At 59.7% G+C, this 50,343-nt stretch carries 43 protein-coding genes and 1 pseudogene; 29 read left to right on the top strand and 15 right to left on the bottom strand.

Annotated elements, in window-relative coordinates; genetic code table 11:
• From Q4Q11_RS12240 to Q4Q11_RS12200, 9 genes are all read left to right on the top strand, one after another.
• Nucleotides 1-840: aldehyde dehydrogenase family protein (locus Q4Q11_RS12240; RefSeq protein WP_498569638.1), on the top strand; the 840-nt coding region annotated here is incomplete at its 5' end.
• Between the two features lie 85 nt (nt 841-925).
• Nucleotides 926-2,188, top strand: coding sequence for an ABC transporter substrate-binding protein (locus Q4Q11_RS12235; protein WP_112508027.1), 1,263 nt, complete (start codon nt 926-928; stop codon nt 2,186-2,188).
• A gap of 76 nt (nt 2,189-2,264) precedes the next feature.
• Nucleotides 2,265-3,212 carry a carbohydrate ABC transporter permease gene (locus tag Q4Q11_RS12230; protein ID WP_113215556.1) on the top strand — a complete coding sequence of 316 codons (948 nt, stop codon included), beginning with the start codon at nt 2,265-2,267 and terminating at the stop codon, nt 3,210-3,212.
• Complete coding sequence (locus Q4Q11_RS12225; protein WP_498569637.1) at nt 3,209-4,153, top strand: carbohydrate ABC transporter permease; 945 nt, start codon at nt 3,209-3,211, stop codon at nt 4,151-4,153. The genes Q4Q11_RS12230 and Q4Q11_RS12225 overlap by 4 nt, the downstream gene beginning before the upstream one ends.
• A gap of 5 nt (nt 4,154-4,158) precedes the next feature.
• The gene (locus tag Q4Q11_RS12220; RefSeq protein WP_498569636.1) at nt 4,159-5,274 is read left to right on the top strand and encodes an ABC transporter ATP-binding protein; all 1,116 of its coding nucleotides are present in this window, start codon (nt 4,159-4,161) and stop codon (nt 5,272-5,274) included.
• A gap of 14 nt (nt 5,275-5,288) precedes the next feature.
• Nucleotides 5,289-6,791 carry a GMC oxidoreductase gene (locus Q4Q11_RS12215; RefSeq protein WP_498569635.1) on the top strand — a complete coding sequence of 501 codons (1,503 nt, stop codon included), beginning with the start codon at nt 5,289-5,291 and terminating at the stop codon, nt 6,789-6,791.
• 54 nt (nt 6,792-6,845) lie between these two features.
• The gene (locus Q4Q11_RS12210) at nt 6,846-8,501 is read left to right on the top strand and encodes a GMC family oxidoreductase (protein WP_498569634.1); all 1,656 of its coding nucleotides are present in this window, start codon (nt 6,846-6,848) and stop codon (nt 8,499-8,501) included.
• A gap of 96 nt (nt 8,502-8,597) precedes the next feature.
• On the top strand, nt 8,598-9,767 hold the full coding sequence (locus tag Q4Q11_RS12205; protein WP_498569633.1) for a Gfo/Idh/MocA family protein: 1,170 nt from the start codon (nt 8,598-8,600) through the stop codon (nt 9,765-9,767).
• Nucleotides 9,768-9,794: 27 nt separating this feature from the next.
• Nucleotides 9,795-11,876 (top strand): FAD-binding protein, encoded by a 2,082-nt coding sequence (locus Q4Q11_RS12200; RefSeq protein ID WP_498569632.1) that lies wholly within the window; start codon nt 9,795-9,797, stop codon nt 11,874-11,876.
• A 472-nt stretch (nt 11,877-12,348) separates the two neighbouring features.
• Here the strand turns inward: Q4Q11_RS12200 and Q4Q11_RS12195 are convergent, their stop codons facing one another.
• On the bottom strand, nt 12,349-14,847 hold the full coding sequence (locus Q4Q11_RS12195) for a methyl-accepting chemotaxis protein (RefSeq protein ID WP_498569631.1): 2,499 nt from the start codon (nt 14,845-14,847) through the stop codon (nt 12,349-12,351).
• A gap of 481 nt (nt 14,848-15,328) precedes the next feature.
• Between Q4Q11_RS12195 and Q4Q11_RS12190 the strand changes: the two are divergent.
• The 3 genes and pseudogenes from Q4Q11_RS12190 to Q4Q11_RS12180 form a co-directional block, all read left to right on the top strand.
• Nucleotides 15,329-15,601 (top strand): annotated as a pseudogene (locus tag Q4Q11_RS12190) (transposase); the annotation flags it as partial.
• 64 nt (nt 15,602-15,665) lie between these two features.
• Nucleotides 15,666-15,836 (top strand): hypothetical protein, encoded by a 171-nt coding sequence (locus Q4Q11_RS12185; protein ID WP_498569630.1) that lies wholly within the window; start codon nt 15,666-15,668, stop codon nt 15,834-15,836.
• 132 nt (nt 15,837-15,968) lie between these two features.
• Nucleotides 15,969-17,249, top strand: a complete 1,281-nt coding sequence (locus tag Q4Q11_RS12180; RefSeq protein ID WP_498569629.1) for an ATP-binding protein — start codon at nt 15,969-15,971, stop codon at nt 17,247-17,249.
• Between the two features lie 45 nt (nt 17,250-17,294).
• Here Q4Q11_RS12180 and arcC read toward each other — a convergent pair whose 3' ends face one another.
• Genes arcC through arcD form a run of 4 tightly spaced genes read right to left on the bottom strand, consistent with a single transcriptional unit; the run spans nt 17,295 to nt 21,936 of the window.
• Nucleotides 17,295-18,218, bottom strand: a complete 924-nt coding sequence (gene arcC, locus Q4Q11_RS12175) for a carbamate kinase (RefSeq protein ID WP_113215547.1) — start codon at nt 18,216-18,218, stop codon at nt 17,295-17,297.
• Nucleotide 18,219: 1 nt separating this feature from the next.
• Nucleotides 18,220-19,221 (bottom strand): ornithine carbamoyltransferase, encoded by a 1,002-nt coding sequence (gene argF / locus Q4Q11_RS12170; protein WP_498569628.1) that lies wholly within the window; start codon nt 19,219-19,221, stop codon nt 18,220-18,222.
• A 17-nt stretch (nt 19,222-19,238) separates the two neighbouring features.
• Nucleotides 19,239-20,456, bottom strand: coding sequence for an arginine deiminase (locus Q4Q11_RS12165; protein WP_113215545.1), 1,218 nt, complete (start codon nt 20,454-20,456; stop codon nt 19,239-19,241).
• Between the two features lie 13 nt (nt 20,457-20,469).
• Nucleotides 20,470-21,936, bottom strand: a complete 1,467-nt coding sequence (arcD, locus tag Q4Q11_RS12160) for an arginine-ornithine antiporter (RefSeq protein WP_498569627.1) — start codon at nt 21,934-21,936, stop codon at nt 20,470-20,472.
• Between the two features lie 737 nt (nt 21,937-22,673).
• Here arcD and Q4Q11_RS12155 point away from each other — a divergent pair.
• The 3 genes from Q4Q11_RS12155 to Q4Q11_RS12145 are packed head-to-tail and all read left to right on the top strand — an operon-like array spanning nt 22,674 to nt 27,548.
• Nucleotides 22,674-23,708, top strand: coding sequence for an HlyD family secretion protein (locus Q4Q11_RS12155; protein ID WP_498569626.1), 1,035 nt, complete (start codon nt 22,674-22,676; stop codon nt 23,706-23,708).
• Entirely contained in the window at nt 23,705-26,422 is a 2,718-nt protein-coding gene (rbbA, locus tag Q4Q11_RS12150) for a ribosome-associated ATPase/putative transporter RbbA (protein WP_113215542.1), read from the top strand. The genes Q4Q11_RS12155 and rbbA overlap by 4 nt, the downstream gene beginning before the upstream one ends.
• A 1-nt stretch (nt 26,423) precedes the next feature.
• Complete coding sequence (locus tag Q4Q11_RS12145) at nt 26,424-27,548, top strand: ABC transporter permease (protein ID WP_498569625.1); 1,125 nt, start codon at nt 26,424-26,426, stop codon at nt 27,546-27,548.
• 163 nt (nt 27,549-27,711) lie between these two features.
• Here Q4Q11_RS12145 and Q4Q11_RS12140 read toward each other — a convergent pair whose 3' ends face one another.
• Genes Q4Q11_RS12140 through Q4Q11_RS12130 form a run of 3 tightly spaced genes read right to left on the bottom strand, consistent with a single transcriptional unit; the run spans nt 27,712 to nt 31,384 of the window.
• On the bottom strand, nt 27,712-28,911 hold the full coding sequence (locus Q4Q11_RS12140) for an MFS transporter (protein WP_498569624.1): 1,200 nt from the start codon (nt 28,909-28,911) through the stop codon (nt 27,712-27,714).
• Nucleotides 28,912-28,968: 57 nt separating this feature from the next.
• Nucleotides 28,969-30,384 carry a chromate efflux transporter gene (gene chrA, locus Q4Q11_RS12135; protein ID WP_498569623.1) on the bottom strand — a complete coding sequence of 472 codons (1,416 nt, stop codon included), beginning with the start codon at nt 30,382-30,384 and terminating at the stop codon, nt 28,969-28,971.
• Nucleotides 30,385-30,400: 16 nt separating this feature from the next.
• Nucleotides 30,401-31,384, bottom strand: coding sequence for a chromate resistance protein ChrB domain-containing protein (locus Q4Q11_RS12130; RefSeq protein WP_498569622.1), 984 nt, complete (start codon nt 31,382-31,384; stop codon nt 30,401-30,403).
• 100 nt (nt 31,385-31,484) lie between these two features.
• On the opposite strand from Q4Q11_RS12130, the gene Q4Q11_RS12125 reads away from it, so the two are divergent.
• The 3 genes from Q4Q11_RS12125 (at nt 31,485) to Q4Q11_RS12115 (ending at nt 34,050) form a co-directional block, all read left to right on the top strand.
• Nucleotides 31,485-32,462, top strand: coding sequence for a Fe-Mn family superoxide dismutase (locus Q4Q11_RS12125; RefSeq protein WP_498569621.1), 978 nt, complete (start codon nt 31,485-31,487; stop codon nt 32,460-32,462).
• 4 nt (nt 32,463-32,466) lie between these two features.
• Nucleotides 32,467-32,937, top strand: coding sequence for a chromate resistance protein ChrB domain-containing protein (locus Q4Q11_RS12120; RefSeq protein ID WP_113215537.1), 471 nt, complete (start codon nt 32,467-32,469; stop codon nt 32,935-32,937).
• A 228-nt stretch (nt 32,938-33,165) separates the two neighbouring features.
• Nucleotides 33,166-34,050 (top strand): DUF1259 domain-containing protein, encoded by an 885-nt coding sequence (locus Q4Q11_RS12115; RefSeq protein WP_112508062.1) that lies wholly within the window; start codon nt 33,166-33,168, stop codon nt 34,048-34,050.
• 301 nt (nt 34,051-34,351) lie between these two features.
• On the opposite strand, the gene Q4Q11_RS12110 is transcribed toward Q4Q11_RS12115, so the two are convergent.
• Genes Q4Q11_RS12110 through Q4Q11_RS12085 form a run of 6 tightly spaced genes read right to left on the bottom strand, consistent with a single transcriptional unit; the run spans nt 34,352 to nt 39,865 of the window.
• The gene (locus tag Q4Q11_RS12110; RefSeq protein WP_113215535.1) at nt 34,352-35,044 is read right to left on the bottom strand and encodes an amino acid ABC transporter permease; all 693 of its coding nucleotides are present in this window, start codon (nt 35,042-35,044) and stop codon (nt 34,352-34,354) included.
• Nucleotides 35,045-35,063: 19 nt separating this feature from the next.
• Complete coding sequence (locus Q4Q11_RS12105; protein WP_113215534.1) at nt 35,064-35,771, bottom strand: amino acid ABC transporter permease; 708 nt, start codon at nt 35,769-35,771, stop codon at nt 35,064-35,066.
• Between the two features lie 56 nt (nt 35,772-35,827).
• Nucleotides 35,828-36,646 (bottom strand): amino acid ABC transporter substrate-binding protein, encoded by an 819-nt coding sequence (locus Q4Q11_RS12100; protein WP_113215533.1) that lies wholly within the window; start codon nt 36,644-36,646, stop codon nt 35,828-35,830.
• Between the two features lie 14 nt (nt 36,647-36,660).
• Complete coding sequence (locus Q4Q11_RS12095) at nt 36,661-37,401, bottom strand: amino acid ABC transporter ATP-binding protein (RefSeq protein WP_113215532.1); 741 nt, start codon at nt 37,399-37,401, stop codon at nt 36,661-36,663.
• 8 nt (nt 37,402-37,409) lie between these two features.
• Nucleotides 37,410-38,879, bottom strand: coding sequence for an NAD(P)-binding domain-containing protein (locus Q4Q11_RS12090; protein WP_498569620.1), 1,470 nt, complete (start codon nt 38,877-38,879; stop codon nt 37,410-37,412).
• Nucleotides 38,876-39,865 (bottom strand): LysR family transcriptional regulator, encoded by a 990-nt coding sequence (locus Q4Q11_RS12085; protein ID WP_112508124.1) that lies wholly within the window; start codon nt 39,863-39,865, stop codon nt 38,876-38,878. The genes Q4Q11_RS12090 and Q4Q11_RS12085 overlap by 4 nt, the downstream gene beginning before the upstream one ends.
• A gap of 154 nt (nt 39,866-40,019) precedes the next feature.
• Here Q4Q11_RS12085 and Q4Q11_RS12080 point away from each other — a divergent pair, with 154 nt between their 5' ends.
• Together Q4Q11_RS12080 and Q4Q11_RS12075 are read left to right on the top strand one after the other, a co-directional pair.
• Nucleotides 40,020-40,502, top strand: coding sequence for a CMD domain-containing protein (locus Q4Q11_RS12080; protein WP_498569619.1), 483 nt, complete (start codon nt 40,020-40,022; stop codon nt 40,500-40,502).
• Complete coding sequence (locus Q4Q11_RS12075; protein WP_112508079.1) at nt 40,499-41,074, top strand: peroxidase-related enzyme; 576 nt, start codon at nt 40,499-40,501, stop codon at nt 41,072-41,074. The genes Q4Q11_RS12080 and Q4Q11_RS12075 overlap by 4 nt, the downstream gene beginning before the upstream one ends.
• A gap of 226 nt (nt 41,075-41,300) precedes the next feature.
• On the opposite strand, the gene Q4Q11_RS12070 is transcribed toward Q4Q11_RS12075, so the two are convergent.
• Nucleotides 41,301-41,849 carry a phosphatase PAP2 family protein gene (locus tag Q4Q11_RS12070; protein WP_498569618.1) on the bottom strand — a complete coding sequence of 183 codons (549 nt, stop codon included), beginning with the start codon at nt 41,847-41,849 and terminating at the stop codon, nt 41,301-41,303.
• Nucleotides 41,850-42,290: 441 nt separating this feature from the next.
• Here Q4Q11_RS12070 and Q4Q11_RS12065 point away from each other — a divergent pair, with 441 nt between their 5' ends.
• The 9 genes from Q4Q11_RS12065 to Q4Q11_RS12025 all read left to right on the top strand — a co-directional run bounded on the left by Q4Q11_RS12065 (nt 42,291) and on the right by Q4Q11_RS12025 (nt 50,265).
• Complete coding sequence (locus tag Q4Q11_RS12065; protein ID WP_498569617.1) at nt 42,291-42,626, top strand: cupredoxin domain-containing protein; 336 nt, start codon at nt 42,291-42,293, stop codon at nt 42,624-42,626.
• An 11-nt stretch (nt 42,627-42,637) separates the two neighbouring features.
• A complete protein-coding gene (locus Q4Q11_RS12060; RefSeq protein WP_112508085.1) occupies nt 42,638-43,465 on the top strand; it encodes an FTR1 family protein in 828 nt (275 codons plus the stop codon).
• Between the two features lie 391 nt (nt 43,466-43,856).
• Nucleotides 43,857-44,567 carry a DUF930 domain-containing protein gene (locus Q4Q11_RS12055; RefSeq protein ID WP_498569616.1) on the top strand — a complete coding sequence of 237 codons (711 nt, stop codon included), beginning with the start codon at nt 43,857-43,859 and terminating at the stop codon, nt 44,565-44,567.
• Between the two features lie 194 nt (nt 44,568-44,761).
• On the top strand, nt 44,762-45,067 hold the full coding sequence (locus Q4Q11_RS12050; RefSeq protein WP_498569615.1) for a hypothetical protein: 306 nt from the start codon (nt 44,762-44,764) through the stop codon (nt 45,065-45,067).
• A 22-nt stretch (nt 45,068-45,089) separates the two neighbouring features.
• On the top strand, nt 45,090-45,467 hold the full coding sequence (locus tag Q4Q11_RS12045; RefSeq protein ID WP_498569614.1) for a hypothetical protein: 378 nt from the start codon (nt 45,090-45,092) through the stop codon (nt 45,465-45,467).
• A 109-nt stretch (nt 45,468-45,576) separates the two neighbouring features.
• Nucleotides 45,577-47,058, top strand: coding sequence for a multicopper oxidase family protein (locus Q4Q11_RS12040; RefSeq protein ID WP_498569613.1), 1,482 nt, complete (start codon nt 45,577-45,579; stop codon nt 47,056-47,058).
• 55 nt (nt 47,059-47,113) lie between these two features.
• A complete protein-coding gene (locus Q4Q11_RS12035; protein WP_113215524.1) occupies nt 47,114-47,380 on the top strand; it encodes a DUF2933 domain-containing protein in 267 nt (88 codons plus the stop codon).
• On the top strand, nt 47,373-48,050 hold the full coding sequence (locus tag Q4Q11_RS12030; RefSeq protein ID WP_498569612.1) for a methyltransferase family protein: 678 nt from the start codon (nt 47,373-47,375) through the stop codon (nt 48,048-48,050). Before Q4Q11_RS12035 ends, Q4Q11_RS12030 begins: the two co-directional genes overlap by 8 nt.
• Nucleotides 48,043-50,265, top strand: a complete 2,223-nt coding sequence (locus Q4Q11_RS12025) for a copper-transporting P-type ATPase (protein ID WP_498569611.1) — start codon at nt 48,043-48,045, stop codon at nt 50,263-50,265. Before Q4Q11_RS12030 ends, Q4Q11_RS12025 begins: the two co-directional genes overlap by 8 nt.
• The last annotated feature ends 78 nt before the right edge of the window (nt 50,266-50,343 follow it).

Here is a 50,343-nt window from a genome sequence, read left to right as displayed (position 1 = left end):
ATGACAACGCATCCGCATGTCGATATGGTGTCCTTCACCGGTTCGACGGGGGTGGGCAAGCTGACGATGACCAATGCTGCCCAGACATTGAAGAAGGTCTCGCTCGAGCTCGGCGGCAAGAACCCGCAGATCGTCTTCCCAGACGCGGATCTCGATGCCTTCATCGACGCTGCCGTATTCGGCGCTTACTTCAACGCAGGCGAATGCTGCAATGCCGGCTCTCGACTGATCCTGCACAAGAGCATCGCATCAGACGTCGTCAAGCGCGTTGCCGAGCTGGCGAAGGACGTCAAGGTTGGCGATCCGCTCGATCCAAGCACTCAGGTCGGCGCCATCATCACGCGGCAGCACCTGGAAAAGATCAACACCTACCTGACCGGCGCCAAGAGCAGCGGCGCGCGGATCGCTCACGGCGGTGAAGCGCTTGATTTCGGCATGGGGCAGTTCATGGCCCCCACCATTCTCGAAGCTGTCACGCCGGACATGGCCGTTGCGCGCGAGGAAGTGTTCGGGCCAGTCCTTTCCGTTCTGACATTCGAGACAACCGCTGAAGCGATCGAGATCGCAAACTCTATCGACTACGGCCTTTCGGCCGGTGTGTGGAGCCGCGACTTCGACACGTGCCTGACGATCGGCAGAAAGGTTCGCGCCGGGACAGTCTGGATGAACACCTTCATGGACGGTGCTTCGGAACTTCCGTTCGGCGGGTACAAGCAGTCCGGCCTCGGCCGCGAGCTGGGCCGCCATGCCGTCGAGGATTACACCGAGACCAAGACGCTCAACATGCACATCGGCGCCAGGACGAATTGGTGGATGCCGAAGAAGGGAACGCTGGGCTAAGCCGGCAAAAGGACTACGCCCGAGGAGGGCGGGTGATCGGTGCGGGAATGGGTCCCGCACCTCAAACTTGCACTGGGAGGATTCAATGCGCAAGTTTCTAACATCTACCGCTGTGATCGCACTTGCATTTGCTGGTGCCACCGCTGTGGTACACGCCGCTGACGTGAAAGAAGTGCAGATGCTGCACTGGTGGACGTCGGGCGGCGAGGCTGCGGCACTCAATGTTCTGAAGCAGGACCTGGCCAAGGAAGGCTACGCCTGGAAGGACGTTCCGGTCGCAGGCGGTGGCGGTGACGCTGCAATGACCGCGCTGAAAGCGATGGTTGCTGCCGGCAATTATCCGACCGCCTCACAGATGCTCGGCTATACCGTTCTCGACTATGCCCAGGCCGGAGTCATGGGTGATCTGACCGCAACCGCAAAAAAGGAAGGCTGGGACAAGTCTGTTCCGGCGGCGCTGCAGAAGTTTGCCGTATACGATGGCAAATGGGTCGCAGCCCCAGTCAACGTTCACTCGGTGAACTGGCTGTGGATCAACAAGGCCGTCATGGACAAGATCGGCGGCACGGAGCCGAAGACGTTCGACGACCTGATCGCACTGCTCGACAAGGCGAAGGCCGCCGGCGTCGTTCCGCTTGCTCTCGGCGGACAGAACTGGCAGGAAGCGACGATGTTCGACTCGATCGTGGAGGCGACCGGCGGTCCCGCGTTCTACAAGAAGGCGATGAACGACCTCGACGAGGAGGCGCTGAAGTCGGACACGATGAAGAAATCGTTCGACAATCTCGCCAAGATCATCAAGTACGTCGACCCGAATTTCTCCGGTCGTGACTGGAACCTCGCGACCGCGATGGTCATCAAGGGCGATGCGCTCGTGCAGGTCATGGGCGACTGGGCCAAGGGCGAATTCGTTGCCGCCAAGAAGACCCCGAACAAGGACTTCCTGTGCTATCGCTTCCCCGGCACCGAAGGCAGCGTGATCTACAACTCTGACATGTTCGGCATGTTCAACGTGCCTGACGATCGCAAGGCGGCGCAGGTTGCGCTTGCAACGGCGACACTGTCGAAGAGCTTCCAGTCAGCCTTCAATGTCGTAAAGGGCTCGGTTCCTGCCCGTACCGACGTTCCCGATACCGACTTCGACGCCTGCGGCAAGAAGGGCATCGCGGACCTGAAGGCTGCCAACGAGAAAGGCACGCTGTTCGGTTCGCTGGCGCAAGGTTATGGCGCGCCTCCGGCAATCGCAAACGCCTACAAGGACGTCGTCTCGAAATTCGTCCATGGCCAGATCAAGACCTCGGACGAAGCTGTCAAGCAACTCGTCCAGGCAATCGACGACGCACGCTAAGTGCGGCTGAAAGTCTTCCCCGCGGAAATCGCGGGGAAGATGCCCGGTCGAGCCCCGCCCCGAAGGGATGCCTATCATGAGCACTGTCGCTACCACCGAACCAATTCTCGCGCGCGGGAAGCGCACGTCCATACGCACGCGGATGCAGAACGCGCTTCCGCAGATCGTGCTTGCCCCAAGCTTCGCGATTACCATCATCTTCGTGTATGGCTTTATCGCATGGACGGCCTATCTGTCCTTCACGAATTCGAAGACCTTTCCATCCTACGCCCTGACCGGCGCGCGTGCCTACCAGCGCCTGTGGCGCTGGACTTTCGAAAGCGATCCGCCGTCCAGTTGGTACACGTCCATCACCAACATGGGCATCTTTGGCGTGCTTTATGTCGGCATCTGCCTGGCACTCGGCTTGTTTCTGGCGATCTTGCTGGATCAGAAGATCCGTGGCGAGGGCATCCTGCGACCGATTTTCCTGTATCCGATGGCGCTGTCCTTCATCGTTACCGGCGTTGCCTGGAAATGGTTCCTCGATCCGGGTCTCGGCCTTGAGCAGACGCTGCATCACTTCGGCTGGACGAGCTTCCATTTCGACTGGATCAAGAACAAGGACTTCGTCATCTATACCGTCGTCATTGCCGGCGTATGGCAGGCCTCCGGCTTCGTCATGGCAATGTTCCTTGCGGGCCTGCGCGGCATCGACAGCGAGATCATGAAGGCCGCCCAGATCGATGGCGCGACGACCGGTCAGCTCTATCGCCGCATCGTCATTCCGTTGCTGCGTCCTGTCTTCTTGTCGGCCTTCATCGTGCTTGCTCATATGGCGATCAAGTCCTACGACCTTGTCGTGGCTCTGACCTCCGGCGGGCCTGGCGGCTCGGCGTGGCTGCCGTCCAACTTCATGTACGAATACACCTTCAAGCGCAACGAGATGGCCGTCGGTTCCGCAAGCGCGATCATCATGCTGATGACGATCTCCGCGATCATCGTTCCCTACCTCTATTCCGAACTGAAGGAGAAGGCGCGATGACCACGATTTCCACCCCGTCTTCACCGTCGCAAAGCATCGCCAGCAGTCGATGGATCAGCCGCACGATCATCTATGGTCTGCTGGTCATATTCGCGATCCTCTACCTGATGCCGCTGTTCGTCATGCTGGTTACCTCGTTCAAGACGATGGACGAGATCCAGAACGGCAACATGCTGGCCTTGCCGCAGTCGCCGACCATCGATCCCTGGTTCAAGGCCTGGGGCGAGGCATGTGTCGGTCTGACGTGCACAGGCATCAAGGGCTACTTCTGGAATTCGATCAAGATGGTCGTGCCGGCCGTTGCGATCTCCACCATTATGGGCGCGTTGAACGGCTACATTCTGACGAAGTGGCGTTTTCCAGGCCACACGCTGATCTTCGGGTTGATGCTGTTTGCCTGCTTCATTCCGTTCCAGTCGGTACTCCTTCCCATGGCGACCATCCTTGGCAACCTCGGTCGGTTCGGAGCGACGTTGCGTAACGAGATCGGCATGTCGCTGGGCTTCGGCAACTCGACCGTCAATCTCGTCATCGTCCACGTCATCTATGGTCTCGGCTTCACGACGCTCTTCTTCCGCAACTACTACGAGGCATTTCCGAACGAGCTCGTGCGCGCAGCCCAGGTCGACGGTGCAAGCTTCTTCCAGATCTTCCGCCGCATCATGCTGCCGAACTCGCTGCCGATCATCGTCGTCACGGTCATCTACCAGTTCACCAATATCTGGAACGACTTCCTGTTTGCGTCGGCTTACGCTGGCTCGGGCGACTCGATGCCAATGACCGTTGCTCTCAACAACGTCGTCAACACCTCGACCGGCGTGGTCGAGTACAACGTCAACATGGCCGCCGCGATGATCGCCGCCATGCCGACCCTCATCGTCTATATCGTCGCCGGCCGCTACTTCGTTCGCGGTCTGATGGCGGGCGCTGTCAAAGGATAATCATAATGGCCTTTCTCAATATCTCCGGTCTCAGAAAGCGCTACGGCGCCCTCGAAATCCTGAAGGGCATCGACCTCGAACTGGAAAAGGGCGGCTTCCTCGTGCTCGTCGGTCCGTCCGGCTGCGGCAAGTCGACCCTGCTCAACACCATCGCCGGTCTCGAGACGATCACTGAAGGCGATATTCGCGTCGAAGACCGCAGCATCGCCGACCTGCATCCATCGAAGCGCGACATTGCGATGGTGTTCCAGAGCTACGCGCTCTATCCGAACATGACGGTTTCGGGAAACATCGCCTTCGGCATGGAAATGCGCGGCGTCCCTGCCGAAGAACGCAAGCAGGCGATCGACAAGGTCGCCAAGGTGCTGCAGATCGGCCATCTGCTCGACCGCAAGCCGAGCCAGCTCTCGGGTGGCCAAAGGCAGCGCGTAGCGATGGGCCGTGCGCTGGTCCGTGACCCGAAGCTGTTTCTCTTCGACGAGCCGCTCTCCAATCTCGATGCCAAGCTTCGCGTCGATATGCGGACCGAAATCAAGCGCCTTCACCAGACGACCGGCAAGACGATCGTCTACGTCACGCACGATCAGATAGAGGCCATGACGCTTGCGACGAAGATCGCCGTCATGAAGGAAGGTATTGTCCAACAGTTCGGCACGCCCGCGGAAATCTACAATAATCCGGCAAACATGTTCGTTGCCGATTTCATGGGATCGCCGGCCATGAACCTGCTTTCAGGCAAGATCCTGAAGGGGTCGAACGGCCTCGCCGTTTCGCTCGAGCGAGCAGCGGGAGAGGCTATGAAGCTCCCTATCGCGCTGAACATGGCGTCGCTGGCGGCTTATGCGGATCGCGATGTTATCTTTGGCATCCGCCCCGAAGCCCTGACCGACCCGGAAGGCGCCGACCGAAATGCCCGGAGCGTGGCGGAAAACGATTGCCTTATCGAGGTCGTCGAGCCGGCCGGATCGGATACTTTCGCGGTCACCAAGCTGGGCGGCAAGGAAGTCGTGGCGCGCCTGCGGGCTGATGCCCGGATCAAGGCAGGTGAGACGGCACGCCTCGCCTTCAATCTCGACAAGGCCGTCTTCTTCGATCCGCAGACCCAGATCCGGATCGCGTAAGGGCGGGAATTGAAATGAACGTCACACCCGATATCGTCATCATCGGCTCAGGAGTGGGCGGATCGACCGTGGCGGCCGGTCTGGCCGCGAGCGGCGCCCAGATTCTCATCCTGGAAGCGGGCGATCACATTGCCGACCTGCCGGTCAATCGCGACCAGCAAGCGATCTTCCAACGCGGACACTTCCGACCGAAGGAGACATGGTACGAAGCCAATGGAACAGGCTTCAATCCCGGCAACTACTACAATGTGGGCGGCAACTCGAAATTCTATGGCGCGGTGCTGTCCCGATACCGCAAGGAGGACTTCGGGGTTCTCAAGCATCGGGAAGGCGTTTCCCCGGCATGGCCCTTTCCATACGAGGTCCTGGAGCCCTGGTATAGCCGTGCGGAGCGCATGTACAACGTTCGCGGCGCCCTTGGCGAAGACCCGACAGAGCCGCACCATTCGCTCGGATATGAATACCCGCCGGTTCCGGACGAAGCTCCCATTGCCGATGTGAGAGCGCGTCTCAAGAAGAAGGGGCTGCATCCATCTTCGTTACCACTTGGCATCGACATCGACACTTGGCTGGCCAAGGCGAAGACACCGTGGGACGCTCATCCGAATTCCAGGGACGGCAAGATGGATGCCGAAACGGCGGCGCTCTCCATCGCGATGAAGCATCCGAATGTCGTCCTGCAAACGAACTCGCGCGTGATTCGGCTGGAGACCGGTGAAGGCGGCAAGATTAAGAAGGTCCTCTATGTGAGGAACGGACAGACGCTTTCCGTGGCCCCGAAAATCGTCATCCTGTCTGCCGGTGCCGTTCAGTCGTCGGTCCTGCTGCTGCGCTCGGCGAACGACCGCTACAGGAATGGCCTTGCGAATTCTTCCGACCAGGTCGGGCGCAACTTCATGAACCATAACTCTTCGGCCGTAATCGGCGTATCGCCGACATTCCGGAACACGTCCATCTATCAGAAGACGTTCGCATTCAACGACTTCTATCTTTCAGACGGGGAGGGCGGATTTCCCCTCGGCAACGTGCAGCTTCTCGGACGGGTGTCCGCCAAAATCCTCAAGGGATCTCTCCCAAGCGCGCCGGAATGGCTGCTCAATCTTGTTACGGGGCACGCAATCGACTTCTATGCGATGAGCGAGGACATACCCAATCCGGAAAGCCGCGTCTTGGTCGATGGCGATCGCATCATCCTGCAATGGCAACGGACAAACTGGGAAGCTCATCTCGCACTCGTCGCGAAGCTGAAACAGATCCTGAAGTCGATCGGGTTCCCGATCGTGCTTGCGAGAGCATTCGACAAGCGCACCCCGTCGCACCAGTGCGGAACCGTCAGGATCGGAAATGATCCCGCCTCCGCGCCTCTGGACCCATACTGCCGCTCTTACGACCACAACAATCTCTTCGTCGTGGACGCCAGTTTCCTGCCGACATCGGCCGCGGTCAATCCCGCCTTGACGGTGGCGAGCCAGGCGCTTCGCGTGGCGGACCACATAGCGTCGAAGGATCTCCGGTGACGATCAATGCCGACATGGACCCATCGTTCCCTAGCATCCAATAGGATTAGCAAAATGCGTTTCGACTACATTATCACGGGAGCTGGTCCGGCCGGGTGCGTGCTTGCAAACCGGCTCAGCGAAGATTCAAACGTCAACGTGCTCCTGCTGGAAGCGGGCGGCAGCGATTGGAACCCGCTGTTTCATATGCCTGCCGGTTTTGCAAAGATGACGAAGGGCGTTGCGAGCTGGGGCTGGCATACGCTGCCTCAAAAGCACATGAACGGCAGGGTGCTCAGGTATACGCAGGCCAAGGTCATCGGTGGCGGCTCGTCGATCAACGCGCAGCTCTACACGCGCGGAAATTCCGCTGACTACGATCTTTGGGCGAGCGAAGACGGTTGCGAGGGGTGGGACTATCGCTCGATCCTTCCCTACTTCAAACGCGCCGAAGACAACCAGCGGTTCTCAGACGACTACCATTCCTATGGCGGTCCGCTTGGCGTATCCATGCCGGCCGCGCCGCTGCCCATTTGCGACGCCTATATCCGTGCGGGGCAGGAACTGGGTATTCCCTACAACCCCGACTTCAACGGCCGGCAGCAGGCGGGCGTTGGCTTCTATCAAGTCACCCAGCGCGACCATCGCCGTTCTTCGGCCTCGATGGCGTATATTTCGCCGATCAAGAACCGCAAGAACCTGAAGGTCCGCACCGGGGCGCGCGTCTCGCGCATCGTGCTGGAAGGCAACCGCGCCGTAGGCGTCGAGATCGCAGGCGGAAGTGGCCTGGAGATCGTCCGCGCCGAGCGGGAAGTCCTGGTTTCCTCGGGAGCGATCGGCTCGCCGAAGCTTCTTCTTCAATCGGGCATCGGCCCCGGTGATCACCTGCGTTCAGTCGGCTTGAAAGTCCTTCACGATCTTCCGGGCGTCGGCGGTAACCTGCAGGATCATCTCGATCTGTTCGTCATCGCCGAATGCACCGGCGACCACACTTATGACGGTGTCGCGAAGCTGCATCGCACCCTGTGGGCGGGCATGGAGTACATGCTCTTCCGTACCGGTCCGGTCGCATCGTCGCTCTTCGAGACAGGCGGCTTCTGGTACGCCGACCCTAATGCCCGTTCGCCGGATATCCAGTTCCATCTTGGCCTCGGATCCGGCATCGAGGCTGGTGTCGAGCGTCTGAAGAATGCAGGCGTCACGCTGAACTCCGCATACCTTCACCCGAGGTCGCGCGGCACGGTCCGTCTGTCTTCGTCCGATCCAGCAGCGGCGCCCCTTATCGATCCGAACTACTGGTCGGACCCGCACGACAGGAAAATGTCTGTCGAAGGCCTGAAGATTGCGCGCGAAATCATGCAGCAGGACGCCCTCAAGCCGTTCGTATTGGCCGAACGCCTTCCCGGCCCGAAGGTCATGACCGACGAGCAGCTCTTCGAATACGGCTGCGCCAACGCCAAGACGGACCACCATCCCGTCGGGACATGCAAGATGGGTACGGGGCACGACGCTGTCGTCGGCCTCGATCTCAAGGTCCATGGGCTTGAAGGGCTGCGCGTCTGCGATTCCTCGATCATGCCGCGGGTTCCTTCCTGCAACACCAACGCTCCGACGATCATGGTCGGCGAGAAGGGAGCAGACCTCATTCGTGGCCTGCCACCGCTGCCGTCGGCAATCTTTTCATACGAGCGCAACGATACGCGCCCGAGGGCACGAGCCGGCGTCCGGTAGGCCGGCAGGAAACACGTCACGCCTCCGCGACCGCGGGGAACAGATGAATTTCAGCGACCGGTCCTAAACGGGTCGGCTTAAAGAGGAGTGTTCGCAATGGGCGAAATCAAGGTGGCTGTGCTGGGCGGCTCGGGCTGGATGGGCAAGGTTCACACCATGGCCTACCAGACGTTCCCTCATTTCCTCGGCACCTCCGGAGGGACCGCGCGCGTCGTCGCTATCGTCGAGGCAAACCCCGCCGCGGCCGAAGATCTTGCCCGACGGGCTCCCGGCGCGATGATCATGCAGGACTGGCAGCAGGCGGTAAACGATCCGGAAGTCGATCTGATCGACATATGCCTGCCAGACAGCCTGCACTACGAAGTGGCGAAGGCCGCACTGATCGCCGGCAAGCACGTGTATTGCGAGAAGCCGCTGGCGAATACGGCGCAAGAGGCTCGCGAGCTTGCCGATATCGCCCGAGAGAAGGGCGTCATCACGAGAGTCGGCCACGCATTCCCTCGTAATCCGGTCCACGACCTCGCCAAGGAAATCATCGAGGCGGGGGAAATCGGCGAGATCAAGATGTTCAAGGGTTGTCAGCACGTCGACATGTACGGCGACCCGATGGCGCCATTCATGTGGCGCGCCGACGGCAAGCTGGCGCCGACGGGTATCGTCGGCGACACCGGCTCACACATCTTCAGCTTCATGGAGTTCCTGGTCGGTCGCGTCAGCTCTCTGATTGCCGACAACCTGATCGTCACGACCAAGCGGCCTGTGGTGGAAGGGCTTGCATATGGCGAGCAGGTCAAGCTCAAGGGCGATGAAAAGTGGGCGGAGATTACCAATCCCGACGCCACGAACCTGCTTTGCCGCTTCGAGAATGGCGCTGCGGGGATCGTCGACTTCAGCCGCGTCGCCACCGGCCGCAAGTTCATGCAGACCTACGAAATTTATGGAACGAAGGGCAGCATCGCCTACACCTATGATGAGGTGAACCGGCTTCGCTTTTACACGAACGACGACCGACCGGGCCGAAGCGGCTTTCGCGAGATCGATGTCGGACCCGAAAACCCGACCTTCAGGGCGTTCCTGCCGCTTCCGAACTTCGCCCTCGGCTACAACGAGAGCAAGATTATCGAAGCCGCCGAGGTGGTGAAGTCGATCACCACGAACACGCCGATGTGGCCGACGTTCGAGAACGGTCATCATATCTGCCAGATCGTCGATGCCTGCATGGAGTCCTCGCGCCTGAAGCGCTGGGTCGACATTCCGCTCTCCTGATCCAAGACTTCGCAAGGACCTGCGCCAATGACCATCGATGTCCCGCAACACATCCTCGACGCGCTGACGGATGTCGACATGCCGCGGCTGTCCCCCGAAGCCGTGTCCTCGGAGACAGTCCGCCTCGCAGGCACCGACGTGCCCGTCTATCGGGCCGGCTGCGTCATCGTCGGATCTGGCGCGGCGGGCTTGCGCGCGGCCGTCGAACTGAAGCGGCGCGGCGACGATGTGGCAATCGTCAGCCAAAGCGCCTGGGGCGGCACGTCCGCCTGTTCCGGCTCCGACAAGCAGACGCTGCACACCGCCAATACCGCGGACCAAGGCGATAATTATAAGGCGATGGCCCGCGCGATCCGTGCGGGCGGCGCGATGGACGAGGATACGGCTTACGTCGAGGCCGTCGGGTCGTCACGCATGATGGCGTCATTGCAGTTCCTGGGCCTGCCGCTTCCGCAGGAGCCGCTTGGCGGGACGTTGCGATATCAGACGGACCACGACGAGGTCGGTCGCGCAACGAGCTGCGGACCAAGAACGTCGAGGCTGATGGTCAAGGTGCTCGCCGAAGAGGCGATACGTCTTGGGATCCCGTTCTACAACCACGCGACGGTCGTGAAGATACTGAAGGAGGAGCGGGGGCCCGAAAGCCGAATTTGCGGCGCGCTCGTCATGAAGGCGGGCGATCGATGCGAGAACAATCCCCTCGGCTTGGCTCTCTTCGTCTGCAACGTTCTGGTCCTCGCGGCCGGCGGACCCGGAGAACTCTATCGAGACAGTGTCTATCCGAACGGCTGCTTCGGATCTTTGGGCCTGGCCCTTGAGGCGGGCATCGAGCTGGTGAATCTGACGGAGAGCCAGTTCGGGATCGGCACCCGCCGGGAAGGATTCCCGTGGAATCTTTCCGGCACCTACGTGCAGGCCATTCCCCATATCTTTTCGGTGGACGCAGACGGAAACGAGCATCATTTCCTCGCGGAGTACTATCGGACCACCCAGGAGTTGGCATCGAACGTATTCCGCAAGGGCTACCAATGGCCATTCCACTCCACCCGCATGCTCGATTTCGGATCGAGCCTCGTGGATCTCGCCATCTATCGAGAGAGCATTGCCGGCCGCCAGGTTTTCATGGATTTCAACAGGAACCCGCTGACTGTCCCCGGCGACCTGCCGTTCTCGCTGGAACGGCTCGACCGTGATGTCAGCCAGTATCTTGGAAATGCAGGCGCGCGCCAGGAGATGCCGATCGATCGCCTTCGGCACATGAACCCGCTTTCGATCGAACTCTACCGCCGCTACAAAATCAATATAGCCGAACAGCCCCTGGAGTTCGCTGTGAACAACCAGCACATGAACGGGGGGATCATGGTCGATACTTGGGGCCGTAGCAACGTTGCCGGTTGCTACGCAATCGGCGAGGCCGCCGGAACCCATGGTGTTACGCGTCCCGGCGGTGCCGCACTCAATGCCGGGCAAGTTTTCGGGACACGCGTCGCGGAGCACATATCTGCCAGCGGGAAAGCCCGGATGCCTCCTGAAGCAGACATCAGGATTGCTGCCGAGCAGGGTATGGCCGAAATCAGCACGCTCCTTCGCTCCGACAGTGAACTGTCCGTAAAGGCAATCCGAACCGAAGTGCAGGCGCGCATGAGCGATAAGGCCGGCTTGATCTGCGATCCGCGCAGCGTCGCTGAGGCGCTGCAGGAGGCACGGCTGCTCAATAAGAGCATCAGCACGCATGGGATAGCCTACGACCGGGCCGCAGAGGCGGCCCGCGCCGTTCAATGGTGCCAGATGGCGATCGCATCCGAAGCCGTCCTGGCCGCCTTGGACTTCTTCATCGCAAACGGCGGAGGTAGCCGCGGCGCGCGCGCGATCTGTGATCGCAACGGTGAATCCTTGCCTCTTTCCAAGTCGGGTCCGCTCGAGGCGTTTCGCTTCCGCAAGGAGCGCGACGAGCACCGTCAGGAACAGATTGTGGTGCGAATGGGCACCGGAGGTTTCGATATCCACACCCGTCAGAACCGGACGTTCGACGAGAGCGCCAGGTCCTTCTTCGAACGGGACTGGCCCGCGTGGCTCACAGGGCGCATCTACGATCTCGAGAAAAGTTGAGGGTGCCCCGAATGATCGAGTTTGCATCGAGAGAGATTGTCGCCATCGGCGAGGCGATGATTGAAATGGCGCCCTGATAGTGCGAACCTGTTCCGCTTCGGTTACGCCGGTGACACGTTCAATACAGCATGGCATATGGCGCACTTGCCGGGTGAGACGGCCAGTGGGCTTCGTGACGGGGGTAGGGGTCGACGGTCCCTCCGACCGGTTTGTCGAAGAGCTCCGGGCCGATGGATTTGATGGGGCGGCCCTCTCGCGCGATCCGATGCGGACAATGGGCCTCTACCTCATTGAGCTGGACGGTGTCGAGCGCAGCTTCCACGACTGGCGCAAGGATGCGGCAGCCACGCATCTTGCCGACGACGCGGCGCAGTTGTCGGAGGCAATCGACGGTGCAAGAACTCGCAACGCAGGGGCGGTCGTCTCCAGAGCCATCGCGACCGCAATTACCCCATGTTTAGGGATATGTTGTCTACGAGGCGAGAGAGTAGGCGCGCTGGTCCCAGCAACTCCCCTTCGTTACGAACTGCTCCATCATCTCGGCAAGCTTTTCCGTTTCGTGGAAAAGCCCCTGAGATGCGGCCGTCGTTTGCTCGACCATTGCCGCATTTTGCTGAGTGATTTGGTTCATGCTTTCGCTCGTCGCCGCAACCTCGCGCAAATATACTGCCTGTTCTTGCCCAGATGCTGCAATTCGGCTGACAACCATGCTTGTATCAGACACTTGAAGGCGGATTTCTTTGAGGGAAGCGCCGGTTTCATCCACCAGCTTCACGCCAGTCGTAACGAGCGACATGGACGTGGAAATCAGTACCTTAATCTCGCGGGCGGCATGTGCCGAGCGTTGAGCAAGTTCGCGAACCTCCTGTGCGACAACCGCGAAACCCTTGCCGGCTTCGCCGGCACGGGCAGCCTCCACTCCAGCATTGAGTGCGAGCAAATTCGTCTGAAATGCAATCTCGTCTATCACGCCGATGATAGCTCCAATCTTAGCTGAAGACGCGGAGATCTCGCCCATCGCGCTGATCGCATTCGCCACAATCTCTCCTCCCTTTTCCGCATGCCCCATCGTAATCGCGACAGTATCTCGAGCGTGCGCGGCACCATCTGCGGTATCTGCGATTCCGCGCGAAACATCTCCGAGGGCCTCCATAGTCCGCTCGGAGGAAGCGGCCTGGCGCTCGGTTCTGACAGCAAGGTCATGCGAGGCCGAGGATATTTCGGACAATCCTGACCTGATAGTGCCGACGGCTGCGATCACAGTGTCGATTGTTTCTTCCAGCGCCGCTACAGCACTATTGAAATGATCGCGGATCTTTTCGTATCGTTGATCGACGGTCCCCATTCTCACCGTGAGATCGCCCTTCGAAAGTCCTGACAAACCATTCGCAATTTCTTCGAAGGCATGCTCCATCGCCATCGCGTCTGAAAGGCGCTCAGCTTCTCGTTGCTTCCGATTGCTCTCGGATTGCTGCCTTTCCTTTTCCGCCGCTTCTTCGGCATTTACGCGAGCGCGATCGTTATCTTGAAACACATGTAGCGCACTAATCATATCGCCGATCTCATTATCAGCCTTGACCAAGCCGATAGTGGAACTCGTTTCTCCCTTCGCAAGTCTCGTCATGGCGTCAGCGACACGGACCATAGGCCTGGCGACCGAGCGGAAAATAAACGAAGCGATGCTTGCGGCTAAAAGGAGGCTGGCCAGACCCGCTGCCCACATCCACTCGGTGCTGCTGCTACTTTGCTCCCGCGACAAAAGAGCGATTTCGCCAGCCACATGCGCGGTGCCCTCACTCAAATTTTGCGAAGTAGAGACGACCGATGAAGCTTCGCGCTGAAAGGCTGAGGAGTTGTTCTTGATTATGTCGAAGGCGCTGCTTAGCTGCCCGATTTGGGCGCCTACGTCGTTTCCGGCAAGCTTTGCCAGCATTGCGGCAAAACCTTCGGACTTTTTCAATCCCGCCGCAACAGCGGTCGCGGTATTCTCCGACGGTTGCACTCGGTAACGTTCCACCTGCAGCAAGGTATCTTTTAAGGTGTTGCTCAGATTGCGGGCCGTGCCAGAAAGAATACGCGCTTTCGAACGTGCTTGGTCGGTATCACTTTTCGATGCCAACTCGACCTCGGCGGATTTTTGGAGAGCGTCATCGAGTTTGCGTGCTTTTTGTGAGATGGAATCGAAAGAAATAGGGCTTGAATGATCGTTTAACGCGCCGTTGTTTTGAAGGATGCGGGGGCGGATTTCTGCAAATGCGTTCACCAAGTCGGTGACGGTGGGCTGGATATCGGGTGTTCCACCCAAATTCGCGACCTCCTGAAGATCGGCCTCGGCATGGGCAACCAGTTGTTCAATCTCCTTACCCGCTGCGTTGTCCTGCGGCTCAGTCCTGCCAACCATTGCCAGAGCCAGATCCTTGATTGCTCCGTTGAATTTGCCGGCATTCTGCATCAACACCCGAATGCGGTTGAAGGTCACGAGAGAATTGGCTGAGTTGGTTTCCGCCTGATTTGCCATATCCTGGGCATTTTTCTCCGCCGCCTCTGCGGAAGACAGCAGCATGGCCGTTGCATCGCGAAGCCGAGCTCCGGCCTTTTCGACGGCGTCCTGAGAATTTGCCAGCCCCTTGACGGCATTGCTCATGGCGTCCAGCCCATCTGACAAGCGCTGCCTTTCGCCATCAGAAATCGCCAATCGGTTTAAAGCGGACCGCGCATCATCAAGCGCCTTGGAAGCGGTTGTAATATGCCCGGCTTCCTTATCGACCATGTACTGAATTATAGCGCCTTTTGCTTCATCGACACCGATCAGGACGCGCGATGTGTCGACCGATTGCGAAACTGCACCGGTAAGATCACCTATACCGTGCAATCCAACGACCGCCACCAATAAGACGGCAGCGATCAAAAGTGCCATTCCTGCGCCTGAGCGAAAGCCGATCGATTTTATTTTTTTTGGCAACTGCGGCATCCACTTCCCCCTGGAGACATGCAAGTAAATATGTCCAAGCCTCGCCGACATAGTTAAAAAAGTGATTAATTGCGGGATGTAATTGGAACCGGCGCTTAAAGCCGGTCAACGTCTCAGCCGGGTACGAAAGCCTCTCATGCAGGAACCCGCGGTCGGCAGACTGAAAGTTATGGGGTTTTGTTGAGGGAAGCGTCTGGCTGACCGCCGATCGCAGCGACGGTTGTCAGTCCCAACGTGTCGGGTGCGGTGCTTGCCGGTGTGATTGCCGAGATTTCCGTGGTGCGCGAGAGCACGTTTGCTCCTCAAAAGGCCCTCATCATAGGGGCTGGCGCATAGTTTTCCGTTGGCCAACACTGCTGTGGGCAGACCTGTTAATTTCCGTGATGATTTAACCCGGTTTCGCGTTTGACCAAGATCAGAGAAAACTTATAATAATCAATCATTTCAAAGGGTTGAATTTTGCAAGGTGGGTCAGCGGAAAATGAAAATGCGGTTCAAAATTTCGCGCAACTCAATAGATCCGCGAGCGCAATCTCGACGCGCCGAACCGTACGATCACGCCGTCGTTTCCGACGAAAACCCCAAGGTCGCCTGGGCGGCCGTTCGCGATCATGTCCAACCGCAATCGTTGCTGACCGCAGACCAACACGGTTCATATGACGATCTCGTCGGGCTGGCGATCTTCCAGCGGGTGAACCACAGCAAGGCCTACCAGATCGAGGATGGGACCAACACCAACAGGATCGAGAGCTTCTTCGCCCGCGTCGAGCGCTCGTACGTCGGCATTCACCACCGCTTCTCGGTGAAGTACATGGGCCATGGTCGCCTGGAAGGAGGACGCTCGCTACGTGGGGTTGCGTTGGCAACTCGCCGACGTGCTGCGCACCGTCACCCACCGCACGACGTCGGAAAACCTTTGCGGCTACTGGCGGGGCGCGGCGAAGCGCATCGAGGACCAAGTCTGGACCGAGAAGTCCAATGCGTACTGACAATTCCACCAGGGCGCTATTGACGGTTCCACCGGCATTCTATTGACACTTTCACCCAACTCCTATTGACACTTTTGCCGATACGCTATTACAACTTTCGCCATATCGGTTTACTGAGAAAAAGAAGTGTCAATGGATGAGAGCCTTCTCCCACGTCATCTGCAGCCCCAACTTAGAGCCGCACTTACATCAGCGCGCGTGGTAAACATTATTGGACCGCGTCAGGTCGGGAAAACGACACTGGTACGTGATCTATTGACCGTTGGAAAATTCATCACCTTAGATGACGAAGGCGTGCTTGAGGCTATTGAGGCTGATCCAAAAGGACAGCTGGATGCCCTTTTGGCTGAGACGAAAGCGGGCCCCCTCATTATCGACGAAGCCCAACGATCAACGAAATTAGCTTTGGCGTTGAAGAGAATCGTGGACGAAAACCGAGCAATGGGTCAGTTCGTCCTGACAGGCTCATCCAACGTTTTCATTTCCGCGCACGTGGCGGACTCGTTGGCGGGTCGGGTTCATACAATGACGATGCTTCCAATGAGTGTCGCCGAAACAAAGCGCATGGGGCCAGCAAAAATTCTCGACTGGGCATCGACGAAGGACCGTCCCGATCCGCTAGACCTGCCTAAACCAGAAACGTTGTCCAGGGTACAATACATCGACTTGATAGTCGCAGGCGGTTTCCCCGAGATACGAACTCTGGAAGAGCGCTGGAGGCAAAATCGATACACAGACTACGTTGACAGTGTCGTGGAGCGCGACGTTGCGTACATCTTAAAAATAAGAAAATCAGACGCCATGAGGCGAATGATCGATCAACTAGCAACGCGTGTCGGAAACGAGCTGAATATAGACGAACTATGTTCAAACATCAGCTTACAAAGGAATACCACCGAGACCTACCTCGATATTTTAACCAAGCTCTCTCTATTGCGACGATTGCCTGCGTGGACCTCCGGAGAGTCCAAGCGCGACATACGCCAACCAAAAATCCATCTTGTGGATACTGGGGTCGTCGCGGCTTTGAGGAGTATGAACGCCCAGAGCTTCAATATTGGCGCGAATCCCACCGCACTCGGCGGCCTGTTCGAAAATTTCGTTTTCAATGAAATGTGGAAATCCCTCCCTCATCAGATGCGTCAATGGCGGCTTTATCATTGGAGGCAAAGGGGGCGCGAGATAGACATCCTTGCTGAGTCAGACAGAACGATTATCGGCTTCGAGATGAAGACATCGACTACGGTTGAAGCAAAAGACTTTCAACATCTGCGGTGGTTTCGAGACGAAGGGCCAGGTATGAACCGTCCCTTCGTCGGCATCGTTATCTATATGGGGGAGCGCGTGCTCAGTTTCGGCGAAAACATATTCGCGATCCCTCTGTCGATATTTTGGTCATTCAATGACAGTTAGCCCCAGTGGGGTCCCACGTTAACCCTCGGACTTCCTCTGCGGATTCTACAGCCTCTTGCTGTACAGTTGCGGATCGAGGAATGTTCCTTTTTCAGCACGAACGATAGCGACTGCATCCTCCAACCTGCCGATACCCGCCGGTCTGCCCATCTTCGCTGCGAACTGGACTGCGGCGGCAACCTTCGGTGCCATAGAACCGGCAGGAAACGGCTGATCGGAGATCGCTTCTGGAGCAATGCAACCCAAGGCACGGGCTCTGGGGGTGCCGTAGTCCAGATAAACGGCATCGACATCCGTCAGAAGCAGCAGCATATCGGCGTTGAGCTGCTCTGCCAGGAGCGCGCTTGCAGCGTCCTTGTCAATCACGGCCTCGATTCCAACGAGGCTGCCGTCGCTTCGCTGGATCACCGGGATGCCCCCACCGCCGGTGCAGATGACGGTGACGCGATGACTAACCAACAGCGAGATGACTTTTGCTTCTACGATGCCTAAGGGTTTTGGCGAGGCAACGACGCGACGCCAGCTCTCGCCGTCGGGCGCGACCCGCCAGCCGCGTTCTTTGGCCAGTTGCCGGGCGGTGGCCGCGTCGTAAACCGGCCCTATGAATTTGGTTGGATGCAAGAAGGCCGGATCCTGCTCGTCCACGCGCACCAGCGTCAGCAGGGTTGCAAGCGGATTGTCCTTCAGGATATTCCCGAGTTCCTGTTCGATCATATAGCCGATCATGCCCTCGGTTTCGGCCCCGAGCACATCCAAGGGAAAGGCGCCGCCATTGGGTGCTGCTGCCTGAAGGGCCAGGAGGCCGACCTGGGGACCGTTGCCATGGGTGATGACCAGTGAATGGCCGGCGAGGATGAGCTCGGCCAAGGCCATCGCAGCAAGCCGGACATTCGCGCGCTGATGTTCGGCGGTCATCGGCTCGCCACGACGCAAGAGCGCGTTCCCACCAAGTGCAGTGACAATCAGCATGTCAGCCTCCGATCGTCGCGACAAGCAGCGCCTTGATCGTGTGCATGCGATTTTCGGCCTCATCGAAGACAATGGAGGCGCGCGACTCGAAAACCTCGTCGGACACCTCCATGCAATCGATCCCGTATTCCTTGGCGATGCGGGCGCCGACTTCGGTCTTGGTATCGTGAAACGCCGGAAGACAATGCATGAACTTCGCATAGGGATTTTCCGTCGCTGCCATTACCTCAGTGGTGACGCGGAAAGGAGAAAGAAGCTGGATGCGCTCAGCCCAAGCCGCTTCATTCTCACCCATTGAAAGCCAGACGTCGGTGTAGATGAAATCGGCGCCCAGCACTCCTGAACCCACGTGCTCCTTCAACGCGAACTTGCCGCCGTTCTTGAAAGCCTCCGCTTTCACGTGATCGGCAAAAGATTGCTCCGGCCATAGAGCCGTCGGCGAGACGAGGCGAAAATCGATCCCGACTTTCGCAGCACCAATGGCAAGCGACATCGCCACGTTGTCGCGCCCATCGCCAAGGAATGCAACGACCATATCTGACAGATGTTTATGGGTGAACTCGCGCATCGTCATGAGGTCAGCGAGAATTTGCGTCGGGTGCGAGACATCGGTGAGCCCATTATAGACCGGCACGCCGGAATAGGTCGCAAGTTCTTCGACTGCCTTTTGCGCAAAACCGCGATACTCGATGGCGTCATAGATGCGTCCCAAGACACGGGCAGTATCCTTCATCGATTCCTTGTGACCGATGTGGCTGCCGGTTGGACCCATATAGGTGACGTGCGCACCCTGATCATAGGCGGCCACCTCGAAACCCGTTCGGGTGCGCGTCGAATCCTTTTCGAAGATAAGGGCGATATTCTTCCGCGTGAGGCGAGGCACTTCGTAGCCCCCAAGCTTGGCGGCCTTGAGATCGGCCGCCAGGCGCAAGAGGAAGCGGATCTCATCCGGGCTCAGATCGTCGAGCGACAAGATGCTGCGGCCATGAAGATTGACAGCCATGATGGGCTCCTGTGTTGCTATAGGGAATCGCGAACGAGAGGGCATGTCATGCAATGTCCGCCGCCGCGGCCCCGGCTGAGTTCAGCGCCCTCGATGGTGATGACTTCGACGCCTGCGCGGCGCAGGAGCGTGTTGGTGTAGACGTTGCGGTCGTAGCCGATGACGGTTCCGGGCTCGATGGCGATTACGTTGTTCCCATCATCCCATTGCTCGCGTTCTGCCTCGTAGTGATCGCCGCCAGTCGCGACGAGCCGCAAGCTCTTCAACCCCAACGCTTCTGCCACGACGTTCGTGAATGGAGATGTTTCCTCTCTCACGTCGATCAAGCCTTCGGCGTCGCCTGGCCGCAGCGAGAAGCTGCGCAGACGATCGATGACGGGAGGATACATCGTCACGAGATCGCGATCGCAAAATGTGAAGACGGTATCGAGATGCATGAAACTGCGGTCGCGCGGCATCAGGGCTGCGACAACGCGCTGTGCAATGCCATTCGCAAAGAGATTTCGAGCCAAGGCGCCGACGGCCTGCGGGGTGGTACGTTCACCCATCCCGATGAGCACGACACCACCGCCGATTGGCATGACGTCGCCACCCTCAAGACTGGTTTCGACAACCGAGTCCTCGGGCGAGACGAAAGTGAAGCCGGCGCTGTCGAAGCGCGGATGAAAGCGATATACCGCCTCGACGTTCGCCGCCTCCGGGCGCCGCGCCTGCCAATACATGGCATTGACCGAAACGCCGCCGTAGATCCAACAGGAACTGTCTCGGGTGAAGAGCTGGTTCGGTAATGGCGGAAGCACGAAATCCTGCGGCGCGAGCGTCCGCCCAGTCAGTCCGAGTGGCTCGAACGGTAGTTCGGCGCGCGCGATACCACCAACGAGATAGGTCGCAAGTCGATCGGACGGCATTTCATTCAACCAGCCGCGCAACTCGTCGACCATGTCGCGTCCGACAATAGCCGGTTGGACACGGCGATCCAGCAGCCAGCGACGTGCCTCAGGCAAGGCCATCGTTTCCGCGAGGAGCTCGCCCAGGGACTGCACGACCACACCGCGTTCGCGCAAGGCATCAACGAAGATGTCGTGCTCTTGACGTGCACGTTTCACCCATAAGACTTCGTCGAAGAGCAGAGCCTTGCAATTGTCCGGGGTTAACCGCCTAAGACTGAGATCGGGTCGATGGACCATGACTTCGCGGAGTCGACCGACTTCCGAATGAACGCCCAAGATATTCATGATGTTGATCCTGTCAAAACGGACTGACGATGCCGATCCACATGTCGTAAGCGGCAAGGAGCGCCACTGCGACAAGGGCGAGCGCGAGAAGAGCCTCAAGCGGATGGAAGGTTCGTTGGCCTGTTTCACGTCGCGCAAGGACGTAGAACAGGATGCCAGGCGCATAGAGGATTGCGCACATGAACAGGTAAGACAGGCCGGCGGCGTAGACGAGCCAGAGCCCGTAGACCGTTGCTAAGATCCCGACGAGCATCGAAGCCATTCGCCGCTCGCCCGGAGCAAAGCTATCGCCGCTTAGGGCCAACTTCGCCGCGTAGGCGCCGGAGAAGATGTAGGGCACCAGAATGGCGGTCGAGGCGATTGAAAACAATGCCTGATACGTGCTGTGGGCATACAGCGTGACAATGAGGAAGGCCTGGACCAGAAGATTGGTGATCGACAAGGAGAGCCACGGCACTCCGCGCTCGCTTTCCCGGGCGAAGAACTTTGGCATGGTGCCATCTTTCGCTGCAGCGAAGGGAATTTCCGCCGCGAGCAGCGTCCAGCTCAAAAAGGCGCCGATCACCGAGACAACAAGCGCGATATTGATAAGAATGGCGCCCCACGGACCGATCACGGCCTCGAGCACTCCAGCCATGGACGGGTTCTTCAAGGCGGCGAGCGCCGGCTGGTTGAGAATACCGAGCGAAAGCAGTGACACGAGCGCATAGAGAGCGAGGCAGGTGAAAAAGCCAAGGACCGTCGCCCTGGCGATATCCTGCCGCCGCTCCGCCCGAGCGGAAAACACGCTAGCTCCCTCTATGCCGATGAAGACCCAGAGAGTGACCAACATCGTGCTCTTGACTTGGGTGGTGATGGAGCCGAGGCCAGCATTTCCCAAACCGGTAAAATCGAGCGAGAAGACGTCCAGCTTAAAGGCAACCACTGCTACGCCGATGAACAATATGATCGGCGCGATTTTCGCGACGGTCACAATAAGGTTGACGACCGCGGCTTCGCGGATGCCAGCAAGGACAAGCGCGTGGATTAACCACAGCAGCATCGACGCGCCAAGCACGGCCTGCCAAGTATTTCCGTCTCCGAAGGATGGGAAGAAATAGGATAGCGCGCTAAAGACGATAACAGCATAAGAAACGTTGCCGATCCAAGCGCTGATCCAGTAACCCCAAGCGCTGTTGAAACCGATGAACGGTCCAAAACCGGCCTTCGCGTAGGCATATGGGCCAGCATTGAGGTTCGGTTTGCGAGTGGCGAGCGACTGATACACAAAGACAAGGGCCAACATACCGATCGCGGTGATCGCCCAGCCGATTGTGACCGCCAGTGGGCCAGCGCCGGTTGCCATGTTCTGCGGCAGACTGAAGACGCCGGAGCCGATCATCGAGCCGATGACGAGTGCCGTCAGTGATCCAAGGCGCAATTTGCTACTGGTCGCGGTGGGGGCAGTCGAGACGACCGGTTTGATGTCGGCTGAAGCCATGACTTTCTCCCAAAGATTGAGAATACCGATGGGGCGGAGTGGATATCAAACGGCGGTGATCGACTTTGATCCTGATCAAGTCGATCGCAAACTTCGCATACGCTGACGGGCATCATCCACGAAAACTGACCGCGATCCGCCTTTACTGAGGCTTGGCCTCCGTCCGCCCAGACCGCGACCACATGTAAGGCCGAAGTAAACAGGACATCAAAATTAGCTTTGACTGGGGAGGAGCTGGTGGTGCTGGGCGTTATCCCGGCATTGTGGAGATCCTATGAGGAGGGTGGATAGCGACCAGCGCTATGGCAAGGTGAGGTTGCTAAACACAAACACCCCACCTTGGAGGCAAGCAGTTGCCACAACATTCCGCTGAGGCCTGATGCTATCTCCTGAGGGTGCCTCGGAGTGTCGGTACGCAGTCGCTCAAAGTGACTATCGAAGGCCATATGTAAAGCGAGATCTGACGACGACGCTAAACGGACGCTAAAAGATTGACTGAGGAAAGTGAAAGCCGTCGGCCCTTTTGTGCTCGTGCCTAACCGAAGCTTTCCCGCCACCGGCGACAATCTTCTCTTGCACGGATCGTATCGAACAATGTCTCAAGTGACGGCGAGTTTGCGTTCCGCAGATGACCTACATCAATGATGGGCGGGCTCACCCGCGAATAATGAACGTAGCGCCGAAGTGGTTCGCCACGCCGGCAGCACCCATCCAATCCGTTCTCTGGGAGCCGGTTCTTGTACAAACTGCACGTCCCCCTTTTATTCGCCGTTGCTGTCATCCTGACCTTAAATGTGGTAAGCCACGATGCCGCAGCGCGTGATGCAACGACATTGAAAGATCATGTGCAAGAGCTCTGGAGCAAGTTGCGCGGCAGCGAGCAGCCGGCTGGGATTGCGGTGTCCAACGGCCGCATCGAAGCACAACAGGTTCTGGTCTCCGCGAAGTTCGCCGGTCGTGTCGCTGATGTTCTAGTCGAAGAGGGACAGATCGTCGACGCAGGAGCGATCATTGCGCGAATGGACACCTCCGAACTCGACGCGCAGCTTTCGGGGGCTCAGGCGGAAGTTCGGCGTTCCGAAACCGGTGTGGCAAGTGCCGAGGCGACCATTGCACAGCGCGACAGCGAACTTACACTCGCGCACCAGGAACTCGACCGAGCGTTCAATCTCAGCGCCACGGGCAGTGGTACACGGCAACAACTCGACCTACGTCGCAGCCAACTTACCGTTGCCGAGGCGGCCTCCCGCTCCGCGCTTGCAAGTCGTGACGAGGCTCAAGCTGCCTTGGATGCAGCTCGCGCCGAAGTGGCGCGCATTCGCTCTCAACTCGATGACGCGATCCTAAAGGCGCCAAGGCGAGGGCGTGTGGAATACAAGTTGGTACAATCGGGTGAAGTGGTGGCAGCTGGCGCGCCGATCGCGACGCTTCTGGATCTGGCGGATGTCTACATGACGGTTTTCTTGCCGGCTCGGGTGGCTGGGCGTCTGGTTTTTGGCGATGAGGCGCGCATCATTCTCGATCCGGCACCTGATTATGTCGTACCTGCAATGATCTCCTTCGTTGCCGCCGAGGCGCAGTTCACGCCAAAGACGGTAGAGACCGATGACGAACGCGAAAAGCTGATGTTCCGTGTCAAGCTTCGTATCGCATCCGATTTGCTGAAGCAGTACGAAGCACAGGTGAAGACAGGGGTTCGCGGCGTGGGTTATGTGCGCACCGATCCGGCCGCCCCTTGGCCGCCGCAACTCACCGTGAAGTTGCCCCAATGACTGGCGCGGTTATCCACCTTGCGGGCGTCACCCATCGTTATGGAAAAAAACTGGCGCTCGACGGGGTCGACCTCCTTCTTCCGTCCGGCTGCATGGCAGGCGTAATTGGTCCCGACGGGGTCGGAAAGTCGACGCTGCTCGCGCTCGCTGCCGGTACAACAAGGTTGCAACAGGGGAACATCCGCGTCCTCGGCGGCGACATGTCCGACGCGCGTCAACGCCGCCTCGTCGGTGCCCGCATTGCCTATATGCCTCAGGGTCTCGGCCGCAATCTCTATCCGACGCTGAGCGTTGCGGAAAATCTTGATTTCTTCGGTCGTCTCTTTGCTATGGATCGCAGCGAGCGCCAGGAACACATGGACGAGCTGCTCAAAATGACGGGGCTTGCTCAATTTCGGGGCCGCCCCGCCGGTAAGCTGTCAGGCGGCATGAAACAGAAACTCGGTATCTGCGCAGCACTTATTCATGATCCGGATATTCTGATCCTCGATGAGCCGACGACCGGCATCGATCCGCTATCGCGTCGGCAATTCTGGGAGCTGATCGCACGTATGCGGGCGCGGCGGCCGGGAATGAGTGTCATTGTCGCGACGGCATATATGGAAGAAGCCGAACGTTTCGATTGGCTTGCCGCAATGTATGGCGGACGGCTGATCGCAACAGGCAGCCCTGCGGAAGTTAAGCGGAGCGCAGGACAATCTTCCCTGGAGGGTGCCTTCGTTGCGCTTTTGCCGGAGGAGGTGCGCAGAGCAGATGTGCCAATTGTCGTTGTCCCGCGACCGATCGGAGATGGTGTACCCGCCATCGAAGCCGAGGGACTTACGAGACGTTTTGATGACTTCACGGCGGTCGATCATGTGAGCTTTCGTATCGACAAGGGTGAAATTTTCGGCTTTCTCGGCTCGAATGGCAGTGGCAAAACTACGACCATGAAGATGTTGACGGGTCTGCTTCCTGCAAGCGAGGGGGAGGCGCGCCTCTTCGGTCAGCCGCTCAAAGCCGGAGATTTGGAAACGCGCCGCCGTGTCGGCTACATGTCTCAGGCATTTTCTCTCTACGGTGAACTCACGGTGCGCCAGAACTTGGTACTGCATGCACAGTTGTTTGGCATTCCGGCCGAGCATGCGACGGTTCGCGTCCAGGAAATGCTGAGCGACTTCGAACTTGCAGCTGTCGCCGACAGTCGTCCCGAGAGCTTGCCGCTCGGCATGCGGCAGCGCCTGCAACTGGCGGCCGCTGTCATCCATCGGCCGGAAATATTGATACTCGACGAGCCGACATCCGGCGTCGATCCGGTCGCTCGCGACAGTTTCTGGCGTTCGCTCCTCACACTCTCACGACGAGACGGGGTAACGATCTTTCTGTCTACGCATTTCATGAACGAAGCCGAACGCTGTGATCGGATCTCCTTGATGCACCAAGGCAAGGTGCTTGCCGTCGGCAGTCCGACGGAACTGAAGAAGCAGCGCGGTCGCGAGGCACTGGAGGATGTCTTCATCGACGTACTCACCGAGGCGGGAATGGGACGGGACGATACGTCTACGATTGCAACGCCGGCGCAAGCCGCACTCGTCTCGAAGCCCGGCATCTTTGATTTTCGCAGGTTGTGGGCTTATGCATGGCGCGAAACCCTGGAGATACGCCGTGACGTCACCCGTCTAGCCTTCGCATTGCTGGGTCCCGCAATCCTTCTCCTGACCTTCGGCTATGGCATCTCCTTCGATGTGGAGCGCCTGCCATTTGCGGTCTTCGATCAGGATCAATCGGCTCAGAGCAGACAACTTCTGGAAAGCTTCCAAGGTTCACGCTATTTCGAGGAGCGGCCGGTGGCCTCTTCCGTCGATGACCTCGAGACTCGCCTCAAAAGCGGTGAGCTGAAGCTGGCGATCGAGGTTCCGACCGACTTCGGGAGGGATCTCATACGTCAGATCCACCCGGAAGTCTCGGTCTGGCTTGACGGCGCCATGCCTTTCCGGGCGGAGACGGCGCGCGGATATGTCTCAGGGCTCGCCACGAGCTACATGAGGGACAATGCCGCCCGTCAAAACGGTCGCGCTACATCCGCCTATCCGATCGAGATTGAAAGTCGGTTTCGTTATAATCAGGCTTTCAAAAGTGCCAATGCCATTGTGCCAAGTGTCATCGTGCTCATGTTGGTGCTCATTCCCGCCATCATGACCGCCCTTGGTGTCGTCAAGGAGAAAGAGACCGGATCGATCGCCAATTTTCAGTCGACGCCCGTCACGAAGATTGAATTCCTTCTTGGCAAGCAGTTGCCTTACGTCGCGATCGCCTTCCTGAGTTTCATTCTTCTTGCGCTGATCACTCGTATTGTCTTCGGAGTGCCGATCAAAGGCTCCCTCCTGACTTTTGCTGCTGGGTCATTGCTCTATGTTTTTGCGACGACCGGCTTCGGCCTGTTCATATCGAGCTTTGTCCGCAGTCAGGTCGCCGCTATTTTTGCAACAGCCATCATCGCCATTATTCCCGCAGTGAATTTTTCTGGACTGCTCGTCCCGGTCTCCTCGCTTTCGGGAGGCGCGCGACTGATGGGGCTTGCTTTCCCGTCGGCATGGTATCAGCCGGTCAGCGTCGGTGTCGTTGCAAAGGGGCTCGGTTTTGCCGATCTCTGGTTTGATATGTTGGTGATCGGCCTCTTTGGACTTGGGTTCATCGCCGCCGCCATCATTTCGTTGCGAAAGAGGGGCGCGTGATATGGCTGGCCGTCTTTCCCGGATCCTTCGCCTCGGCATCAAGGAGCTTTACAGCCTCAAGGCTGATCCTGTCCTAGTCGTGCTGATCGTCTACACATTTACCTTTGCCATCTACGCGGTGGCGACGGGCGCGAAATTCGAGGTGGAGAACGCCGCGGTGGCGATCGTCGACGAGGACCATTCGATGCTGTCGGCACGATTACGCGATGCTTTGCTGCAGCCCTTTTTCAAGTCTCCGGAATTGATCGATGCTGACGAGATCGATGCTGTGATGGACGCGGGCCGCTTCGTTTTTGTTGTCGAGATCCCACCTAAATTCGAGCAGGACGTGATTGCCGGGCGCCATCCATCGGTCCAGCTCGACATCGACGCGACCGCGATGTCGCAAGCCGGCAACGGAGCCTCCTATATCCAGAATATCATCCTGCAGGAGGTGCTGACGGCAGTACCTGGAGCCGATCAGACACAGCCGATCAATCTTGTCGTGCGGGCGAAATTCAACCGGAACCTCAAGTCCGAATGGTTCACGGCCGTGATGCAGGTGATCAACAATATCACCATGCTCTCGCTTATCTTGACGGGCGCAGCACTGATCCGCGAGCGCGAACATGGAACGATCGAGCACCTGCTTGTCATGCCGGTCACCCCGATCGAGATCATGCTTGCAAAAATATGGGCAAACGGTCTCGTCATTGTGGTCGCCGCGATCTCCTCACTCATCGTCGTGGTTGAGCGTCTGCTCGGTGTGCCTGTCGCGGGATCTGTAAGCCTCTTTGTAGCCGCAGCCGTCCTCTACCAGTTTTCAGTGACGTCGCTTGGCGTCTTGATCGCCACTGTTTCGACCTCGATGGCGCAATTCGGGCTGATCGTCATGCCGGTTCTTATCATTATGAATCTTTTGTCCGGAAGCACGACGCCGATGGAAAGTATGCCTAACTGGTTGCAGAAGGTAATGCAGTTTTCTCCGTCGACACATTTCGTCGCGCTATCACAAGCTGTGCTTTATCGAGGAGCCGGACTTGCGATCATATGGCCGCAAATGCTGGCACTCGCCGGCATTGGAGTAGCGTTCTTCGCTATCGCCGGATTACGTTTTCGCAAGTCGCTTCTCAACGTTCAACGATGAATTGATGTTGTGAGATGCCGGCCTATACGCCATCAATGGGAGCATTAACGAGTGCCGAATGAGGGGGCGGTGCAATCTGCGACCTGTTCCCGGACCGGTCGCGGCGAATTGCGGTGACGGCGCGTGAGAGCGCGCCAGTCCCCCGACGGGCCGCAGGTTTCTTTCAGCGCTCCTCCGGCGGTTTGTGATGCCGGAATTGCAGCAGCAAGAGCAGGTCGTAGGCGGTCTTCAGTGACCCGCAGATAAGGAGCGGCCAGGCGCGATAGGATGCGGCAAACAGCACACCGGCCAGCGCCGGGCTCGCCGCGGCGGCCAAGCTGCGCGGCACGGAGGTGAAGCTTGCGGCCGCGGCCCGTTCCGCCTCCGTCACCACCGCCATCACATAGGAGGAGCGCGTGGGAACGTCCATCTGTGACAGGCCGGCGCGGATCGTCAGCAGAATCAGAACCAGAGGCAAGGTCGGTGCAACGGCCGCCAGCATCAGCGCGATGCTTGAGGGGATGTGGGTGAACACCATGGTGTTGATCAGCCCGATCCGTTTCGACAGCCATGCTGCGACCGGGAACGAGAAGGCCGACAACACCCCGGTCCAGAAGAAGAACACCCCAGCTTCCGACAGCGAAAGATTGAAGCGCTCGAACAGCCACAGCGCCAGCAGCGACTGAACGACAAAGCCGCCGGCAAAAGCGTCGAGGCTGAAGAGGGCTGCCAGTTTCAGGACGATAGCGCGCGACGGACCCAACCCGGCGCCCACGTCCTTGGCCTCGCGATTTGGTGGGCGGGCGGGGACGCGGGAATAAAGCAGGGTACCGGCTACGCCGACGATCGCATAGAGCACGAACATCAGCTTGATGGCTGTCAGTTGTCCAAGCCCGGCGAACGCCCTGGCATCGGGCAGGGCCGCCGCAAGGGCGCCGACAGCGCTTGCAAGCGCTCCGACGAGGCTGTAGCGCGCGAACACCGTCGTCCGATCGCGATCGCCGGCGTTTCGAGCAAGGACTGCGTGCTCCAGCGGCACGAAGACACTGACACTGCCGGTCGATGGATTGATCGTGCCAGCGCAGGCGACCACCAGCAGCAGCGCGTAGTCGGTAACGACGGACATGGCGCCACCCGTGGCGACCATCAGACAGGCAGCGGCGAGAAGCAGGCGGCGCAGATCATGACGCGCACCGAGGATCCCGACAGCGACGGTCAACAGTGCCGAGCCGAAAAGGGACGCCGTCGCAAGCACGCCGACTTGCAGCGGTGAGAACCCCAAGACGAGCAAATAGACCGGCAGCAGGATTGCGACGAAGCCATCGCCGAAGTCGCGCAGCGCGCGGGCCGCAAACAGATATGTGGACGGACGACTGCGTTGCACCGGTGTCCTGACCCCGGATTGCTGACGGTTTTGATCGTAGGGCGGGGCGCGCACGCGTCAGACCCAGCCCATCAGCAGGCCATAGGCCAGGCCGAGGACGGAGCAGGCGGCGAGCACTGTCAGCATGCCGACCTTGAAACGGAACACCGCGATCATCGCACCAAGTGTCAGCACGAAGGAGGCGATATTCAGCGAGCTTAAGACCGGCGCGTCGAAGCTGATCCCGAACCCATGGATCGGGTATGTTTGAGAAAACAGAACATGCAGCGCGAACCACACCGCAAGGTTCATGATAACTCCGACGATGGCCGCCGTGATGGCCGAGAGCGCCGCCGACAGGGCCTTGTTGCTCCTCAAGCTCTCGATGAACGGCGCACCGAGAAAGATCCAAAGGAAGCAGGGAACGAAGGTCACCCAGGTGGTCAGCAATCCGCCGAGTGTTGCGGCAAGCAAGGGGCTGAGCGAACCCGGTGCGCGATAGGCGCCCATGAAGCCGACGAATTGCGTGACCATGATCAATGGACCCGGCGTCGTTTCGGCCATGCCGAGACCATCGAGCATTTCGCCGGGTTTGAGCCAATTATAATGGTCGACAGCCTGCTGGGCGACGTAAGACAGGACGGCATAGGCGCCGCCGAACGACACGGCGGCCGTCTTCGAAAAGAAGAAGCCGATATCCGTGAAGATGTTTGCGGAGCCGAATACGGCCCACAAGACGAGTGTAGGGGCGAGCCATAATAGCAGGAAGGTGCCGGCAATCCTGATCGACCAGCCGATCGAGGGCCGCGCATGTAGGGGCGTTTCCTCGCCAAGGGCGGTGTCCGCATCGGCGACCGGTTTTCCGCCAGCCTTTGCGTGGTTTCCGCCGGGCGCAAATGCCGCCCATCCGGCCCGATTACCGAGGTAGCCGATAATGGCGGCTGCAAGAACGACAAGCGGGAAGGGGGTATGGAAGAGTGCCAGCGCGAGGAAGGCGGCCACAGCCAGTCCTCTTAGGACATTGTTCTTCAAAGCGCGCCGGCCGATCCGAAGCACGGCTTCGACCACGATCGCCAGCACGGCTGCCTTGAGCCCGAAGAACAGGGCCTGGACTGCGCCGACATTGCCGAAGATCGCGTAGATCCAGCTCAGCGCCATAATGGCGACAAGACCGGGGAGCACGAACAGGATGCCCGCAACCAGGCCGCCCTTGGTCTTGTGCAGAAGCCAGCCGATATAGATGGCCAGTTGCTGCGCTTCCGGTCCCGGCAGCAGGTGGCAATAGTTCAATGCCTGGAGGAAGCGGTTGTCGCCGATCCAGCGTTTCTCGTCGACGAGGATGCGGTGCATGACGGCGATCTGGCCGGCGGGACCCCCGAAGCTCAAGGCAGCCACGCGCGCCCAGACGCGCGTGGCTTCACCGAATGAAATGCCGTGCGCCGGCGTATCGTTGGATCGGTGCGGCGCTGTACCGAGATGTTCGATCTTGCTCATGTCGGTTTCCTGTGCGTCAGCCACGCTTGGCGCGGAAATATTGGTAGAGATTGTCGAACACCGGCTTGCCCTGGGTGATCCGCTGCTCGTCATCGGGATTGGCCGCCGTGATGCCCGAGAGTAGGCTGGCAATGCCGGTCGCTTCCTCGCGCCCGAACTTTCCGTCCTTCAGGTCGATGTCGTGAACGATCTCGGCGATTGCCTGCAGGGCGGGATCGGTCAGATCCGCGCGTGTCAGCAAGACCTCGAAACTGCAGCGATCGCCTTCATGGGTGATCTCGCCTTCGAACATGTCGAACCGCAGCTCGCCTGCATTCGGGACATAGCCCTTGCCCGGCACGAAACGGATGATGGCGTCGGGATCGATGAAGCGACGAATGAGCCACGCGCAGGCGATACGGTCGACATAGACCCCCTGACGGGTGACCCAGGTCCGCCCCTTCAGGTCCGCCGCCGTCTGTGGTGTCGTCTTCTGCTGATCGTTGTTCATCTTGGCGTCCTCCGCGAGCCGAGCCTCGAGCGCGGCGATCAGTCCCTCCGCCGATAGGCGGGCGGTGGCATCGAAGAAGTCGATCGCCACGATCTCTGCGAGCCGCTTGCGCAGGCGGACGAGATGCGGTCGTATCTCTGCCATCTCGTCCGCGCTCGATGCCGCCTCGAGCTTTTCTTCAAGACCGCGGGCATCCTTGACGATCGCCTCATAGTCCTCGTCGCGCGCCGCGTCGAACAGTGCGCGCGCCTGTGCATCGGAGAGGCCGTCGATCAGCCGGGCCTCGCACACCATCGCCTCGCCGCCGCCTTCGACGATCTCCTTCAGCAGCCACTCGAAATCTTCCTGCGTCTCGGCGTTGGCCGGCAGCGCATAGACCGTGCTTTTGACGGCGACCGCGCCGATGCCCTGCAGGCGGCGCCAGATTTTAACCCGAAAATAGGCTGGCTTACTCGGCAACTGGTGGATCAGCAGCAGCCAGCGCTGCTCGGTCGTTGAATCTGTGTTCATCGCAAGGACTGTATCATGCAGAAAGACAATTGCAACACTTGTATCATTTTCTGTTCGGGCGTATCGTCCTCGTCGTTGCAATTCCGCCAGTGAGGACACGATGCTGCACCGGATCATGCCGCTCCCCTTCAAGCCTCCGCATCTCGATGGTCTTTCCGAGAAGCTGCTGACGAGCCACTACGAGAATAATTACGGCGGTGCCGTTCGCCGTTTGAACGCAATCGAACATCGCCTCGATGAACTCGACTGGGTCTCGGCTCCAGTCTTCGACATCAATGGCCTGAAGCGCGAGGAACTGATCGCGGCGAACTCGGCGATCCTGCATGAGATCTACTTCGACGGTCTCGGCGGATCGGGGGATGCAGCCGGCGATCTGGCGGCCGCGCTCGAGCGGGATTTTGGCAGCGTTGCGGCCTGGCGATCGCAGTTCTCCGGCTGTGCCAAGGCGCAGGCCGGCGGTTCGGGCTGGACGCTGCTCACCTGGTCGGAGCGCCATCGCCGCCTGATGATCCAATGGGGTCAGGATCATACCAATTGCCTGGCTGGCAGCATTCCGATCATGGCGCTCGACATGTACGAGCATGCCTATCATATCGATTTCGGCGCGAAAGCTGGCGCCTATGTCGACGCCTTCATGAAGAACATCCATTGGGAGCGCGTCGCCGAGCGATACAAACGTGTGATGCGGACGGAGAGTGCCTTTGCCGAGGCCCCGGTCCCCGCGACAAATGACAATCTGGTGGCAGCGGAAGATTTGCGCAGCCGCCTCGAGCGCCAGGAAGATATTGTCCTGCTCGATGTGTGTCTGGCCGAGGACCTGCCCAAACGCAGCGACATGCTGCCGGGTGCGCTGCTGCGCGCGCCCGAGACGATTGCCTCTTGGGCCGACGAAATGCCCAAGGACAGGCCGATCGTCGTTTATTGCGTCTATGGTTTCCAGGTCAGTGGCAATGCGGTGGCCGAGTTGCGCCGCCGCGGGCTCAAAGCGCAGGGGCTTGCCGGCGGAATTGCCGCCTGGCATGCGATCGGCGGTCCGACCGTGCCCTTGGCAAGCGCAGAAAATCAACAAGGGAGATGATGCCATGAAGTGGGTTACCCGTGAACGCCCGGTTATCGACCGTATCGCCTGTCCTTGGCTGATTGCGCGCTTCATCGACAAGGAGCCGGAGTTTCTGTTCGTGCCGCCCGACCAGGTGATCAAGGTTGCCGAAGAAACCGGGGCGACACCCTATGACGTCCCAAATGTCGAATACACCCATGTCGGCGACGGCTGCAGCTTCGACACCTTTGTCGCCAAACATGGTCTCGACACTGATCCGGCGATCGTGACCATCGCCGCCATCGTTCGCGGCGCCGACACCGATCGGCACGACCTGACGCCGCAATCGGCAGGATTGCTTGCGATCTCCATGGGGCTTCGGGACGTGACGTCTGATGACCATGAGGTTCTAAAGCACGGTTTCGTTATCTATGACGCACTCTATGCCTGGGCCTCGCGTCGCAAGGCGGAGACGCATAGCTGGCCGCCCGCCGGGACGCCAACCGCGGCGTAACATCGCCTGCTTCGCGATCGAAAAAGGCTCACGATCAGCTCGGTGACGAGAGATGGATGGGCTGCCAGCGTCGTCAGGTTGCGTTGATTCCAACCGGGTGAGCTTCGCGAACCAGATAGTGACATTCGCGGCAGGGCATCCCGCTGAGACCGGCGCCCGCGGTGAGCGGCATAGATCAAACACATAGGGAAGGGGCAACGCAAACGAGGGCGATGAAAGGAGCACGACATGACTGCAAGACTCGCAATCGGCGCCATCCTGGTGCTGATCTCCATGGTACCCGCATACGCCGATCCCGATTGGACGGAGGTCGGCAAAGCGCTTGGCAAATCCGGCGCGCAAATGTCGGGCGGCATCTACCGCGTGGGGTTGCCGCGCTCGGACCTGAAGGTCACCTTGGACGGTGTGCAGCTCAAACCGGCGCTGGCGCTCGGCTCATGGCTTGCATTCAAACCGATGGGTGATAGCGACGCCATGGTGATGGGCGATCTCGTTCTGACCCAGCCGGAAGTCAACCCGGTGATGACGAAGCTGCTCGACAGCGGAATCGACGTGACTGCCCTCCACAATCATTTGCTGCGGTCCGAACCGGCCACCATGTACATGCATGTCCTCGGACATGGCGATCCGATCAAGCTGGCAACAGCCTTGCATGCCGCGTTGCAGGAGAGCGGGACACCGCTTTCGGACACACCAGCGAGCGCTTCGTCTGCCTCCATCGATCTCGACACCGCGGCCATCGATCGGGTGCTTGGCCACAAGGGCAAGGTGAATGGCGGCGTCTACCAGATGAGCATCCCCCGTGCGGAAACGATCAAGGACGACGGTATGGACGTGCCGGAGGCGATGGGCTCGGCAATCGCCATCAACTTCCAGCCGACCGGGAAAGGCAGCGCGGCGATCACGGGTGACTTCGTGCTCATCGCCTCTGAGGTCAACCCGGTGTTGCGCGCATTGCGGGCCAGCGGAATCGAAGTCACTGCCGTGCACAATCACATGCTCGGCGACCAGCCCCGGCTGTTCTTCATGCACTTCTGGGCAAACGACGGCGTGGCCAAGCTTGCGCAAGGGCTGAGGTCCGCCTTGGACAAGATCAACCTGCAGCACTCCTGATCGCGGTGTCGTAGAAAGGGAGTCCGTGTCGAGACTGAATTGGACCAGGTAGAACGACCGTTATTTCAGGTAGCTCCGAACTACGTCGAGATCGATCGAGGCCACGGCGGGAGCGATCCTGCTTGCGGTGGCAAGCCGCGAATCGTGTTCGCCTGAGATGCCTGACAGCCGAGGTAGGATGCATATCTCAGATCATGAGGGCATGCCGGGGCCAACTGCCGCCATGTCTCGAACCGTCATCCGACCAATTAAACTATAGCCTTGCAAGCCGATTGCATGGCGGCAAGATACAGGCCTACCTTCAAGTCCGCACTCGAAGAGCTCCTTCCAGCCGGTCGGCGATTTGAGTGACAATATAGGCGATCACCATGTAGATCACGACGGCGACAAGGAAGGCTTCGAGATAGTAGAAGTTCAGTGCGGCGGTCAATTGCGACTGCGCGAAAATGTCCACCACTTCAATGGCGAATCCGAGCGAAAGCGCCTTCATGATGACCATGAACGAGTTGGCGAGATCCGGAATGGCTGCGACGATGACCTGCGGGAGCATCACGCGGCGGAAGAGCTGGTTCTTCCTGTAGCCCAGCGAATAGGCGGCATCTGACTGGCCTGTATCGAAAGAGTTCAAGGCGCCTTTGACAACTTCCGCCTGGAAAGCCGCGACGCAGGCGGTCAGAGCTACGATGAGGGTGACCCAGTTCGGCGTCGAATGGCCGTTGTATTCCACACCGACGAGCGAGGAGAGGAATTGCAGCGTCGAAGGCAGCCCATAGTAGGCGAGGAAGATCACCACCACCATCGGCACGCCCTTGAAGGCGACCTTGTAGGCGACGACGAGTTCCCGGAGTACCGGGATCCTGCGGTATTCGACCATGGCGAACAGGCTGCCGATGATCGTCGAGAGGATAAAGATAGCAAACGCCATCGCAAGCGTCAGCGGCACTGCGCCAAGGATGTCCCAGAAATCGGGGAGAAGAACGTCGATATCAAACATGGTGTGTTCCTTCCTTCGATCAGACGCTTGCCATCAGCGTGGTTCGGGCGGGCGTCGCGCTTGAAGCGAACTTCGCGGAACGAAGCTCGAAGGAGCGGACGATCAGCCATGCGACCAGACACAGGGCCGAATAGAGAACCGCCAGCACGAGGTAGGTTTCGAACTGGTACTGGTTGTAGTCGCGCTCCATGACGAGGTGCGCCGTCGCCATCACGTCGGCCGCGCCGATATACATGACGAGGGCGACGTTGTGGATGAGGTAGATGATGGAGTTTCCATAGCCCGGTAGCGCGATGTGCACGGCCTGCGGAGCGAGCACACGCACCAGCTTGTGCCCGAACGTGTAGCCGAGGCTGTCGGCCGCGTCGTGCTGGCCCCGCTCGACGGCAAGGTAGGCGGGGCGCATGACTTCCGACAGATAGCCGCCATGGTAGAGGCTCAAGCCGAGCATCGCGGCGATCGTCGGCGACACGAAGTCCTCGATGCCGAATACGCCGACAAGCACTGGAAGCCCGTAGAAGGCGACGAACAACTGGAGCACGACGGGCACGCTGCGGGCGTAGGACACATAGAGATCGGCCAACTGACTGATCACCGGGATCCTGCGCACCCGGAACGTTGTCGCAATCAAGGCCAGCACGAAGCCGGCGACCATGGCCGTGAACGTGATCGCAAGCGTCAGCGGCAAGGCCGAGAGCAGCTCGGGGATCATTATCGAAAGGTCCACTTCGGAACACTCCTTGTTTCAGTCTCGGGCCTGGTCGCCGGGATCGTGGTCCTGCCTCACTTCATGTACGCGGTGATGTCCTCGCCGAACCATTTCTGCGAGAGTTTTGCGAGCGTGCCGTCGGCTTTCAGCTCCTTCAGGGCCTTGTCGATACCGTCGGCAAGCGCCTTGTTCTCCTCGGAGCGATGGATCAGGACGAAGGTGTTGTTGATCGCGACAGGTTCGCTCGCCTGTATGTTCAGCTTCTGCTGGTCGATCACGGTCTGCTCGCCAAGGTTCGAGGGCAGGACCAGCGCGTCATACTTGCCGTTTTCGACCTCCTTCAGACGGTCCGGATAGGGGACACCAGCGCTCGAAGCCGTGATTTCGATCTTGTAATTGGGGTTCTGCTCCTGCCACGCGGTGGCGAACTTGTAGATGCCGCCGCCTGCCGTGACGGGCACGATCTTCTTGCCGACGAGGTCCTTCATTTCCTTGATGCCGCCGTCCTTGCGGCTGTAGATCTTGATCAGGCTGGCGCCAATCGGGGCATCCGGAATGAGGAACTGCTTTTCGCGTGCGGGCGCACGGTAGTAGCCGCCGGTGGCGATGTCGTACTTGCCGGTGGCAAGACCCGTTTCCTGTGCAATGTCGGCAGCACCTTCCATCACGAATTTGTACTGCGGCAGCTTGGCGTTGATCGCCTTCAGCACGTCAGGCTCATAGCCCTGCGGCTCGACGCCGATAGCGCCCCAGGAAAGCGGCTTCGATTCTGCCGCGGTGGCGATCTTGATCGTGCGCACGTCCTCAGCAAAGGAGGCGGTTGCGAAGGCGATCGCAACGCCTGCTACGGCGAGACCGAGACGACGGCGCGAGATTGAACCCATGGAAGTCATTTCAGGCATCCTTTCTACTGGATCGCGCGTTCGGAATTCAAAAACTGAGCGAGGCGCGGGTTGGAGGGGGTGTCGAAGATTTCGGTAGGCGTGCCGTCGGCTGCGACGACACCCCGGTCCATGAAGACGATGCGGTTCGAGATGTTCTTGGCGAATTGCATCTCGTGAGTGACGAGAAGCGAGGTGATGCCCGAGGACGTCACATCCTTGATCACCTTCAGAACCTCGTTCACCAGTTCGGGGTCAAGCGACGAGGTCGGCTCGTCGAAAAGCATCACGTCCGGCTTGACCGCGAGCGCTCTGGCGATGCCCGTTCTCTGGAGCTGGCCGCCGGAGAGCTGGGAGGGATAGTTGTCGAGCTTGTCGGACAGCCCCACTCGCTCGAGTTCCTGCAGCGCAATGGCGCGGGCCTCGTCCTTCGACTTGCGCTGCACGACGACGAGCGGGTCCATGACGTTCTGGATGACCGTCATGTTCTTGAAGACGTTGAACTGCTGGAACACCATTGCGGTGCGCAGACGAATAGCTTGCACGGAGTTCTTGTCCGGCTTGGCGAAATCCATCCGCACATTGTCGAAATCGATCGTTCCCGACTGCGGCTTCACGAGGTGGTTGATACACTTCAGAAGCGTCGTCTTGCCCGTCCCGCTCGGACCGATGATCGACACGACGTCCCCGCGCTTCACCGACAGGTCGACGCCGTTCAGGATCTGCGTGCTTCCGTAGGCCAGTTTCAGGTTCTTGATCTCAAGCATCTGTGGTCTCAGGTCCTTTCGGAGGAAAGTTCAGAAAGCGCTTCGTCCTCAGCCCACTCGTCTCCGAGGAGTTCCGGTGTGTCGAAGGCCTGGAGGCTTGCGAAATGCTTCTCACGGTCTTCGACGAAGAGCGATCTGACGATGCCGCGCGCCAGGCGGTCAGCGCCTTCGCTGATTGCGGGAATGTCGCCGGTGAGCTTGCCGTGGCTGAGGGTCGCCGGGAAATTGAAGCAGTGAATTTTCGACAAAGTCGGGCATGAACCCGGCTGCCTTTCGAGGAACTCGAATGCGCCGCCAAGATCCGGCGATCCCTCGAGTTCGCCATTCTCCATGCCAGCGGGCGTCGGGAAGCGGTCGCGCCAGAGACGAATATGCGGTTCGAAGGCAGCGAGTTCCGGGCGATTGGTCAGGTCGATCTTGAAACCCGTTCCGAAGATCAAGAAGTCGACCGCGTAGCTGCCCTTCGGTGTTGTCACGATGACATGATCGTCTTCCTGCTTCAGGTCCGTGATGGGGCTCCCAAGATGGAGATGAGCCTGCTCGAACGAGCTGACGCGCAGGACGCTTGGCCGAGGCGGTGGCGTCTGCTGGCCCATGGCATAGTTGAGGAAGCGCCACTTCCATTCGTCCGGCAGCCCGGCGAATCCATGGACCACGCCTTGGCTGCCGATGCCAGTGAACTTGTTGATGCGCGGCAGCTCCCTGCGGCGCACGAACATGTCGAGACGTGCGGCTCCACCTTCGAGCGCGGTCGCGGCATTGTCCATTGCCGAGGCGCCGGCACCAATCACGCCTATCCGCTTGCCGCGCAGCATCGCGAAATCGATATCGTCGGCGGTATGCGCCCAGAATTTCTGATCGATGCTTTTCGCAATATCGGGCACGAACGGGCCGCCCAGACCATCGCGGCCGGTCGCCAGCACCACATGACGGGCGACGATCTTCTCCTTTTTGCTGTCCTCGCTACAGATGAGATCGAGCATACCGTCGGTGCGTGGCAGTACGGAGTTCACGGAGAGGCCGTTGCGGACGGGCAGATCGAGCACCTTGCGGTACCAGATCAGATATTCCATCCAGGTCTCACGCGGCGCGCGGTCAAGCGCGACCCATGCTTCGCGGCCGAAGCAGGCCTCGTAGTAGGCGCGGAACGTCAGGGCCGGCAGCCCCATCGCGGGACCCGTAAGCACCTTGGGGGAACGCAGGGTGCGCATGCGGGCGAAGGTGACCCACGGCCCCTCCTGGCCTGCAGGTGCCTTGTCGAGGACGAGGTGGTTGGCGACGCCCATACGCTTCAGCATGCCGGAGGCGACGAGGCCCGCCATGCCGCCGCCGATGATGACGACGTCGACGACGGTCCGCCCATCGACTTCGCGGGTAGGCACCCATGACTTGGCGGGCAGCTCGAGCCACGACAGGTCCTGACGCAGGCGCGCCTCGAGAGCTTCAAGATCGCCCGGAAGCTTGGAAAGGTCGCTCATGCGGGCGCTCCTTCGGAGGCGGCGGTCTGTCCGTAGACCGTGTCGGCGATCGCATCAGTGCCATTGGCCTCAAGCAGGCGGCTGCCGGGCATGGCCAGGGCTTCTGTCCGTGCTGCGTCGATCACGGCGGAGACCGTCGGCGAAAGGGGCAGCGCCGCAGCGGAAATCGCGCCAAACAAGAAGGGAATGTGCTGGTCGACCCTACGCATGACGGTCCCGTCCAGCGGCACGCCGCAGACAGTCGCGGGCTCGACGATCGCAACGCCCAATCCGGCGCGGACGAGTGAGAGTGCCGTCAGCGACGCGTTCACGTCGATGATGTGCTCCGGCGCCACGCCCACCCTTTCGAGAGCTTCGTCGATGCGGTGACGGAGACGATAGGGGTTGGCAAGCGTGATGATGCGGCGTTCCGCCAGATCCGCGAGGCGCACGACTTCATCCGCGGCCAGAGGATCTTCTGCGCCGATGGCGATGACACAGGGAGCCTCCGCGATCCAGTGGATCTCGAGGCCCGGATGTTCGAGCGGGAGGCTGGATATGCCCAGATCCGCCGACCGGGCGACCACGGCCTGCACGACGTGTTCAGCCGCGAGCGCCTGTACGTGCAGATGACCTGGTAAGAGATCAGACGGAAGCGCAGCCAGCGCCTGTGGCAGGATCCCGGCCGCGAGAGACGGCGTCGCGGCGACCGTCAGGGTTGCCGGTTCGTCGCGGCCGATCGCCTCCGCCCGTTCACGGATATGGATCAGGCTGGCGAGATGGCGCTCGACCTCGGCATGGAAGCGCAGACCACGCGCTGTCGGCTGGATCCGCCCGCTGCTTCGATGGAGAAGCGGGTATCCCAGGTCAGCCTCGAGATCCTGAATCAGCCGAGATACCGCGGGTTGCGAGCGTCCGAGCAGACGGGCCGCCCCGGTCACGCTGCCCGCGGACATTACCGCCGCGAAGGCTTCAAGCTGGCGAATGTCGATTGAGTTGCTATGCATATAAGACATCAACCATCATCCTTCATGTTTTGGAAGTATGAGTTTTCCATAATTTCGGTGGAGAATAGATAAATATTGCGCATTGAAACGGCGTATTCATGCTATTTTGACATAATGGAAATGAAATCTCCAGCGAGATGCAAAGGAGTCCGTTTTGACACTCATCGAAGCCCTCGCCGCAGTGAGGTCAGGCTCGGCGCTTGCCGAGGCAATGGAGAAGCGTGCGGAGATCCTGCGTTTGAGCGAGGCGGCCCATGAGGCGGTGCTTCTGCCCCGTGATCCAGGTGGCCTGTCGCATGGGCTCCGCGCTGCGCTCGCCGCCCGCATGGCCCGCCACAATCGCAACGACGCACTCGCCAGCCACTACGACGATCTCGTCGCGCGTGCCGGCGAAAGCGCGACCGCCGCGCTCGCCCAGCCCGGCACGAACGCGGAAGATGGGCGCATCGCCGAGATCGTCCGCCACGCCGATCGACTGACCATCGCACCACGGGAGGCAACTCGCGGCCATATCGAGGCATTGCGAGGCGCTGGCGTTACCGACGCCGATATTGTCCGGCTTTCGGAGCTTGCCGCCTTCGTGAACTACCAGGTGCGCGTGATCGCAGGACTGAAACTGATCGGAGCAAGACAATGAGCGAAGTCGTGCACAGCTTCACCACAAAGGTTCCGCGTTGGCAGCCGTATGTCGTTCCGGTCGACCTGGAGTCTGCAACCGACGAGCAGCGCGAGGCGATGCAGGTCACACCGTCCAACAAGGGCATCTCGCCCTATGTGCTGACACTCGCGCACGACCCGGAGTCGCTTGCGGTCCGCTCTCCCCTGTTCAATCTGATCATGTACGGCAAGGATGGGCTCTCGTCCGGAGAACGCGAACTCGGCGCCACCGCGGCATCGGTCGTCAACCGCTGCGTCTATTGCGCGGCCGTTCATGCATCCCGCTTCATCAGTCACACCAAGCGCAGCGACGTGATTGACGCAATCTTCGCGGACGGGCTCGATGCGGAGCTCGAAGAACACCTCGGCGCCATCTTCGACTTCGCTGCACGTCTTTCGCCGACGCCACCAGCGGCGACGGAGGACGACGCACAGGCGCTCGCCGATATCGGTCTTTCCGAGCTCGAATCCCTGGATCTCGTCCTGTCGTCCGCCATCTTCGGCTGGGCGAACCGCCTGATGCATACGCTCGGAGAGCCGATGGCAGATTGAATGGGGCCGGCGCATCCTCTCACGTTAGGGAGGAAAACACTCCCCTGATCTTTAGGCCGTCATTCCTTGTTAAACCTAACTCGCGCATGACAGTTTGCGATTTGGAATCGGTAAGCTGGAAATCCTGGCGGGAGGTTTTACATTTCACCTTCGATCACGGTGAAGCGAGGCGCGGTCGATCTACCCAAATTCTTAAGGTGTGGGTTTCGGCACGATGGCTCTGAAATTAGAGAATGCTTGTGATAAAGCGGTCGACTCGCGTTTCCGGCTTGTAGAGGGCCTTGACAATGGTTGCCGCGAGGGTCGCCGTTAGTGCGCCGCCGATAGCGTCGCTGATGTAGTGCGTGCCGATATAGACACGCGAGAGGGAGACGAGAATTGCGGCCAGAAGGAAGATGAGGCCGCGTTTTTGCAGACTATGAATTAGGAAGGCTGCGGCAATCGCAAAGCTCGCCGTCGCATGATCGGATGGAAATGAAGGATCGCTGCTGCGCGCGATCAGAAGGTGCGTAATTCCAGCGTCATAAGGGCGGATGCGCTGATCGAAAAGCAGAATGATCTGGTTGATCCCCAGCCCGATGAGGAAGGTCAGGCCGGCAGCGATCAGGATATGGCGCGTCTTTGTCCGCTCGGAGCCGGTCCACCATTGGGCGGTGACGGCCAGGACGAGCAACGGGACACCCAAGTTGGAGATGGTGATCACGACATGATCGAGAAGGCCGTTCCCGGCCAGACTGTTGATCCATCCGGTTATGGCGGCGTCGACTTTGTACATTTGGTCTCCTATCGTCTCGCGATGAGATGCCCGAATTGACTGACAGCTGCCTGAAGTATCGAGGCTGCGTCATGACCGCAGGCAGGCTTCAAGCCTTCTAGAGGCGCTCTCGAAGAAAATCCAAAAAAGGCACTCGATTACCTGAAGATTCTTACCCCACGTTTTTCCCACTCCCGGTAATGTGCTGGGGCTGTAAAGGTCAATGAGGACGCTCGCAGCAAGCCGTCTCTCGCGCCGCCGTTCGCCGTTGTGAGTGGCGCTTCCCACCAACTGAGATTTGAAACGCCGGCCGACGAGATCGGCATGAACCTGGCCGGAAGACGCCGGGACAAAAGAGCTTGGTTCCCAAGGCAATTCTAAGGTTGAGCGCCAAGATTATACTTTACATATTCATTCAAGTTTAATAGCTGAAATGCAGCCAATCCATTTGAGGAGATTTTTATGCGACGAATGCTGCAAATCACCGCCCTGGCTCTTATCGCCGCCGCTTTAACCGGGCCAGTTCGCGCAGAAACACAAACAGTCGAGATCATCCTCAAGGGAACGACCTTCTCGCCAGCCGAGGTAAAGATTCCCATCGGCCAGAACGTGATGGTGAAGTTCAAGAATCTGAATGCCGCTCCCGCTGAAATCGAGTCCAAGCCGCTGAAGATCGAAAAGGTCGTTCAAGGCGGAGGTAACATTACGGCGAATGTGAAGGCGAAATCCGCCGGCAAGTTCCTCTTCGTCGACGAATATCACGAAGATGTCGCCATGGGATATTTCATCGCCGAGTAGGGATTGCAGCCATGCTGGCCGCATTGATTATTGTTTTCCGGGAAATCATTGAAGCCGGTCTCGTGGTCGGAATTGTCGCCGCCATCACGCAGGGGATCGCTGGCCGCACGCTCTGGATCACCGCCGGCATCCTGGCTGGCGTCCTCGGTAGCTGTATCGTGGCGCTGTTTACCGGTACGATTGCGGCGGCCTTTGCGGGCTCAGGGCAGGAACTGCTGAACGCAGGCATCCTGTTCCTGGCTGTTCTCATGCTGGCTTGGCACAATATTTGGATGGCGCAACACGGCAGGGAACTTGCGGAGCAACTCAAGTCTGTCGGCAAGTCGGTTGCTGCCGGGTCGAAGGGCCTGGCTGCACTGGCTGTTGTGGTTGGGGCGGCCGTGCTGCGCGAAGGAGCGGAGGTGGTTCTCTTCCTTTATGGCATTTTCGTCACCGGCAACGAGGCACCTGTCTCGCTGGCGATCGGAAGTGTGTTGGGGCTCTGCCTTGGCGCCGTCTTGAGTTATTTAACCTTCCGCGGATTGGTGCGCATTCCGCCGAAGCACATTTTCCGCGTGACAGGTATCATGGTCACCCTGCTGGCGGCGGGCATGGCTGCACAGGCCATAGGTTTTTTGGAATCCGCCAATCTCGTCACTTGGCTGGACGCAACGGTGTGGGACACGTCAGGCCTTCTGTCCGAGGCCAGCATCGCTGGTCGGATCTCGCACACGCTGATTGGCTATATAGAACAGCCGACCTTGCTGCAGGTCGTCGCATATTTGACGACCGTGATTGTCATTGCCGGCTTGTCGCGGATGGCACGGGTCGCCAACGTCACCGTGCAATCAGCAAGATGAAGATTGCGAAAGGACGAAATGACTCGCGTCTTCGGTGGCGTTTGGCTCGCTGGCGTTGAGGGTCACGACCGGGCGGTTTGCGTAGAGTGCGATTGCCAACTCTGCTTCGCGCCTATGACAGCCTGTAAGCGAAACCGCCACTGTTCGATCATCCGCGATCATGAAGGGTCTGATCCCGTCACAATGAGCGAGTGCCGAGCGGAATGCGGGTCAGTCAACACGCAAGGGTCGAAGGAGATGTTCACCAGTCTCTCCTATCTCGCGCCCCAGCGCAGGAGTCCAGGCAGTTGGGCTACTTGCCTGCCCAAGCAAAAGCTTGCGCAACGACTGCCGTAGCTCTATCAGACACCGACGAGGGATCGGGCGCCCGTCTCGACGGCGATATTGTTGAATGGCTCTCAGCGATCTGCATCAGCGACGGAATCTCGGCCGGAGCTTTTCTGCGTCTGTTGCCTTGCACCTCTTCGTGATCTCGATGATTCTCGCTTTTGTACCTAGCAGAAAATCGCTGGAGCCAACGGAAGACAATGTTGTCTCAGTCGAGATCGTCGCTCCAACACAACTTGAAATGGTGCATCCCGGAGAAGCCGAAAAGCAAAGGGTACTTCCGACCGCGCCGAAGGAAGGTCCGGTAGCGAATACGGACAGCGACGTTGAGTACAAACCCGCTCCTGCCGACCAAACGATCGAAACGCCGAAAAGTGAGATGATCCGCGCGACGAAACTTTATGCGGCGACCAAGTTGGCGGCACCTCGCTCCACAAAGGCGCAAGCCGCGTTAAGAAAGCTCGGAACGCAAGAGAAAATGATCCAGCTTTGCAACATGGAGGCCATGGAGCAGATTGCCCGATGGGATCAGCAATATCGGCCAGAATACGTCGTTGCTTATGCAATGTCGGACCCTTTGCTATCGGCCGATTCCGTTGAGGCGCATGGCGCGGCCTTTAGAAGCCGAAAACACTGGTACAACTTGGAATTCAAGTGCTCTGTAACTCCGGATGTTGCGAGCGTCACGACATTCGCGTTCCTGGTGGAAAAAGAAATTCCAAAAGTGGAATGGTCTGACCATAACTTGACACCAGATGATGGGCCGGACGACTAAAAATTTGCGTCAGGATCAGGCAGCCCCCCGCGACCGCGCAAGCCGGGAAGCTGTTGCTACCGCATCCGTGCCCATATCGATCATCACATGTCCGTCCACCATCCTTGACCTGAATCAAGGATGCCAATGACGAATTGCCGGATGATCGAGCAATCGTCATAGCCGCAACGACGGCCGATGCGGAGGATGGTTCAATGGTGAACATAATTTTGCATTCACGCTCCGAGAGTTCCTCGGTTACCCCCGCGCATATCTCCATCGCGGCACTTGGCGCCACGCTTGCCATTTTCACAACGATCTCGTTCCTGCTATGCATGCTGCTGGGCTTCGTCGCTCCGGAATGGGGTCTGCACAGGCCATGGCTGCAGTTTTACCTGGGGCTTACCGGTTTCGATCTTCGAAGCCTAGCACTGGGCATCCTTCAAAGCGTCATCTTCGGCGGTTATGCGGGAGCATTGATCGCCGCGATCTTCAACTTTATCAGCCGACGCTTCGGCTGAGCGCGAAAAGGAACCCGCACACATGGCCGCCGACCGCCGCCGGTTCGCATGGATGAACGCAGTGCTGACCATGTTGGTCGCGCTTGCGCTGCTCCTCGGGCCAGCGGCAAGTGTGCAGGCCATGGCGTGCCATGACCATCTGGATCACACACAACAATCCAGCCTCGCGTATTCTCCCATTTTGAAGAGCACGCAGGCTTCGCTCCATGGCGGCTTCCATAGACCCGACCATAAAGGCTGCTGTGCCGTTCAGTGCGCCTTCTGCATCGTCATGGCGGCCGTCGATAGGGAGGATGGTCCCGCCGTCACAGGGTCCTTCCTCCATTTTGCAAGGGCTGATCAGACCGGCAGCGGTCTGGCGCTTGCACCGCCGCTCGGTCCTCCGCGTTTTCCGGTCTGAGAATGCCGAAGGCCGCTTCGCCGCGGCATTCGGTTGATTCCATGGGGCTCCTTACGGGCGCCCGAGACCAATGGTCGGCATCGCTGACCTGGAAGCAAGGATCAATACAATGAACCGTCGTGATTTTCTTAACGGCGTGATGGTCGGCGCAGCGGCGCTCGGTGCATCGGCCGCCCTACGCCCTATCCGTACTTTCGCACAGGCCACCAAATCTTCATCCACACGAAGCGCGCCGCGCAGTCTCTCCGTCGGCTATCGGACCATCGACGTCAAGGGCAAGTCAGCCCGCGTTTTCGGTCTCATTCAGCCCGACGGTAGGCCGGGGCTGGCACTGGACGCGGGAACCGAATTCGATGTCGCTCTGTCGAGCGCCATCGATGAACCGACCTTGATTCACTGGCACGGACTGACGCCGCCCTGGGAGGCCGACGGCGTGCCCGACAATCCAGCCGCACTCCTGAAACCGTCGGAAGTCCGCCGCTATATATTTCCGGTCGGCGCGGGCGGCACACACTGGATGCATGCTCATACGCTGCAGGAACAGAACCTACTTGCCGCTCCGCAGATCGTACGGACCGCGGATGGGCTGAGGCAAGACGAGCAGGAGGTAGTCGTCCTGCTGCACGACTTCTCTTTCCTGTCGGCGGAGGAACTGCTGGAGAAGCTGAAGGGCAGTGCCGCGCACGGCGCAACGCCGATGGGTCACGGATCGATGCAGGGGACGACTGGCATGCAGCAAATGATGTCCGGCAACCGCATGTCTAATATGGCGATGCCTGGAATGGCCGCCATGGACCTCAACGATATCGACTACGATGCCTATCTTGCCAACGACCGCACGCTCGACGACCCGGAAGTCGTGAGGGTCGAGAAGGGTGGCCACGTCCGCCTGCGCGTCATCAACGGCGCCACGGCGACCGCCTTTACGATCGACACCGGTCGCCTTGCCGGGGAATTAATCGCTGTTGACGGGCAGGGTATGCAGCCGGTTGCCGGCACGTCCTTTCCAGTCTCGATGGGCCAGCGTCTCGACATCCTTCTTAGCCTTCCAAAGGACGGCGGTGCGTTTCCCATCCTTGCCCTGCGCGAGGGAGCCGTGGAGCGTACCGGTATCATCCTTGCCAGCGCGGGCGCGACCGTCCGCAAGATTGCAATTGAGGGCGATGCGAAAGGGCCGGCCCTCGGGCTCGACCTGGAAGGGCGGCTGCGTCCGGTGATCCCACTGGTGCCGCGCCCGGCGGACCGCCGCTTCGAACTTTCGCTGACCGGCGACATGGCCGCCTATAACTGGGCGATCGACGGCGCGGACGGTCTCGTCGTCAAACGCGGTGAAAGGGTCGAGGTCGCCATCACCAACATGTCGATGATGGCGCATCCAATACATCTGCATGGGCACCATTTCCAGGTGATCGGTATTAATGGGGCTCCGGCCACCGGCGCCGTCAGGGATACGGTGCTGCTGCCGCCAATGGCAAGCGTCGTCCTTGCTTTCGACGCCGACAATCCCGGTCGCTGGCCGCTCCACTGCCATCATCTCTATCACATGGCGACGGGCATGATGGCCTACGTCACCTATGACGGCATTGGCTGACGCGGTTCAGGTAACCGCGAAGCTGTCTCCGAACTCATTCGAACGAGGCATCCCCATGATCGACAACCATTCCACATCTGCCTGGAGCACCTACAGCCGGACTGTCTTCATCGCCTTCGCCGCAATCGCGCTGCTTCTCATCGCCTACGAACATCGCGTGCATGTTCTCGGCATCCTGCCGTGGCTTCTCATTCTGGCGTGCCCGCTGATGCATCTCTTTATGCATCACGGCCACGGCGGTCATGGTAGCCATTCCGGCCACGACCATGCGGGCCATGGGGTCGGCACGAACCAGTCGAAGAAGGAGGCCGACGATGTCTGACACCCCTGCCTATGGACTCTGGAGCCTGGTGACCATCAATTCCGTGGTGTTCATCGTCTTCGCCGCGAGCTTCACCAAGCTCGAGACCAAGCGGGACTGGCGTTGGCTCGGCGCCTTCTCCGCCTTCATCGTCGCGCTCTTCACGGAGATGTACGGCTTCCCGCTGACCATCTACCTGTTGTCCGGCTGGCTCGGGCGGCATTTCCCTGGCGTCGACTTCTGGTCGCACGATGCCGGTCACCTGCTGGAGATGATGTTCGGCTGGCGTGTCAATCCGCATTTCGGGCCGTTCCATCTCGCAAGCAACGTCCTGATCATCGCGGGCTTCTGGCTGCTCGCGTCGAGCTGGCACGTCCTTTACGACGCCCAGCGCGAGCATCGCCCGGCGACAAGCGGGCCATATGCTCGCGTCCGGCATCCGCAATACGACGCCTTCGTGGTGATCATGATCGGGTTCCTGCTGCAGTGGCCGACCCTGGTGACCCTCGCCATGTTCCCGGTTCTGATCTGGGTCTACGTGCGCCTGGCAAAGCGGGAGGAGGAGGCCTCGCGGACCGAGTTCGGCGCTGCGTGGGACGCCTATGCGAGAACAGTTCCGCGCTTCATTCCGAGGTTCGGTCACCGGGCCGATGCCCCGGGACATCACCCGGGAGGAGCGATCCATGACTGATCATCACATGCATGAGGGCCATGCGCACTCCCGTGGCGGTCATCATGGCGAAGAGGAGAAGCCGCCCGCGCAGGCGGGCATCGGGCCAGAGACTCAAGAAGGCGTGATCTACACCTGTCCGATGCATCCGCAGATCAGGCAACGTGGCCCCGGCACATGCCCAATATGCGGCATGACGCTGGAGCCGGAGGTTGCGACTGCTGAGACTGGGCCAAGCGCCGAGCTCATCGACATGACGCGGCGGTTCTGGATCGGTCTCGTGTTGACCTTGCCTGTTCTTGCCCTGGAAATGGGTGGTCATCTCACGCGGTTGCACATGCTGCTCGGCGCGCAGCTTTCGAACCGGGTCCAGCTCGTGTTGGCGACGCCGGTCGTGGTCTGGGCGGGATGGCCTTTTTTCAAGCGGGCATGGGCGTCGCTCGTCAACCGCAGCCTCAACATGTTCACGCTGATTGCGATGGGAACAGGCGCCGCCTGGATCTACAGCGTCGTTGCCACGGCGGTGCCCGGCATTTTTCCGGATACGTTCCGTGCTGCCGACGGGTCTGTCGCGACCTACTTCGAGGCCGCTTCCGTGATCACCGTTCTCGTGCTGCTGGGGCAAGTGCTGGAGCTCCGGGCGCGCGAGCAAACCGGCGGCGCCATCCGGGCGCTTCTCGATCTCGCGCCGAAGACGGCCCGCCGCGTCAGGGTGGACGGCACAGACGAGGACGTTGGGCTCGATGTCATCGTGGTCGGGGACCGCCTGCGTGTCCGGCCAGGCGAGAAGGTGCCGGTCGACGGCGAGCTCATCGAAGGGCGCAGTTCCATCGACGAATCCATGATCACCGGTGAATCCATGCCAGTGACCAAGGAGGTCGGCGCCAAACTGATCGGTGGCACGCTCAATCAGAGCGGCGGTTTCGTCATGCGGGCGGCCAAGGTCGGGCGCGACACCATGCTGGCGCAGATCGTGCGCATGGTTGCCGACGCCCAGCGCTCCCGCGCTCCGATCCAACGTCTGGCCGATCAGGTGTCGGGCTGGTTCGTTCCGGTCGTGATCCTCATTGCTGTAACCGCCTTCGTCGCCTGGGGGATATGGGGACCGGAGCCGCGCTTCGCCTACGGCCTCGTCGCAGCCGTCGCGGTTCTGATCATTGCCTGTCCATGTGCGCTGGGCCTCGCGACGCCAATGTCGATCATGGTCGGCGTCGGCCGTGGCGCCCGGATGGGTGTGCTTATCAAGAATGCCGAGGCCCTGGAACGCTTCGAGAAGATCGACACGCTGGTTGTCGACAAGACCGGCACGCTGACGGAAGGCAGGCCGAAGGTCACGGCATTGAAGGTGGCGGGCGGTATTGACGACATGGAACTTCTGCGGATCGCGGCCACCGTCGAACGCGCCAGCGAGCATCCGCTTGCCACAGCCATCGTCGCGGCGGCCAAGAAGAAGGGACTAGCGCTCGGCGAAGCCAGGGAATTTGACAGCCCCGTCGGCAAAGGCGTTACGGGAACCGTCGACGGCAGGAGGCTCGTCATCGGCAGTCACAGGATCATGGCGGAAGCGGGCGTCGACCTCTCGGCCCTTGTGTCCGAGGCCGAGGCGCTGCGCGGCGAGGGGGCGACGGTGATTTACGTCGCCGTCGACGGCAAGGTTGGCGGTCTCATCGCCATCGCCGACCCCGTCAAGGCGACGACGCCAGCAGCATTGCGCTCGCTGAAGCAGGAGAACATTCGCGTCGTCATGCTGACAGGCGACAACAGAACGACGGCGCAGGCTGTGGCGAGAAGGCTCGGCATCGACGAGGTCGAAGCCGAAATCCTGCCAGAGGACAAGGGCAAGGTGGTCGCGCGCCTTCGAAGCGAGGGACGCGTGGTCGCCATGGCTGGTGACGGGGTCAACGATGCGCCGGCGCTTGCTGCGGCCGACGTCGGTATCGCCATGGGAACCGGAACGGACGTCGCCATCGAGAGCGCCGGCGTCACTCTGTTGAAGGGCGACCTGCAGGGCATCGCCAGGGCACGCAAGCTCAGCCACGCGACCATGAGCAACATCCGTCAGAACCTGTTCTTCGCCTTCATCTACAACGCCGCAGGCGTGCCCATTGCGGCAGGCGTGCTCTATCCAGCCTTCGGGCTGCTGCTGTCGCCGATCATCGCGGCTGCCGCCATGGCGCTGTCCTCGGTCAGCGTCATCGGCAACTCGCTGCGACTCCGCCGATCGGCGATCGACTAGATGTGGAGCCTCAAGAGGTTGTCGCTGGATAGATTGAGGCGACTGATGGGTGTCTTTGAATTTAGGCTGCCATGCGGG

Source organism: Rhizobium sp. UFLA01-1127, from assembly GCF_059803845.1.
The sequence above is the reverse complement of the archived record's forward strand: the minus strand, read 5'-3'. Positions and strand labels throughout refer to the sequence as shown.

Excerpts from the sequence above, each read along its gene's own strand:
- Q4Q11_RS12045 (WP_498569614.1), top strand. The coding sequence starts at position 45,090 with ATGGCCGCCGACCGCCGCCGGTTCGCATGGATGAACGCAGTGCTGACC.
- chrA (WP_498569623.1), bottom strand. The coding sequence starts at position 30,384 with ATGAGCAAGATCGAACATCTCGGTACAGCGCCGCACCGATCCAACGAT.
- Q4Q11_RS12115 (WP_112508062.1), top strand. The coding sequence starts at position 33,166 with ATGACTGCAAGACTCGCAATCGGCGCCATCCTGGTGCTGATCTCCATG.
- Q4Q11_RS12235 (WP_112508027.1), top strand. The coding sequence starts at position 926 with ATGCGCAAGTTTCTAACATCTACCGCTGTGATCGCACTTGCATTTGCT.
- Q4Q11_RS12205 (WP_498569633.1), top strand. The coding sequence starts at position 8,598 with ATGGGCGAAATCAAGGTGGCTGTGCTGGGCGGCTCGGGCTGGATGGGC.
- Q4Q11_RS12060 (WP_112508085.1), top strand. The coding sequence starts at position 42,638 with ATGCTGGCCGCATTGATTATTGTTTTCCGGGAAATCATTGAAGCCGGT.
- Q4Q11_RS12210 (WP_498569634.1), top strand. The coding sequence starts at position 6,846 with ATGCGTTTCGACTACATTATCACGGGAGCTGGTCCGGCCGGGTGCGTG.
- Q4Q11_RS12035 (WP_113215524.1), top strand. The coding sequence starts at position 47,114 with ATGATCGACAACCATTCCACATCTGCCTGGAGCACCTACAGCCGGACT.
- arcC (WP_113215547.1), bottom strand. The coding sequence starts at position 18,218 with ATGCTGATTGTCACTGCACTTGGTGGGAACGCGCTCTTGCGTCGTGGC.
- arcD (WP_498569627.1), bottom strand. The coding sequence starts at position 21,936 with ATGGCTTCAGCCGACATCAAACCGGTCGTCTCGACTGCCCCCACCGCG.
- Q4Q11_RS12100 (WP_113215533.1), bottom strand. The coding sequence starts at position 36,646 with ATGACTTCCATGGGTTCAATCTCGCGCCGTCGTCTCGGTCTCGCCGTA.
- Q4Q11_RS12095 (WP_113215532.1), bottom strand. The coding sequence starts at position 37,401 with ATGCTTGAGATCAAGAACCTGAAACTGGCCTACGGAAGCACGCAGATC.
- Q4Q11_RS12145 (WP_498569625.1), top strand. The coding sequence starts at position 26,424 with ATGGCTGGCCGTCTTTCCCGGATCCTTCGCCTCGGCATCAAGGAGCTT.
- Q4Q11_RS12090 (WP_498569620.1), bottom strand. The coding sequence starts at position 38,879 with ATGAGCGACCTTTCCAAGCTTCCGGGCGATCTTGAAGCTCTCGAGGCG.
- Q4Q11_RS12125 (WP_498569621.1), top strand. The coding sequence starts at position 31,485 with ATGCTGCACCGGATCATGCCGCTCCCCTTCAAGCCTCCGCATCTCGAT.
- Q4Q11_RS12225 (WP_498569637.1), top strand. The coding sequence starts at position 3,209 with ATGACCACGATTTCCACCCCGTCTTCACCGTCGCAAAGCATCGCCAGC.
- Q4Q11_RS12120 (WP_113215537.1), top strand. The coding sequence starts at position 32,467 with ATGAAGTGGGTTACCCGTGAACGCCCGGTTATCGACCGTATCGCCTGT.
- Q4Q11_RS12230 (WP_113215556.1), top strand. The coding sequence starts at position 2,265 with ATGAGCACTGTCGCTACCACCGAACCAATTCTCGCGCGCGGGAAGCGC.
- Q4Q11_RS12165 (WP_113215545.1), bottom strand. The coding sequence starts at position 20,456 with ATGAATATCTTGGGCGTTCATTCGGAAGTCGGTCGACTCCGCGAAGTC.
- Q4Q11_RS12130 (WP_498569622.1), bottom strand. The coding sequence starts at position 31,384 with ATGAACACAGATTCAACGACCGAGCAGCGCTGGCTGCTGCTGATCCAC.
- Q4Q11_RS12200 (WP_498569632.1), top strand. The coding sequence starts at position 9,795 with ATGACCATCGATGTCCCGCAACACATCCTCGACGCGCTGACGGATGTC.
- Q4Q11_RS12070 (WP_498569618.1), bottom strand. The coding sequence starts at position 41,849 with ATGTACAAAGTCGACGCCGCCATAACCGGATGGATCAACAGTCTGGCC.
- Q4Q11_RS12055 (WP_498569616.1), top strand. The coding sequence starts at position 43,857 with ATGGCTCTCAGCGATCTGCATCAGCGACGGAATCTCGGCCGGAGCTTT.
- Q4Q11_RS12185 (WP_498569630.1), top strand. The coding sequence starts at position 15,666 with ATGGTCGCCTGGAAGGAGGACGCTCGCTACGTGGGGTTGCGTTGGCAA.
- Q4Q11_RS12085 (WP_112508124.1), bottom strand. The coding sequence starts at position 39,865 with ATGCATAGCAACTCAATCGACATTCGCCAGCTTGAAGCCTTCGCGGCG.
- Q4Q11_RS12075 (WP_112508079.1), top strand. The coding sequence starts at position 40,499 with ATGAGCGAAGTCGTGCACAGCTTCACCACAAAGGTTCCGCGTTGGCAG.
- Q4Q11_RS12025 (WP_498569611.1), top strand. The coding sequence starts at position 48,043 with ATGACTGATCATCACATGCATGAGGGCCATGCGCACTCCCGTGGCGGT.
- argF (WP_498569628.1), bottom strand. The coding sequence starts at position 19,221 with ATGGCTGTCAATCTTCATGGCCGCAGCATCTTGTCGCTCGACGATCTG.
- Q4Q11_RS12040 (WP_498569613.1), top strand. The coding sequence starts at position 45,577 with ATGAACCGTCGTGATTTTCTTAACGGCGTGATGGTCGGCGCAGCGGCG.
- Q4Q11_RS12195 (WP_498569631.1), bottom strand. The coding sequence starts at position 14,847 with ATGCCGCAGTTGCCAAAAAAAATAAAATCGATCGGCTTTCGCTCAGGC.
- Q4Q11_RS12110 (WP_113215535.1), bottom strand. The coding sequence starts at position 35,044 with ATGTTTGATATCGACGTTCTTCTCCCCGATTTCTGGGACATCCTTGGC.
- Q4Q11_RS12215 (WP_498569635.1), top strand. The coding sequence starts at position 5,289 with ATGAACGTCACACCCGATATCGTCATCATCGGCTCAGGAGTGGGCGGA.
- Q4Q11_RS12220 (WP_498569636.1), top strand. The coding sequence starts at position 4,159 with ATGGCCTTTCTCAATATCTCCGGTCTCAGAAAGCGCTACGGCGCCCTC.
- Q4Q11_RS12065 (WP_498569617.1), top strand. The coding sequence starts at position 42,291 with ATGCGACGAATGCTGCAAATCACCGCCCTGGCTCTTATCGCCGCCGCT.
- Q4Q11_RS12180 (WP_498569629.1), top strand. The coding sequence starts at position 15,969 with ATGGATGAGAGCCTTCTCCCACGTCATCTGCAGCCCCAACTTAGAGCC.
- Q4Q11_RS12030 (WP_498569612.1), top strand. The coding sequence starts at position 47,373 with ATGTCTGACACCCCTGCCTATGGACTCTGGAGCCTGGTGACCATCAAT.
- rbbA (WP_113215542.1), top strand. The coding sequence starts at position 23,705 with ATGACTGGCGCGGTTATCCACCTTGCGGGCGTCACCCATCGTTATGGA.
- Q4Q11_RS12050 (WP_498569615.1), top strand. The coding sequence starts at position 44,762 with ATGGTGAACATAATTTTGCATTCACGCTCCGAGAGTTCCTCGGTTACC.